Raw genomic sequence first — 57,671 nt, 5'->3', positions numbered from 1 at the left:
ATGAAATAAACAAAGCAAAACCCAGAACAAAAACAAACAAAAGAAAACGTCGATTAAACCCTAAACTTTCAATTGAATTATGAACGTATTCAAATTGTATTTTTGGTAGACCTTCTGAGTTCTCAAGTTGACCAACCAATGATTCCTTTTTTTTCTTCAAATATATTGAAAAATCATCATCCTTAGGATTTTCAATTTCAGAATAAACAATATCATATCTAGACTTCTGACCGAAAATTATATTTTCTTGGTTGTTAATTAAAGCTATACGGTCTGGTGAGTTTTCCAAATAAAAATCCAGAAGCCTTTCGTTAACATTAATATTTTCACTTATAGATTCAAGTCTTTTCTTAATTCTGTATAATTTGGAAAACTCAGACTTCGTTATCATCTCGGTTATATAGCTAATATGGTATTCGATTGTTTCTTGATATTTAGCTTTCAGACTATCATTAAATTTTTCACCTGAAAAAGCCAAATAATTGTTAATTAACTCTTGATTTGATAATTGGTCTTCTCCACGAACTTCGATATGGTTCGATTTTTTAACAATAGTGTTTCTAGCAGTTTTGTTCGAAGATTCAAAATTACGAATGTTTTTTGAACTAAAAAATAGCTCAGAGTATTCTTTATTTAGCCACCCACTATTTAGGAAATCACCCATAAAAACATTAGGATTAACAACATTTCCATTCATATATCTATAATGTACTTTTTCGCTTGAATCTAAAACAAAACCGTAGAACTCACTGGACTCTACTTCAAACTTGTCCAACTCAATTAAAGAAACTTTATTAGTCCATATGCTAGGAACCGAATATACCAGACCACCAAAAACACAAGATAGCAACAAGAAAACAACAAATATCAACTTTAGGTTACTTTTTATTATAATAAAAACATCTATTATCGAATATGTGTTATCATATTTATCTCTTGACACAATCACCTCTCCCTTTCCCCACTACGGTGTTACATAATATATAAAAATAAAAAATGACACTATTATTATTGTTCATTAACGCATCAAACCTTGCGAGTTTTTTTGGATTCGACATATCGACGTTGTTAATTTGAGCCAATCCAGTTATACCAGGACGTGTATTAAACACCCCTCGAGCTTCTCGCTCTAAGATCAAATGCTTTTGGTTAAATAAACAAGGCCTTGGGCCAACCAAACTCATGTCACCACAAAGAACATTAATTAACTGCGGTAGCTCGTCTAGCTTAGACCTACGAAGAAATGAACCTAACTTCGTTACTGAGTCAAGACCGACTAAGTGAGTCGCAACAGATTTAGTATCCGTAGACATAGTTCTAAACTTTAGTAGGGTGAAAGCTTGTTGATTACGGCCAACTCGTGTCTGTTTAAAGATGGGAGATTTAGTGTCTAAGTACCCCAATATACAGATGCACAAAAGTATGGGCCAAAGAAAAAGCAGGCCGAAAAGTGCGAGGAATAAATCAAAAAAACGGATCAAAATTGTAACCTAATGATTAATTGACTTTAGAGTCTAAATGAGCGTCAACTGTACGCTGGATAGCATCTTCGAAAGAAACCTTCGGTGCCCAATTTAAAATAACTCTAGTATCAATGATATTTACCTGCAGATTACCACACAATTTATCTGATATCTGCGGCTTCATAACCAAATTTGAGAGTAGTTTCAACCACGTCATAGGAACAGGTAATAGACGAGGCGTTTTCCCCAAAACACTTGAGATAGATTTTAACAACTGGGTTGTAGAGACATCAAAATCATCAGAGACCAAAAACGTCTCGTTGGCAGCTTCATCGTGTCGACAACACAGGAGTATGAGATCAACTAAGTTATCCAGGTACACTAAACTTCGTTGATTATGAACTGCCCCCAATGGTAATGGTACCCCCTTATCAACTAAAAACATCATAGCGGAAAAATTTGCTTTTACTCCTGGGCCATAAACCAAGGGAGGCCGAATGATTACGACTTCTAAACCCGTTTCTTCTGCGATTTTTCTCAATCCAACCTCTGCCTCATATTTACTCAAGCCGTAGGGGTCGACGGGGACATTGGTTAAGTTCGGTTTAAATGATTCCCCAACCTCAGTCTGTTCACCGTTGACTTTAATCGAACTGATAAAAACAAAACGTGTCACACCATTAGTAGCAGCTTGACGAGCCAAGTTCAGCGTGCCTAGAGTATTAACCTCATGGTACGCTTCTTTAGCCTCTTGTACGGTTTCATTCATTTGATGCACTCGAGCAGCACAATGAACCACGCAATCCACACAGTCAAAAGCACCAGACCAATCTGTAGTGGAGTCGATAGAAGGTACAACAAAGCTATTTGGCTGTATTTGACTCGCTTTTCGTACTACAGGCAAGACTTCCCACTCACGTTCTTCTGACAATTCAACAACTCGAGAACCAACAAAGCCCGTACTCCCAGTGACTAATACCTTCACGAAATAACAACCTCACCTGTATAAATAACAAACAACATTAACAGTAAAACTACTGAGTACCACATATCAATCAATTACAACTAGCTTACCGCACCCAAGAACATTAAAATATTCTAGTTATGATATGACTCAACTACAACTTACTAGTCTGATTAGAAATCACCAAGGAATATAATGATTACGCCAATACGCGCAATTCTCAACACCAAGCGGAAAAACAAACGCTTAATCAGTATTGGTTACGACGTATTCGCAATAGCGATATCAATCTATTTAGCAATCGCTTTAAGGTTAGGCACATACACATTTGAGCTAGGTATAGACGAGTGGGTAACATTACTACTGACAGTTTCAGTTACGGTATACACCTTCGCAAAATTGGGGATGTACCGAGCAGTACTACGCTACATGATGTTTCCTGCTGTCGGGAACATATTTCTTGCCGTGTTTATCTCATCTCTAACCTTAGTTATGTGCGGATTCTTTTTTCATACCTTTATCCCTAGAAGTGTTCCGTTTATCTATGCTGGGCTAGCGATACTTACTTTGGGTGGACCAAGAATTATAATCCGTTCAGTCTATGACCATATGGTAAAGCGTAAAAAACCAAACGTATTTATCTATGGTGCAGGAGCTACTGGTCGTGAACTTGTATACGCTTTGATACACGGTGATGAATACAATCCCGTTATTCTACTCGATGATGACCCAAGTAAAAAAGGTAACATTTTATTTGGGTTAAAAGTTCATCATCCAAATGAATTTGAACATCTTCAATCTCTTTATCAACCAGTAAAACTGTTGCTAGCAATTAATAATATTAATAAAGGCGAAAGACTCAGGCTCGTAGAAAAGTTATCCAACTGGCCTATTGCAGTTCAGTCAGTACCATCAGTAGAAGATATCGCTGCAGGTAAAGCTACCGCAACTGAGATTAAAGACTTAGACATTGCCGATCTACTCGGCAGAGCACCAGTCGATCCAGACAAAGCCCTACTCTCAAAAAACATCACAGCAAAGAGTGTAATGGTCACCGGTGCCGGTGGCTCAATTGGTTCGGAGCTCTGTCGACAAATTCTTGTACAAAAACCAAGGGTCTTAGTACTATTTGAGCTTAATGAGTACAATCTATACATGATTGAACAAGAGCTCTCTAACACCATAAAACGGAACAATAGCCCAACTCTAATCATTGCAGCACTCGGCTCGGTTCAAAGACAAAACCGACTTGAGAAATTGATGAAGGCTCATTGTGTAGATACAGTCTATCACGCAGCAGCATACAAACATGTTCCTTTGGTTGAAGATAACGTAGTAGAGGGCATCCGCAACAATGTCTTCGGTACCTTGGCATGCGCGCAAGCCGCTATCGAAACTGGAGTGAAAGATTTCACTCTTATATCTACAGACAAAGCTGTACGTCCAACCAATGTTATGGGAGCTAGTAAACGCATGGCTGAGCTTGTTCTTCAAGCACTCGCAGACAAACAAAATGGCACTATTTTTACTATGGTACGTTTTGGTAATGTTCTTGGTTCTTCAGGCTCTGTTGTTCCCCTATTCAAAAAACAAATCAACTCTGGCGGTCCAGTTACTGTAACTCACCCAGAAATCACAAGATTCTTTATGTTGATACCAGAAGCGGCACAGCTAGTTATACAAGCAAGTGCAATGGGCCGGAATGGACAGGTTTTTGTATTAGACATGGGCGAGCCTATAAAAATCATAGATTTAGCAAAAAGAATGATACACTTAATGGGCATGCATGAGCATATCGATAACGAAGAAAAAGGGGATATAGAAATTCGGTTCACGGGCCTTCGACCCGGTGAAAAGTTATATGAAGAACTACTAATTGGTGAGAATATTGAAGGTACTACACATAAAAGAATAATGACAGCTAAAGAAGAGCACCTTTCAAAAGAAAAAATTGATGAGGCAATATCTAAACTAGATATTTATTGCCATGAGCATCAACAAGATAAAATAATATCTCTTTTACATTCAATCAGTGCTATCGATTATAAAAAACCAACAACATAAAGAATACTTAGAAATATATGACTAAGTATTCTTACTCTAAAATGCAAGTTCATTTTCCTTTCCATAAGCCAAACCTATTCCATAAGTACAACACAAAGCTATTGTATTCATGCTCACTAATATAAAAATCTTTGAATACGAATTTTACTTCCGTATTGAAATTTGTATTATGGTATGCACCAAGGCGCTTTCTATCTAAATCAAAATATTCCAAAATCCTGTTTTTTTGACAATCATTAAATAATGTGTATTTTTCTTGTTCACTATGTTCTTTATAGAAATCGAGCAAGGTACTTCTCATACTAGCGTATTTGTGACCCAGCAGTCTATCAACAGGGAGGTCTTGCAGCAACTTCAGAGCCGAGGGGGGAAGTGATTGATTTTTTTCTACTTCTTTTTTTCCAATCAAGTCAGTCAAATCTACATCTAATAAGCGCCCAATTACACCAAATATGGCACCGGTCTTTACATCGTCAAAATGCACCAAGTGAACTTTCTTGTTGATAGTTGCTTCCCACTTTTCGATCTGCTCACTGTAGTTAAAATTTCCAGTCTGTAACGTATCCGAAATGTACTTATCAGGTTCGAATAGTACAGCCTTTGTAGATAACTGTCGTATAAATGATGAGTTTATAGAATCAAAATGCTCTCTAACAACAGCGAGAATCTCAATATCAAAATCTAACTCACTTAGACGTTGATAGAAAAGGTCTAGGTCATCTATACTCGAAAATGCTTCTGAGGATATAAAAATACTTTTAGGTTTTAATATGTCTATCTCTTCTAACAGGTTCCTTTTCATCTGAGCCCAAGAAGTGTCTGATGATATCCAGTCTAACTTTTCGAAAAATAAATCAATGACCCATTGATGATGACCAAAGTTTTGTAGACCGGTGGCAGGATAGATTACTCCTCTCTCAATAAGTTCATCCCTGTTAAGGAAAAAAAAAGATTGTATTGCTGTAGTTCCAGACCTCGGCCAGCCGATATGCACTATTATTTTCAATTTATCCTCGCTTACTAAAAACACATTGTGATTAACATCTTTAAAATCCATGCCTAAATTTAAGAATTTTTATAGCTTCAGAGTTTATTTCTTGGGTCAAAACGCCTAAATATCCTACCAGTTATTCTAAATAAACGACTTGGAATAAGAGCACGGAACATAGGATAACATATTGCTAAAATTGCCAACAAACCATAATTACTATTCCAAGCTGAGTGCCAACCAATTAATAATCGGTTAAAACCAACTGAAAAATTATTTTTCTTATTTGCTTCACGACAAATTCTGTATTTAATGAGACACTCTTGAAGATTATGAAAGTTTAAGCCTTGTTCAGAAGCTCTTATCCATAACTCATAATCTTCTTGTCTCTTCGGTAGTTTTTCATCGTAGTTCCCAACACTTATTACCTTACCTTTTCTAAACATAACTGATGGATGTATTATAGGGCATGTCCAAATAATCTCTTTAATCCTTTCATCATATTGAGGCACTGATAAATCACCGGTAAGAAGAGATTCATCATCAATTACCTTTGCATTACTGCCAAGAATATCAATATCTGGATTTTTAATTAGAAAATCAACCTGCTCAAAAAATCGGTTAGGTTCGCATATATCATCAGTATCCATCCTTGCCACTAAATCAAACCTACAATGTAATAAACCAACTTTCAAAGCTTTAGCTAAACCATAATTTTGGTCAAGAGGTACAATTTTTATATTAATATAAGGTTTGAAGCTATCTATTATTTGTATTAGTGACTCCCTAACAAAACCATCCAAAACAATAATTACTTCGCTAGCACGTAAAGACTGATATGTAAGGCTAGATAGAGCCTCCTCTAAAAAATCTTCTCTCTCCCCATTATAAAGAGAGACAAGTACACTAAAATCTTGGGACATTGAATATATGACTCATAGATAATATTATTTTACAAAGTGACATTTATATATCCGAACTTTATTATAAGCTCTAAGAATAAGCCTTGATAGATATTTTCTTATTCCTACTTCTCCATAGTAATAATCTCGTACGAGATTTCTCTGTGCGATTATTCTAGCCATTAAGTTATCAAAGTTCGTAGTTGAATCTTTGATGCCATAAAAGACTTCCATTTCATATTTCTGTCGAACAATAACTTTGCTCTGTCTATCAATAATATCTGTATGATTAAGGAAAAACCAACCATCTTTCATGACTTCATAGTCGACCAAAGATATATTATTCATTATTTTAGACTGAATAGATGAAGGTAGCTTAGAAAAAATATGTTGCTCTAGCTCAATATCGCAGTTGTAAAACTCCGAATTATCGTGTTTATCATGATTTTTATCTATTATTTTAGATATGGATTCGATATCGATCAATGCACCATACCTTTTCGAATCATTGTCTGATAAATAATTCAAGCTTGATACGAGCAAATTATAGTCTACAATATGTAAAGGAATCTGATTCAACTTTTGTAACATTCTCACATAAGGGGGAAGTAAAGCCTTATTAACAGAGATTTGGTCAATTTGATTTAACTGAGCGTTCGGTAAGATCTTTTTCAAGACACCTTCGAAACTTGAAATTAGTCCTTCTTGTTTTATAACTTCGTCGTAGGAATAAAAGGAGAAAGATCTGGCCCCAAACGAATCAAGCCATGGTTTTGCTAGATTAGTATGAATATAGGAGCGGGCTACGAACTCTCGACTTTCTTCGATTTCTCCGGTATAGCGCCTAAACGGATCTCGGACAATTTCGTTAAATAATGAAGAAAGCCAATTAACAGGCTCACGATAATAATATAGAAACTCTATATCAGAAAATCTACACTCTAACCTTTCTTTAAATCTCATCGCTATATCTTTATGCTCTACAAAACACTCAGAGCTAATTATAACTAATTGTGGGTCATGCTTTTCTATTTCCTCATTTAATAAATCAATCATACTTAAAGAACGTTGACTATCTTTATTTTTAAAGGAATTAGCAAATAGTCCATGATTGTTACCAGATATAATAGACTTAGGATAAAGAATACCGTTGGACAATAGGCTGTCGTAGCTTTGAAATAATACTTGCTGTATATATGAAGTACCAGTTTTATGGGCTCCAATGTGAACTATAATTTTCATGTTGTAATTTTCGCGGTTTAGTGTGAAATTTAGGTATTAAAAGCCTTCCGAATCAAAGTTGACGAAATAGTCAAACAGCTTGTTATTACTGTATTTACTATCATTTAAAAAAAACATATCGTATTTTAAAGTATTATAAGCTATTTTATCCATGGCTCTCTTATAAATTAACTTTTCTAAAGACGAACATCTAAGACCCGTTTTTCTTTCTATTTTCCAAATTTTGTTCAAAATCATAATTTCAAAATTAGTAAATGATTCATTTTCTCTAAAGTTAGTTGGTGAATACTTCGTAGATTCGTTAAAGTCCAAGTGAGAGAAAGTGGAAAAAAAGTCGCCAATTAGCCCGAAAGGATTCAACTTAGATTTATTATAGTTCTTTAATATTATATTTTCTTTTCCAAATAACCTTTCAAAATTAATGATTTGCGAGTAAAAATCTAGCATCTCGGTTTGTGGTAATTGGGTAATATCACCTGAATATCTTAAATCTTTATCCATAACAACATATTTGTAGACAGATTCAATCCATTGTTTTTGAGGTCTTAAGTAAATAATAATTTTGATATCAAAACTAACATTGCTCAATTGTTTATTCAATTCAATAAAATTAATACCTTCCATAAAACACTCAGAGCTAATAATGAATTTACTATTATCACTAGACTCTATGTATTCCTTCAGTGCACTATACAAGATCGTAGCTGAATGTTTACGATAGTTGTATCTACTTTTGTCTTTAAGCCCCATAAAAAAACCGCTTTTCCTGCACTGCTCTACAAGAGTTGGTTGAAGACATAGGGCGTATGCTGCGTGATTACCACCAACACAGCCTAACTCTATATAATCTATTGAATTAGATCTAAGAGCCAGTCTATTTTGTTCGCACCACGACTGTATAGAAGTTGTTCCTGTTTTATGAAAGCCAGCATGAATATACAGTGTTTTTTTCATAGTTCATAACCATATTATATTTTTTTTATAACGACAGTTCTCGATAAAAACAATAAAGAGAAAACAACTAGAAAAGGTAAGGTTATATCAACTCCAGACCAAAAAAAACATATCGATAAGATCACACCAACACCATAATATAATGACCTAAGGTGATATCGATGAGAAATAAGAAAACTATGACTATTTATGATGTTAAATCGGCTTTCAGAAGCTCTCTCGAATGTATTTAATATTGGGTAAATTGCTAATATCATTAAAACTCCCACACTCCCCACTTCATTTAAAAACAATGACATTGGTATTAAATACCTAAGTGACACCAAGAAAAAGTGCAATAATAAGCTAAGTCTACTTCTGATGTTATTATATAATAAAAACAAAAATAGTAACAACATTGAAAAATAAATTATTAATTCAAAATCCTCTTGGGGGACATTAAAAAAAACAAATAATAATAGAGCAACCAATAAGCATAGCCTTAATGAAAAAACAAAAAACTTATACTTATTAAAAAATTCCAACTCCAATTTAGATAGTCTTTTTGTTGGTTTCAATTCTTTTTTTATAGTGATTGCATCGTTATATATATAACCAATCTCATAAACACTATAGGTTACAGCGATTAACAAAACAGAAAGATACAAGCCACTGAAGAAGTTATTACCAAAATATAGATTAAGATATATAACAGGAAACAAATAAACAACCACAAATGCTAACTTATTGCCACTTGTTAACAAGCGTGTCGATGTTGTATATAAACCAACGATAAAAAACTTAAAATATATATTTACGTTTTTCATAATACTTAATTGCCACTTGAACGAAGGGATTTAGCCAGTATAATTTAGACACCTTCAAAGATCCACGGACCCAAGTCCCCTTTTTTGCCATAGAAAAGAAATAACATGGCCTATTCTTAATGTTTACTAATATAGGAACCATATATCCACCCATGTCAAATTTGATATTCTCAAGTTCTTTGGGCGGAGTTATTGATTTTAGTAACACAACATCTTCCCAATAACTTTTCCAATTAGATTCTACATAAATTTTTATTTCAGAAAGTTCTAGACTAGATACAAGTTCCCCTAAGATAACATTTATATCATAATGTATACTAGATTTTTCATCACTTATTGATTCATCAAGTATTGGAATACAAATATTATTGTGCATTATATAATCTAGTGTTGTTTTTCCGCCGTGAGGTGTTAATGAATATTCAATAAAACCCAAAGCAGTTTTAATATCAACTTCTTTCCCTTTGTGATTTAAATTAACAAATGAAGTATTCCTTTTAAATAGATCACGATATCTTGAACTACAACCAAAATAAAAAAAATTCGCACCAGTCTGAAATTTCCTAATTGTGCGTTCAATCGTCCCTCCCCAACCGACATCGACGAAAAGACATTGTGAATTTAATTGGTGCTGGGCCAAATAAGAATCAAATAGTTTTTTCTCACTTGATACCCTACTAATATATATTGGCTTGCATTCTATTTTTTTCAAGCGTTCATTTGATTTTAGAAAACATTCAAAAACCCCTTGAAGGAAAACGCCTTCTCTCGAAACGAAATATATTTTTCTAATCTCATTTCTATACGCATAAGAGTACAGATCTAGGCAAAATTTAAGCACACCCAAACCTAAGTAATATGATGAAAACTTGACGATTGGATTTTGTATATCAGGGAATTTTTTTGAATAACTTTCAATAAACTTATTTTGCAAAATTTCTGAGCCATGGAATAAAGGGAAATACTTGATAGTTGAGGTAAAGTAAGATTCTACCAAATGAACCAAATTCCTGCACAACTTGTCCTTGAAACCAAAGTGCATTTCGAATATTTCGGATCTTTTGACTCGGGTACCAGCTCATGTCATGCAGCATATTTACTTTGATATCTTTACCAAAATCAGCACTGCGAGATACATTTGAGAGAAATGAGACATCACTCTTTGTAGGCCAAAGTATTGATTGGCGTAACGCTCTCAAGTAACCGTCATTCAAGGGAAGAGCATCAACTTCATATCGTTCATAAATCTTATGAAAAATTTCGTCTTCTGTACCCAATATACAGTCTTGTAATGCAAAACCACAAAGTGGTTCTACTTTCCCTTCTTTTTCACAGTACCCCTCAGTACTAGGGTGATTTAACTCGCAAATCATTTCAATTAGATGACGGTTTTCAATGAGGTAAGAGTAACCTTGATTAGCTATAGGCTTACTCGTATCAAACATGATCCCATGGACATTCTTATGGTACTCGAAAGCCTTTAGGCCATATGTGCTTTTCCCGAAGAAATATGCATCTATACTGTAAACTGGAAACAAGAGCTTTAAATAAAAAACTATCGTTCCAGACCAACCCGTATCAACTAATGCTACTTCATCCTCAATTGCTACTGTATCTTTCCAATATTTTTGTATTAGATGATATTGGTTTTCGACAATACTCCTTAAGAAAGAACTACCTTGAAAGCCGAATATAGCATTAATTCTTTCAATACTAACCTTTTCCGATAAAGCTAAATATTCTTCATCTGTAATTGTTTTTATATATTCGTTATAATCATCCCCCCCCAAGAAGCAATCTAACATTTCAGACATAGTTAAATTGTTATATTCTTTAGCTATATCTAAAGCAGTAATATCAGGTGCAATGTAAGTCGCTGCCTTTATAACGGCCAGTCTACTAGTATAGAAGTCAAAATTGCTCTTCTTTTCCAATGGGAATTTTTTTTCAAATAACTTCCTCAGTCTTAATCCACCTCTAGCCAAAAAGAGTTTTTTTGTTACACCTTTAGATTTTAATGTTGCATTAAGAAGCGTGCAATATGAATCAAAAAGTTTTACATATAAATTTATCATGCAACGCCCATTTGTTTTAGCATTCTAAAATGACTGTATTTAGTTTTAATTTCCCAAATTCGGTTTCTTGGAGTATGAAATGAGGTGATCCCATGTTTTTTTGCCATCAGGAAATCAGAGTGATAACTATCACCACAGTGCAGTAGATTCCTTTTATCAACTCCCATATCTTTAACGACAACATCATAAAGAGCACCTTCACGTTTGCTTTCGCCAACGTCAGCACTAGAGTACAATTCATCAAAGATTAATGACTCACCATTTTCAAAAACTAATTCAGAGATACTGTTTGATGATAAATACATGTCTGAGATCCCAATAATAGTTTTGCCTTCTTTCTTTTTTAGCTTGAGGAAATCAATCAGCTTGATATTTGGTGTTAAAGTTGTCTTCTCATAGCGTAGTTCTATTTCAAGCGCTTTTTGAAGCAACGGCTCAGTCCACTCCATACTTAATATTTCAAATGTAAGTCTATGTATATATTCGATCGAAGGCTCTCTTGAAGACTTCTTACCAAACGTATAATATGCAATTCTCGATGCTTCAACCCTAGCAAGAAACACAGAATCTACTGAGTTGTTTAAACTCAGTTCACTTTTCATCAATTCTGCCCATTTTCTAAACCGATAATACTCGCATCTGTAGTTTCGAAAGAGTATCGTGTCAAAAATATCGACCGAATAGACTGAAATATCCTTTTTAATATAGAAATTTTTATAAACATCTATCATAGAAATCGGTCCAATCGAGTTTTTCTTGCCAGCTTTTTAAGTATATTTAACATTCTCTCTAGTGGAGAAAGCCTATGAGATATCATATTCATATGCCTTCCTGATGTTAATAAAAAACCTATTCCAACTGTATTATTTTCTAAATCGTTTCTTAAATGTTTGTTTCTAATAACACATTCATAAAATGCATGCTTATCAACTGAACCAATTATAGAGTTCGAGTATGACGAATCAGGGGAGCATTCCCTGTGATGGTAATATGCTAATTCTTGAGGTAACACACCAATATCACTTTTTAAAACACACTTAAGGTGAAAGTCCCAATCACCTAATACAGGGAGTGTTTCATCAAATCCACCAACAGAATCATATGCCTCTCGTTTAAAAAGAAATGAAATAGGTGGAAACTGGTTTTGAATAATTAAATCTGATAGAAAAACAGCTGTAAGCCAAGAGTTATATGGACGTTGGTATAATATATCTACACCTTTTTCTGTGATTTTTTCCATAACCATTGTCGATTGCACAACGACTCCCATTTGATCTGATTTACCATCAAGGTGTTTAACCGTCTTCTCAAGAAACATAGGGTAAAGGCTATCATCATCATCGTGTATTAAGATATATTCACTTTCTGATTGTAATATACCGTCATTAGATGCAGCCTCCATTCCTACAGACTCCTCACGATGGATAACTTTCACATCGATACCTTTCAGTCTTGCCAAATCAGCAATATCGTCTACAGGCTCTTGAACACCTGCATCATTAACAATTACCCACAAAAAATCTTTATATGTCTGAGAGGTTAGTGATTCAAGCACTCTCGGTAATAAAATTGCTCTATTTTTTGTTCTTGTAATTATTGCTACTTTTTTCATGATTAGGCTCCAAACCTTAATATTATCTTGATAATTAAACTTTATTTTTCGCTATTTTTTATCTGATTTTTTTGTTCTATAATACGTTTCAACCTTTCAATTTCACACTGGTCATCATTCCATGTTAGCCCTTGTTTATACATTTGACTAAGTAGCATAATTCGATTTAACTCTAATATATCCAAGAAAGGCTTTACGTACTCTATATGTTCTATTTTTGAAATAAAATCAGTATTGCTCCGTAAACTGTCACGATATAAAATAGTCAACCCATATATGGATGATATTTTAATAGTTCCCCAATCAGAATACTTCGATAGTGACTTTTCAATCGCAGTAGTAACTCCACTATTGCTTTCTAAGCCATCATTTTTACTTTCTGCAACCTCATCGAAGTCAATGTCAAAGTTGAAAGGTAACGATAAATCACTGCTATCCTTTTGCAGGTTCATATAACCAGCGTTAGCTACTTTCCTCTTTACCATACTTTCCTTGTCATAAAATGTATCAATATATCCACATGGCCATGAAGTATCATGTAATACAACAAGTTGAACGTTATCACGTGTTAAAACGTTCTCTAACTCTAAAGACACTGTTTCAAAGTTATGGTCACCATCAATTATGAATATATCGCATTCTTGTGATTTTTTTGTACAGAAGTAATCAGATGACTTCTGGTCAAAAAACTCGACTTCAGAAAAGTAGCTTAAATGGTCTTCAGGTAGAATTTTATTTGCAGGATCGACTGAATGAAGGGTAAAACCTTTTCTTTTGGAAAGTACGTTTAGTTCCTTTAAGTGGTTACCTTTATAACCTCCGATTTCTGCTACTCCTTGTTTTACAACAGATTCAATCAACGGGAATAAAATAGGTTTATAATTAACCATTGATGCTAATTGTAATGACACTTGAGCACTATCAAATATATCAAAGCCTTTAGTAAAATTATCTTTAAGATGTTGGCTAATATCTTTGTATGTTGTATTTTCGTTTGTTAGATCAATCATATTTCATTATATTTCAGAAAATTTAGCTTCTAAAATTTTTAGCCTCTTATTATTTAAAGTAGTATATAACTCAAAGCCAACTCCAGTATAAAAGCACAGGTTTTTATATCTAGCAGTCATTGCTTGCTTAATACCAGAGTGAATATTTCCTATTCCAGGTGTCGGATAAGGACCTTGAATTTGATAGTGTTCATGCTTAGTCTTATAGAAAACACTGTTTATATTTCGATCTAATTTATCCACTATAATACAGTCTACATTTAATCGTTCTAGATTAGCTACTAAAGACTCCAACTGAAACAAAAAATTATTATTTATTTTAAAGTAGTCAACCTTAACTCCTAGTTTTTTCAAAACAGGTTGTAAGTTATATTCGACAAACACTTCATCAGCAGGCCCATCCCTAAGTACAACACCATCTTCAATCCATACAACACGATTTGCTAGCCGTTTTATTTGAAATTCTGAGTGAGATACTATGATTACGGTGATATTAGTCGATAGTTTTTCAAATAATGCATCTTCAGCTTTTTTCTTAAAGTTTGCATCACCCACCCCTAAAACTTCATCAATAAGTAACACGTCCGGAGATACGTACATCGCAATAGAAAAGGCTAATCGAGCCCGCATTCCAGAAGAGTACGATTTTGTTGGTTTTTCAAAAAATCCTTGTAATTCAGAAAAATTTTTAATTTCTTCCAATTTTCTCAAAATTTCAAATTTTCTATACCCCATCAACATACCGCTAATAATTGTATTTTGGAGGCCCGATAAATTAGGGTCAAAGCCTGCAGCTAATGCCATCAATGATACGCTGTTAACATGATGGATACACTTGCCGGCATCAGGCTTGATGATTCCTGCTAATATTCGGAATAATGTTGATTTCCCAGCTCCATTACGACCAATTACGCCGAGTACTTCTCCCTTATAAACATCAAAGCTAACATCTTTTAGTGCTTGATACTCTGTCGATTTGAAAAACGACTTACGTTCTTTATAAGTAATAGCAACATTTTTTAATTCAATAGCTTTTTCTTGTTGCTTCTTCTTTATCATTATTCTAATACCACCCTAGGAAGCACATACTCCAATTTATTATACAGCCAACAGAAAAACGCAATCAGAACAAGACTCAATAAAGATACATACCCTAATAAGCCCCAGTTAGGTGCAATACCATCAACTAAAACATCACGAAATGCAGCTAGAATTACCGCCATTGGATTCAAGAAAAAAACACTTTGCGCTGATTCGGGTATATCATGGTGGCTAAAAAAGATCCCAGAACAGAACATTAGGAATTGTAAAACAGTTGGAATAACAAAAGACATATCACGAACAAATGGTACAGCTAAAGCAGCCATTAGCGAGCAACCAATAATAAAGAACAATTGCACAAATATTATTGGAAATACATAAAACCAACTCATATTTGGCGATACACCATATACCCACAAGAATATAATCAACAACAAAAATACAATGCTTTGCTTTACCGCATTTTGCACAACATACGTCAGGGGAAAAAATAGCTTGGGGATAAACAATTGATTCATTAATTGCTTGCCGCCTAAGATACTTCCCATTGTGTGGTTAATTGTTTTGGAGAACCATAACCATGGAATAAGCCCTGTAAGTAAAAAAGCAACATAGTTATCCCCTCCCCTAGCTAGTAAAAAGGAGAATACCACATAATAAACAACCATATGAAGTAGCGGCTCAATAATCCACCACGCATAACTCAGGTAGTTTACCGAAGCTTCAGAGCGTAGATTGAAGCTTGCCTTGACCCAGATTAACTCTAAAGTTCTTTTAATATTAATAGTGTGCATAAATTAATAAGAGTAGAGCTTTATATATTCTACTCTAGTCCTTAATTAAAGTTAAATAGCTTTACAACCCCATTCAGGAAATTGTTCTCGAATCAGCACATTAAGTGATTTTTCTGATTCAGTATAAACACGACCTTGTTGACTATTTTCTTTATCAGAAATTGCACTTACTACACCAGCACCAACTGTTACATTTGTATTTCGATCAATCACCACAAAAGAGCCTGTTTGTGGTAATTCATTGTAACGGTCAACGGCTACTTGGTCGGTTAAAGCTATAGTAGTTAACGCTATTTCATTGAGATCAACAGTTGTTGCATTCTCTGCATGCTGCTTAAGCTTATTTACATCCACCTTATGTTGGATGTTAGATACTTTACCAGTACAAGATTTCGTCGCGAATTTGAACACGTAGTCTTTTTGGCAACGAAGTGGATCTTCATCCATCCACACAATGTGTGCGTCAACTTTGTTCGTAAGCTTAGGCTCGAAACCTTTATGGACCAACATATCTCCACGAGATACATCGATTTCATCCTCCAAGGTAATCGTAATCGCCTGGCCTGGTTGTGCTGACGTAAGCTCCCCATCATAAGTAAAAATAGATTTAACTTTTGACGATTTTCCTGAAGGTAATGCTGTGATTTCATCACCCACACAAACTAAGCCTGAAGCTAATGTACCGCAGAAACCACGAAAGTCGAGATTAGGACGATTCACGTACTGGACAGGGAAACGCATACAATCTAAATTTTTGTCTTGATCAACTTTCACCGTCTCAAGCAATTTCATCAATGTAGCTCCTGGGTACCAATCCATCTTTTCGCTGGGTGTTACAACATTATCGCCTTTCAGGGCTGAAATTGGCACAAAGCGAATATCATTTATGTCGAAATCCTTCGCCATATCACGATAATCCGCTTTAATCTGTTGATATACATCTTGACTGTATTCCATTAAGTCCATTTTATTGATAGCCACAATAATGTGCTTGATACCTAGTAGCGAGCAGATGTAACTGTGGCGTCGCGTCTGGGTTTGAATACCGTAACGAGCATCAACCATTACAATTGCTAAATCGCACGTTGATGCACCAGTAACCATGTTACGTGTGTATTGCTCATGCCCAGGAGTATCTGCAATGATAAATTTTCGCTTGTCTGTCGAAAAATAACGATACGCCACATCGATGGTGATGCCTTGCTCACGTTCAGATTGCAAACCGTCAACTAACAATGCTAAGTCAAACGATTCATCTGTCGTATTGAATTTCTGAGAGTCTTTCTCAATCGCTGCCATCTGATCTTCGTAAATCAATTTACTATCAAACAGTAAACGACCAATCAAGGTCGACTTCCCATCATCTACGTTACCGCAGGTTAAAAAACGCAATAAATCTTTATTTTCGTGTACTTTTAAATATGCTTCGATATCTTGCGCAATCAGATCTGAACTATGTGACATGGTTTTTCCTTAATTTCCCAGCTTGAATGTTCAACTATTCAAACCGAACTAATTTTGTTTATTTATAAAAGTGATTTAATACTTGGATGAACTCTTCAGTTTTGTCGATGGGCAGAACGTTAATACCCGCAGCTGCTTTTCGACCGCCCCCAGTTTTAAATTGACAGCACACTTCATCAGCACCTGAACGGTTATTTAACGGGGCACGCACACTCACGGTATAATCCCGCTGATTTTGATTTAACGTTAGAACCGCATGTGCTTTATCTGGTGCTTGGTTAGCTAATGCATTACCAAATACACCGCTTATACGCCTTGCCCATGGCTCGCAAGGTAGCTCGTAGATCGTTGATACGTCAGAAGTATCGATTGGCGCTATCGAGTCAACGTGTTGATTGTCGGCTTCATACCCTTTCTTTAACACGTAGTAAGGAGACCTTTTATCTCTTTTGAGCTCAAAAGGTGATGAATACTGCATCAGTTGTTGAAATAATTCACTTGGAGCGATATGCAAATCGTCAATTGATGCTCCATAACCGTTATAGTTAATTAAAGTACCCAACTCTTTTAGAAATGCTCTTTCATCCAGATTTAATCCGCTAACCTCAGCTAATTGCTCAGCATTGGTGAACATGTTGTCACCGTAAGCGCCAACTATGGCCCAATCAGCATATCGCCCAGCCAGATGCTGATTAATCAACAGGCTTGTGCAGGTATTTGCATCTAGGTTAATGAGGGCCGTAAAGTTATCTGCTTGGGGGACTTCTCCCGTACGATGATGGTCACAATAGAAAAGAGGGATGTCTCTTTCAATTAGGTTGTAGAGTGCATCAATGTTCTTCTCCATCGATATATCCAAAATAGTACAACCACTGACATCACTTTCTTTCGCTACATTTTGTAAAAGCTTAATATCACGTTTCACACCGGTTATGAGTTTTGAGTATTTAGGCTCCGCCTTACGTAATTGAAGTAGGGCAATAATCCCATCAGCATCGCCATTGAATACATCGTAATGCATAATTAAATATATCCTAACTTCGCTAATCGATTAATAACGGCTTCAGCACATTTTTCTATAGATTTACCCTCTGTCTCAATATGAATCTCAGCATTCAGGGGCGTTTCATATTTCGAATCAATGCCTGTAAAGTTTTTAATCTCACCGGAGCGTGCTTTCTGGTAGAGCCCTTTAGGGTCACGCTGCTCACATACCGACAACGGTGTATCAATAAACACCTCTAGGAATTCTCCTGCCGATAGTAACGCTCGGGCTTGTTCTCGGTCAGCTATGAAAGGAGAAATAAAGGCTGTCAATACTATGGTGCCCGAATCCACAAATAGCTTCGCGACTTCTCCAATACGGCGAATATTCTCTATACGGTCTGTATCACTAAAGCTAAGATCTTTATTTAGACCGTGACGTACGTTATCTCCGTCAAGTAAATAGCTGTGCTTACCTAAACTTAATAATTTACTTTCGACTGCATTAGCAACTGTTGATTTTCCTGATCCGCTTAACCCTGTAAACCACAGAACTACTGGTGTCTGTTGTTTTTGTTTAGCGCGCTGCTCGTGTGTCACCGTAGAGTCATGCCAGACAACATCATCGCTGACAGAATCATTATCTTTTGTTACGTAAGGAGATTTCATTATTGCAACTCATATAAAACTAAAATGGGAAGACCATCGGAATAGCAATTGCGGCGATTACTACATATGAAATAGTAACCACCCAACCGACTTTGACAAAATCTAAAAAGGAATATGCCCCCGCATTCATCACCATTAGATTTGTTTGGTAACCAAATGGACTTATAAACGAGGCACTCGCTCCATAGGCTACAGCCATAGCTAGCGGTAAATAATCAATATTAAAAGTCGTAGCCAATGCTAATGATATTGGTAGCATAATGGCGGCGGCTGCAGTATTCGTCATAATTTCAGTTAATAGAATAGTCAGAACCAACACGCCGACCAACATCCAAGATGGCGATAAATGCCCTGCAACCGATTCAAAGGATTGAGTTAATGCTAAAGCTAGACCGCTACTAGAAAATGCACTAGCAATACATAAAGCCGATACAAGAATCGTTAATAATTCAAATGGGAAGCGCCGCCTTAATTGAGTACCATCTATAATTTTGCAAGCCAAAGATAGCAACAAAAAACCAGACAAGGTTTCGATCAGTTCTAAACGAGTACACGCTGCTAAAACTATAGAAAAGATAAAACCTAAAATTCCCAATACGTTTTGGGGTTTGGATAAAGGACTTTTTAGTGACTTATCACTTAACAAGAAGAAGTTTCGCGATAAATTAGGTCGTTTTTTAAAATCATCTCCGACAGCAAGAATGAATTTATCACCACTCTGGATAATACATTCCCCGAGCTTGCCAGAGATACGCTTACCCTGTCGTGCTATTGCGACTACAGCGGCATCAAAACGAGATCGAAACTCAACTTGTTTTAAAGTTTTTCCTATCAAGATGGACTCAGGACTCACCAGCACTTCGACTAGATTCTTGTCAAGTTCAAACTCTTCTTCAACGTAAAGCTTTAACCCATCAAAAGAAGTAAGCTGCTTAACCTCCGACACGTCACCGCTAAATACAAGTTTATCTCCTACTAATATATTTTCACTAGGAGATACGGGAGATATAAGCTGTTTATCACGAATTATCTCGGTCAAAAAAAGGCCATCTAGAGAACGTAAACCGTTGTCCAATACGCTTTTGCCCGCGAGTTTACTGCCTTCCTCGACTTCCGCATCCAAAAAGTAGTTTCCAGATGACTCCATCTTCGCAGGTTCATCAGGCAGAAAACGGGAGACTATCATCACCATCAACCCACAACCGAGTAACAAACATACACCTACAGGGAAGAAAGCGAAGATTGTCAATCCAGAGTAGCCTTGCTCTTCGAGTAAACCGCTGACCACAAGGTTGGTTGCAGTTCCTATCAAGGTTAAAGTTCCCCCAAGAATGGAGAAATATGACAAGGGTATAAGGAGTTTTTTGGGAGCGTGAAACGGGTTTTTTAGAACACTCCCCATTAAGGTGGCAACTACTGCTGTATTGTTTAACACACTAGAACTTAACGCCCCAAGTGCCCCCAAGCGCAGCAAAGATTGCCAGTAATCACTATGAGATAGAGTTTTAGCAGCCCAATTGAGTAAAACTGTTCTCTCTAGCACAAGAGAAGAAAGCAGTAAAAGCAGCAAGGTGATCACTGAACTATTTGTAGCGGCTGAGAAAATTACTTTTTGAGAAATTTGCCCGAACATATAGAGCACCGTCACAGCAAAAACAAACACGTAGCTGGCTCGAAAACGATTACTTATTAATGCTGCAATCAACCCAACAAGAACACATGCGGTGACAATCATACTTTAATAACTCAAGTAATATTCAAAATAGCGATGTAGCAGTCCTAACCCAATTAGAAGTAGCCTTCACGTTTTTTCTTCTCCATTGAACCAGAGCTATCGTGGTCAATGGCACGCCCTTGACGCTCTGAAGTGGTTGTTAGTAACATTTCTTGGATAATTTCAGGGAGAGTAGTCGCTTCAGATTCAACTGCACCTGTCAATGGGTAACAGCCAAGGGTACGAAAACGTACCATTTTTTCCTCTGCCACTTCACCTTCTTTAAGTTCCATACGCTCATCATCAACCATAATCAACATACCATCACGCTCAATCACAGGGCGAGGCTTAGATAGGTATAAACCCGGGATTTCAATGTTTTCTAGGTATATATACTGCCAGATGTCTAACTCTGTCCAGTTAGACAATGGGAATACGCGGATGCTTTCACCTTGGTTAACCTTACCATTGTAAATATTCCACAGCTCTGGTCGCTGGTTTTTTGGGTCCCAACGATGGTGTTCATCACGGAAAGAGTAGACTCGTTCTTTCGCTCGAGATTTTTCTTCGTCACGTCGCGCACCACCAAAGGCTGCATCAAAACCGTGCATATCTAGAGCCTGCTTTAGACCTTGAGTTTTCATAATATCAGTATGTTTAGAGCTACCATGCACAAATGGATTAATGTTCATAGCCACACCTTCAGGGTTTTGATGGACGATCAACTTCATTCCAACTTTCTCTGCCATGTAATCGCGAAATTCAATCATTTCTTTGAATTTCCACGTGGTATCAACGTGCATAAGTGGGAACGGAGGTGTACCTGGGGCAAACGCTTTTTGTGCTAGGTGAAGCATCACAGAAGAGTCTTTGCCCACAGAATACAACATCACAGGATTATCAAACTCAGCAGCCACTTCTCGCATAATATGGATAGATTCAGCTTCCAATTGCTTTAAGTGAGTCATTTTTTCAGGGGTAATCTTCATTGCCATACTCTATATCTAATTATCAATAACTAGCACTTAACGTCTAATCATATAAGGCCATCAAACCAACAGGTTGCGCCTTAATCAGGCACGCTACCGCCCATTAGTATTAAGCGAAACTACACTACGCACTATGGGTCAGTAACCATCAACAAATCAAACTATTCTCTCATTTCGTAACTCAAGAGGCAAATCAACGATAAATTCCGTAATAAAGACTGAGAGCTAAAGCCTATACAGAAAACCCCAAACCTCGCTATACTCCTGACCTATAGTTTTTCGCCCAATAACGAATAAGAGTTCAAGATATGCAAGAGTTAGTTCCATTTGTTCAAGAGAATATGATTTTAGCCATCGTATGGATCGGCTTGGTTGTTGCCATCATTGCGAACGTTATCAAAACATCAAACGCAGCCTACAAAGAGATTACGGCAGCGCAAACCACACACATGATTAACCGTGAAAACGGTGTTGTGGTTGATATTCGTACTAAGGATGAGTTCAAAAAGGGCCATATTACGGACGCAGTTCACATTTTGCCGTCAGATATCAAAGCAAATAGCTTTGGTAGCCTTGAAAGCCACAAAGCAGACCCAATCATCGTAGTATGCAAGACAGGTCAAACCGCTCAAGAAAGCGCTAATCTGCTGGTTAAAGCAGGTTTCGAAAACGTAAGCGTACTGAAAAGCGGCTTAGTGGCTTGGAGCGAAGCTAACTTACCTTTGGTTAAAGGTAAGAAGTAGTTCAAGGCAAAAAGTAAGCTGATCTGATTACACGAATATGACTTTAAGGTTTTGTTCGGCTTATATGACGAACAAAACCTAATTATAAATTTTTAAGGACAAGAAAATGGCTGAAGCAGCACAACAAGACGCACAACAAAACTTCGCAATCCAACGTATCTTCTTAAAAGACGTCTCTTTCGAAGCGCCAAACTCTCCAGACATGTTTCAAAAAGAGTGGAACCCAGATGTAAAACTGGACCTAGACACTCAAAGCCGTGAACTTGGCGAAGGCGTGTACGAAGTAATCCTACGTCTAACTGTTACTGTTAAGAACGCAGAAGACACTGCATTCCTTTGTGAAGTTCAGCAAGGCGGTATCTTCTCTGCAAGCGAAATGGAAGCTGGTCAACTGGCTCATTGCCTAGGCGCATTCTGCCCGAACATCCTGTTCCCATACGCTCGTGAAACAATTTCTAGCCTAGTGGTTAAAGGCACGTTCCCACAACTGAACCTAGCACCTGTAAACTTCGATGCTTTGTTCATGAACTACCTACAGAACCAAGCTCAGCAAGCTGAAAGCGAACAGGCTTAAGTCTCAAAGTAGAACTTAACTCTAACGATTCAAGCGCTAGTTCGCTTTTAAATGCACATCGCAACTTCTGCGATGTGCATTTTTTCTTTACACTGTACTAAAGTTGAAAGCTCTTCTTATTTTAGTGGATAGCTTTTTCAAAACTCTTCGATTTCCCTCATTATTTTTAGGTGGAAGCATGACAGAAACAACTCGCCCGACTAATACGGCAGACGCTTACGGTAAAGACAGCGCTTACGGCAAAGAGATCGCCATGACTGTCATTGGTGCAGGTTCTTACGGAACCTCTTTAGCGATATCTCTAGCGCGTAACGGTGCAAACGTTGTTCTTTGGGGACATGACCCTGCTCATATGGCTCGCCTTGAATCTGAGCGCGCTAATAATGAGTTTCTACCAAATATAGAATTCCCAGAAAGCCTGATCATTGAATCAGACTTAGAAAAAGCAGTGACTTCAAGCCGAGACCTTTTACTTGTAGTCCCGAGCCACGTATTCGGCGTTGTGCTTAATAGCGTTAAACCTTACTTAGCCTCAGACTCTCGCATCTGTTGGGCGACCAAAGGCTTAGAGCCAGAGACCGGCCGCCTGCTTAAAGATGTCGCGCATGATGTGCTGGGTGATGGTTACTCGTTAGCGGTTCTATCAGGACCGACCTTCGCCAAAGAGTTAGCGATGGGCATGCCAACGGCTATCTCTGTCGCTTCACCTGATGAAGTTTTCCTAGAAGAGCTCCAAGAAAAAATCCACTGCGGCAAAACATTCCGTGTGTATGCAAACTCAGATTTCATTGGTATGCAGCTTGGCGGCGCGGTTAAAAACGTTATCGCAATTGGTGCAGGCATGTCGGATGGTATTGGGTTTGGTGCTAATGCGCGTACAGCGTTAATTACCCGTGGTTTAGCAGAAATGAGCCGACTGGGTGCTGCTCTTGGTGCACAACCAGAGACCTTTATGGGTATGGCGGGACTTGGCGACCTAGTACTGACATGTACTGACAACCAATCGCGTAACCGTCGATTTGGGTTAGCTTTAGGCTCAGGTAAAGACATAGACACGGCGCAAGAAGAAATCGGCCAAGTGGTCGAAGGGTATCGCAACACCAAAGAAGTTTGGTTACTATCAGAGCGTATGGGCGTTGAAATGCCAATTGTTGAACAAATTTACCAAGTGCTGTATCAAGGGAAAGATGCTCACTTAGCGGCGCAAGACCTACTTGCTCGAGACAAAAAGTCAGAGCGATAATATCGCGCATCAAGTCGTGGAATGAAATAGATAAGATGGATGGAAAAATGAAACACTGTGAACAGCAAAAGGTTTGGCAATGCATTGTGAAGGAAGCTCGACAGCAGTCAGAGCAAGAACCTATGCTTGCGAGTTTTTACCATGCCACCATTATCAACCACGAAAGCTTAGGCGCTGCATTAAGTTATATCCTAGCCAATAAGCTAAAGACGGCTTCAATGCCCGCAATGGCGGTGCGTGAGGTGGTTGAACAAGCATTCAAGCAAGATCAATCGATTATTGATGCGGCTGCTTGTGATATCTGTGCGACGGTAAATCGAGATCCTGCGGTCGAGATGTACTCGATGCCTCTGCTTTATCTGAAAGGCTACCACGCTTTGCAAGGTTACCGAGTGGCTAACTGGCTATGGAAGCAAGGGCGTATTGCACTTGCTACTTACCTACAGAACCAAATTTCGGTTGCTTGCCAAGTGGATATTCACCCAGCCGCTCGTATCGGTAAAGCGATCATGCTCGACCACGCCACCGGTATCGTGATTGGTGAAACAGCCGTAGTTGAAAATGATGTATCTATCCTTCAAGACGTGACTTTAGGTGGTACGGGTAAAGAAGGTGGCGATCGTCACCCTAAAATCCGAGAAGGTGTAATGATCGGTGCCGGCGCTAAAATACTTGGCAATATTGAAGTGGGTGAAGGCGCGAAAATTGGTTCTTGCTCTGTGGTTCTTCAAGCCGTTCCGCCTCATACGACTGTCGCTGGTGTTCCTGCAAAAATTGTTGGAAAGCCGAAAACTGATAAGCCATCTTTAGACATGGATCAGGGGTTTAACGGCCGCTCTCAGAACTTCATCCATGGTGATGGGATTTAAGAGCAGATTCGGGATCCGACGAATAGCCGATAGCCGAGATGCGAAAAGACTCGCAGCAGATGCTGATTATTAATAAGAGCAAAATGACGATAATGATGAAACCCGTTCAATCAATGAGCACTGTTCTTTTGATATCTGCCAGCCTTGGTGTTGCTCTTTTGTCTTCATCATCATTTGCTGCATCTCAAGGTGAACTGAAAGGCGTATCAAGCGAAATCTCTCGTCAACAGAAAGCGCTCTCTTCCCAGCAAAAGAAACTCGATAGCCTACAGGCAAACCTCAAGAAGCAGGAGCTGTCCATCGCTTCACTTGAAAAAGCGATTCTAGACAGTAAAAAGCAGCTCAATACTGCTAATGCTAATATTGCTAATTTAGACACAAAGATTAAAGCGCTCACTGCACAGAAAAAAGTCCAGACAGACAAGTTAGAGCAGCTCATTCAGACTTACTACATGACGAGTCGAGCTAAGGCTTCTTCTCACATTCTCAACACCGGTGTAGAAGAAGATCGCATCAGTCATTATTACCAGCACCTTGCCAAAGCTCGCTCCGCAACCATTAAAACGATTGAACAGACGCAACTCGAATTAGAAGAAAGCCACAAACAGCGTCAACTCGAGCAAGAACAAATTGCAACATTGTTAAAACAGCAAACCACAAAGCGTGACAAGTTGTCTCAGACTCAAACACAACGTAAGAAAACCGTTGGCAGCATTAAGAAGAATATTTCTGGCGACAAAAATTACTTGGCTGAACTTCAGCGAAATGAAACTCGCCTGAAAGCTGAAATAGCAAAAGCAGAAAAAGCGGCTCGAGAACGACGTAATGCAGTACCGATGGATGGCCTAGCAAAACGTAAAGGTAAGCTACCTTGGCCGATCAAAGATAAAGTTCTACATAACTACGGTTCACGTCAAACGGGGCAAATTAACTGGAAAGGCATGGTGATCAACGCCAAGTACGGTCAGCAGGTAAAATCCGTTTACTCAGGTACGGTGGTATTTTCCGAGTATCTGCGAGGCTATGGTTTAGTGGTTCTTCTCGACCATGGTAAAGGTGATATGACGCTCTATGGCTTTAACCAAGCACTACTGAAGAAAGAAGGTGACAAGGTTAAAGCGGGTGAAGCCATCGCGCTTGCAGGTGACACTGGCGGCCAAACACGCCCATCATTGTACTTTGAAATTCGTAGAAACAGCCAAGCTCAGAATCCAAAGAGCTGGTTGGTTCGATAAAGAGCAGATACGGGATTCGAGTAACCGAGATGCGAAGAGCTTAAGAGCAGACGCAAGGTTCGGGTCACCGAGATACAAAAAGCATGAAAGCCGATACAAGGTTAGAGTAAAACGTGACATGAAAAACGCTAGCCTCGTCGTCGCTCTACCCTGTTTTTCGTTTACTCGTATCTCGCTACTCGAATCTGCTCTTTCCCGATCTTCATTACTCGTATCTTTCTAATTTGAGTTCAACGCCCTTACACCATCTTCTAATAATGTCAGCTGTTCAAAACCTTGCGCGGTCGCAATTGGTTTAACGGTCGCTATCATCTGCAGCATTCCTTGATGAACGACTTGCTCGGTAATTTGGGCTTTTGGAGACATCGCAGACTGATACGCCAACCAACCCGATGCGATCAAGTGAAGAGAAGTGACCATCGATTTCATTTCCGTATCCGTTGCTTTGAGCAGGTTCAACTCAACGAAGGCTCGCATGATATCGACAAGATTCGTTTGCAACCTTTCTTGCACAGCCATGTAATCGAGGTGAAGCTGCTCATCACGAGACAAAATTTCAGGGAGGTTTGCGTAGAAAAATCGGTACTTCCACATCAACGTGAAGATAGAATCTAAGTAAGTCTTTAGTAACGTCAGGCTTTCTTGTTGGCCTTGAATCGGTGTGAACCTTTCAAGCAATTCAGCAGAATAAAGAGTAAAGATGTCACGGACAATTTCTTGCTTGTTACGAAAGTGGTAGTAGAGGTTACCAGGGCTGATCTCGATGTGGTCAGCAATATGATTAGTCGTAATACTACGCTCACCATGCTCGTTAAAAAGCTCTAAAGCAGCGTAAACAATCTTGTCACGTGTTTTCATTATTTATTAGTATCCCTATCCGTTTAGTGGTTCAGTATATCGCCACTAAACAGATAGATCGAGCTGTTAACATCTGGTCTAATTAGCACTAGCTAAAATAGAACCAAATCAATCACTACCAAACAGATCTCGTGTGTAAACCTTGTCTGCTACGTCTGCGATCTCTTCTACCATTCGATTAGAAACAATCACATCGGACACCGCTTTGAACTCAGCAAGATCAGAATAGACTTTCGAGTTAAAGAAGTGCTCTTCTTTCAATACCGGTTCAAACACAACAACTTCGATACCTTTAGCTTTCAAGCGCTTCATGATCCCTTGAATTGAAGAAGCACGGAAGTTGTCCGAGCCTGCCTTCATGATCAAGCGATAGATGCCGACCACTTTAGGAGAACGCTTGATGATTGAATCCGCAATAAAATCTTTGCGGGTACGGTTAGCATCAACAATGGCACCCACAATATTGTTAGGTACATCTTGATAGTTCGCTAACAGCTGTTTGGTATCTTTCGGTAAACAATAGCCACCATAACCAAACGAAGGGTTGTTATAGTGATTGCCAATTCGAGGATCTAAACCAACGCCTTCAATGATCTGACGTGAGTCCATACCATGCGCTTCCGCGTAAGAATCAAGTTCATTGAAATAAGAAACACGCATCGCGAGATAAGTATTAGAGAATAGTTTTACCGCTTCAGCTTCTGTTGAATTGGTAAACAAAACATCGATATTCTCTTTCTCTGCCCCTTCAACCAGAAGGTTCGCAAACACTTTAGCGCGTTCCGAACACTCACCAACGATAATACGTGATGGGTGTAGGTTATCGTACAGGGCTTTGCCTTCGCGTAAAAACTCAGGTGAGAACATAACGTTTTCACAGTTCAGTTCTTGCTTAACACGCTCAGTATAACCAACAGGGACCGTTGATTTGATCACCATAACAGCATTTGGATTGATATCCATGACGTCTTTAATGACCGATTCTACAGAGCTGGTATCAAAGTAATTATTTTTTGGATCATAATCGGTTGGTGTAGCAATGATGACAAACTCAGCATCTTTGTAAGCCACTTTATCTGTTGTCGCCCTGAAATTCAGCGCCTTATTTGATAGAAAGTGCTCAATCTCATTATCTACAATCGGTGACTGCTTATTATTCAGCATTGTCACTTTTTCATCGATGATATCTACCGCGACTACTTCATGATGTTGTGCTAACAGCATTGCGTTTGATAGACCCACATACCCAGTACCGGCTACTGCAATCTTCATGATAATACCTATAGTTTTGAGTAATTAACTCAACATAATTTATAACTTAGCTTGCCGTATCATACTCTGGTTGGGGAATTATTCCACTAGCCCGCTTTATCCATTCCTTGCTATACTCGTGACAGTTTTGTATTCAAAAGAGTTAGAAATTATGATTATCGTAACGGGTGGTGCTGGCATGATTGGCAGCAATATTGTTAAGGCGCTTAATGAAGCGGGCCACAACGATATTCTAGTCGTCGACAACTTAAAAGATGGTAAGAAATTTAAGAACCTTGTAGACCTAGACATCACGGATTACATGGATCGTGATGACTTCCTAACTCAAGTCATGGCCGGTGATGATTTTGGTCATATTGAAGCTGTTTTCCATGAAGGAGCATGCTCTGCTACCACTGAGTGGGATGGCAAATACATGATGCTCAACAACTATGAATACTCAAAAGAGCTACTTCATTACTGTGTTGAACGTGAAATTCCTTTCTTGTATGCCTCTTCAGCTGCAACTTACGGTGAAACCGACACTTTCATTGAAGAACGAGAGTACGAAGGTGCATTGAATGTCTACGGCTATTCAAAACAACAATTTGATAACTACGTTCGCCGCTTAACCGCGGATGCAGCAGCACACAACGAAAAGCTTTCGCAAATCGTAGGGTTTCGTTACTTCAATGTTTATGGTCCACGCGAGCAACACAAAGGCAGCATGGCCTCTGTCGCTTTCCACCTAAACAACCAAATGAATTCCGGTGAAAACCCGAAATTGTTCGCAGGTAGCGAAACCTTTAAGCGTGATTTTGTGTATGTAGGTGATGTTGCGGCTGTAAACTTGTGGTTCTTAGAAAATGGGGTATCTGGCCTCTTTAATCTAGGTACTGGCAATGCTGAGTCGTTTGAAGAAGTCGCCAAGGCAGTTATCAAGCACCATGGTAAAGGCGAAATCGAAACGATTCCTTTCCCTGAGCATTTAAAAGGTGCTTACCAAGAATTCACTCAAGCAGACCTAACGAAGCTTCGCGGTACAGGTTGCGATATCGAGTTTAAAGCAGTAGCCGATGGCGTTGCTGAGTACATGAAGATCGTAAACGCTTAACGGTATATTTCAGATTAGGACCAATAATACACCCTACTTTTAGCGTGTATTATTGGGAATGTCTAACGAATATAATCATTCCCAGAGTGACCGATATTAAGTTAACTCTCTGATTTAAATAATGTAGTGAATGAATGACCACACAACGCAATGATTTTGATCCAAAAGCTTACAATCCTGAGTTTGAATGGGGTTTTCTAGCACCTAAATACTGGGGAACTTGGATTGCTGTTTTGTTATCGTCTTTAGTCTGCTTCTTACCTAATAGCATTCGTTTAGCATTAGCTAAGTTTATGGCTAAGCAAGCTGTAAAAATTAAGAATAAGGCTAACCGCCGGGCTCGAGTGAATCTTGAGATGTGTTTCCCTGAGCAATCTATCGAAGAGCGCGAAGAAACTCTCTATCAGTCATACGTTACTTCCATCTCATTTTTGATGGGATTTGCTTCACTGACACTCAAGAGTAAAACTTGGCTAGAGAATAATACTTCGATAAACGGCCTGAGCAATCTAACCGATATTACAGACAGTGGCGAGAATGTGATCTTGCTGGTGCCACACACATGGGCTATCGATATCCCAGCGGTATTATTAGCTTCACGCAATTTACCTGTATCTGCGATGGCGAAAGCACAAAAAAACAAACTCAGTGACTGGCTAATGCACCGACAACGCGTGCAATACGGCGGTCGTGTTTATGATCGCAGTGGTGGTATAAAACCTTTCATCAAGTCGGTACGTGATGGGTACCTGGGTTACTACCTCCCTGATGAAGATCTTGGCCGTGAGCACAGTGTCTTCGTTGACTTTTTCGCGACTCAAAAAGCAACTATCTCAGGCCTTGGTCGCCTATCAAAACTGAGTAAAGCTAAAATTGTGCCCTTGTTTGCTCAATACGATAGCAGTACAGGCCAATACACCTTGGACTTCTACCCTGCTCTACCATTCCCAACAGGAGGCGAAGAGGAGGACGCGCGTATGATGAATCAATGTATTGAAGACTACGTAAGCAAAAAGCCTGAGCAATATATGTGGATCTTAAGACTGCTTAAGACTCGTCCGGATAATGATATTAACCCGTACACATAATAATATGAAGATTTATAATAACGCCCTTAAGTTACTAATTATAACACCTTACCTATTCGCATTTTCAGGTATGCTAATTATTCCTAGTGGTGATAAAAAAATGGCAGTGTTTTTAATCATTGGAACACTGGCAAACTTACTTTATGCTAAAGTAAACAATATAGACATAAAGAACAGATTACTTTCCCCTTATTTAATTATCATAATAATAGCAACAATATATAGTATTTTTAGTTATTATTACCACGGCTCAAGCTCAAGAGAAATGAGAGCTCTAATTGCTATTTCGATATATTTAGCCACATTCCCTTTAAAAAGATTAAGCCGCCGCATAGTAATCTTCACCCTGCTGTCAAGCTGTATTCTTCTATCCATAAGTAGTGCTTACCATAATCTATATTTAGGTGAAGTAAGATGGGTTGGATACATGAATCCAATCCCATACTCAACAATCTGTGCCGCAATTGCAGTAATGTGTTATTCAATGCTGTTAACAACATCGTTCAAGATTAATAAGTATTTGCTCTCAATATGCCTAATCCTAGCTTCTTTTACAATAATGATAGGACAATCAAGAGGAGTATGGTTAGCTTTACTTATTTCATTGTTTGTTGTTTCTATCACATACATAAAAAGAAACCCAACAACTAAAAAAGGAATAGTTATATTCCTATCAGTTATTGCTCTAGCTTCTTCTTGTGGGTATTTTATATTTCAAAAAGAAATTAAAGTTAAAATAGATCAGACAAGGCTTGAAATAAAAAGAATTGAATCAGGTCAAAAATACACATCTATAGGGTTGAGACTTCAAATGTGGGAAGCCGTACCTAAATTAATTATTGATAGTATGTTTATTGGTAGCGGGGATAGCCACAGAGATAAATTAAGAAAATTGAGAATGAATGGAGAAATATCAAAATCATTATATGAATTCAACCCAACCCATTACCACAATCAATTTTTAGATAAACAAGTCAAGTCAGGTTTAATTGGCTTAGTACTATTGATTTTAATTTTAATTTACCCTGCATTTGAACAAAAAAAACACCAACCCTGCGATAAGCCATTAATTTATGGTGTAATTTCTCTTTATTTTATAGCTTCACTCACTGACGTTCCATTCAATCACCCTCAAACATTAATAGTATTTTTACTAATATTATATCCACATTGTACTGAGCAAACATCATGATAGAAATTTTCGTCATAAATCTAGAATCTTCCGCAGAAAGAAAAGAAAATATTAGCCGTCAATTGGGCGAACTATCTCTTCCTTTTGAGCTATTTTCTGCCGTGGATGGCAGAACATCACCTCCTCATCCGCTACTTAAGCGTTATAATGATGATTTAAGCCAAACATACAGGGCAAAAACATTAAGCGCAGGTCAACTAGGGTGCTACGCGAGCCATTACTTATTATGGCAGAAGTGTGTTGAACTCAATCAACCCATAATCGTAATAGAAGATGATGCTCTTTTGTTTAAAAAAGCATTTCTTAATTTTATACAGGACACCGCAGAGCTACCTAACCATATAGAATGTATTCGGTTATTTAAAAACAAACGTCGAAAGTTTAGTTCTTATTCTATCTTTGAGTGTAGTTCGACAAAAATACATAAATTCACTAAAGGTCACATGAGTGCAACAGGCTATTTTCTAACGCCCTCAGGCGCAAAAAAACTACTTAACAATTCAAATGAATGGTATATGGCCGTCGATATTTATATGGATCGGTTCTGGCAAAACGAAGTCGAGTGCTACGGCACTGCGGTACCCTGCTTAACGAATGACCCAAAGTTTGATTCTGATATCGGATATGAAAAGCGCACCAGCACCAGAAGTTTATTCAAGAAATGTAAGCGTGAATGGTTCAATTTAAACGAAACCATTCAACGCCACCTACATAATATAAAATTCAAACTGAGTAGAAATAAATCATGAACTCAACACATAAAGATATTTATATCTGCTCTACGGTAAGGCACTTACTACTTAGTTTGTATAAAGCACAAGATGAGATGAATCCGTCGACCATAATTTATTTCTATGATTACCAAAACATAAACCCTAAAGACATAGACACAACACAACTCCCTCCCAAAATAGAATTGGTGCTGATGAATAGGGAATCGTTAGTTAGTGATATAAAAAAAATAGGATACATTGGGAAGTATATTTTATTTTGTTCTCTTCGAGGTTGGCCAATACCTGATAAATTTAAAAAAATCTTGGTAGCATCAATATATGAAAGCAATAACAACGTAGACCTAAAGGGTGGGATAAGTAAATTATTTTTATTCAATGATAACAATAAGATGTCTAGGTTATTTCGCCTTCTAGTTAAGTCTTACTCAATGATAGAAGATGGAATGGGTAATTACGTTAAGCACCAGATTGATGACAAGCCCAAGCAATTACTTCGTTTGCTATCAAATCAACCGCCTAAGCATTACGTATTTGGTGAAAGAAAGCAATGTGACCACATTTATGTAATACACCCAGAAAAGTTACCAAAATCAGTACAACACAAAGGAAGAAGACTTGTTTTATCAAAAGATAAAGCAAAAATATCAAAGATCCAACAATGCTTTAAGTTTGATAATACTAGTAATTTCGACAATAATACATTAATCATCGCCACACAACCCATATTTAACAAATTAAAAGGTAAGCTTAAAGACAATAATTTCTTTTATGACATCTATAGTGAATTAATATTAGAGAGTAAACGTAAAGGTTTCACCCCAATTTTGAAGTTGCACCCAAAGGAAAGTAATTCAGATTATTTATCTTTCAAAGAAAAAGGAGTGAGATTTTTATCTAATAAGCTACCTTTGGAGATTTATCTACTGTCTAGCAAAGATAAGGTTAACATAATATCAATTAACTCTTCAGCCGGAATGGGGATCGAGGAATATTGTGAAATATATAAATTAATCCCAGATAGCAAAGTTCATGACTTAGAAAATATATTAATTGAATTAGAAAAAAAACAAGATAGCCTCCAAGATTTAATATCTCTACAGCTATCTAATGTCAAATAACTGACTATATAAATAAATTCAAGGATAAAGGAGTTCCTGAATTTATCTTAGTTAGAGCTTTTTTCCCTAGAACCTCTTCATAGTATTTTGGTGGCAAGCCAAAACCAGGCCTAATACTCCGAATGTTTTCGGGGGTCAGCAATTCACCTTCCGCTATGTCTTTTACCACATATAAAGAGCGACGAAACTTAACATTTCCCTTTTCCGCATCTGTTCGCTCGTAATTGACTTTCCCCATAGCTTGCCAAGCTGTTTTCGCATCTTTACATAATGCCGCTAACTCATGAGGCTCAAGAGAAAAACTATCATCGGCACCGCCCCCGTTACGATCCATTGTGACATGTTTTTCAATCAAACATGCACCTAGAGTAACCGAAGCAACTGCGGTAGCATTGTCGATAGTGTGATCAGAAAGGCCTGACAATACTTCGAATCGTTGTGCTATATCGGCAATAGTTTTTAAATTGTATTGTTCAGCTGGTGCTGGATACCCACTTACACAGTGCAGTACAACTAATTCAGTACACCCATTGTCTCTTGCTGTTTTTACTGCGTCTGCAATTTCTTCCTCATTAGCCATCCCCGTCGAAATGATCATCGGCTTACCCGTTTGAGCAACACGCTTAATCAAGGGTAAATCAACCACTTCGAAAGACGCAATTTTGTAAGCAGGTGCATCAAGTTCTTCTAATAGGTCTACAGCTGTAAAGTCAAAAGGTGAGCTAAAGATTGTAATACCTAACTCTTTTGCTTTTTCAAACAAAGGTTTATGCCATTCCCAAGGCATATGCGCTTCTTTATACAACTCATACAGAGTTTGGCCATCCCATAAGCCGCCATGAATTTGAAACTCTTCCGAGTCACTATCCATAGTGATTGTTTCATGGGTATAGGTTTGAAGTTTAATCGCATCAGCACCTGCTTTTTTTGCTTCTTCCATAATCTGAAAGGCACGGTTTATATCACCATTATGGTTAGCAGAAAGTTCAGCAATAATATATGGAGGACAATTAGGACCAATTTCTCGATTATCGATGTATATGTTTTTATTCATTCTCTTCGTATACTCTCAATTTATCTTTCATAAGGTTTCTAATACCTTTCCACTCATGTGAAAAGATACCCAAATGTACTACATCGTGATATTCAGTCCCATTGAAGAAAGCATCTCGATGAGTACCTTCAACTTTAAAGCCAAATTTGGAATGTAACTTCACCACCGGTTGATTAAAACCTAAAACCTCACAGCGTAATTTGTGCAAATCTAATTCAGTAAATGCATGCTCTAGCGCTCGATATTCCATCAAAGATCCTGTACCCCTTACCGCATTAGGCGAGGCATAGAATGCCCACGAAGCAATTCCAGGAATTCTATTTATATCAGTAAATCCAACAACACCTGCTGGCTCTCCATTTAACTCTGCTAGAAAATATTCTTTTGAACTATCCTTACACATGCTAGAAAACCATGACTTGTGCTCGTCCATAGTGATTTCATGAGAGGTGTACATATTTTTTCTAACATCTGGAGAGTTTCTCCAAGCGAGAATTTCTTCTAAATCACTTTCTTCAAGTTGCCTAAATTTAATCACTCTTTGTTTCACGACAAAAGCTCTCCATTGTTTGAACGACCTTATTCGCACCGAAGCCATCAACTTCAAAATCACTAAAAGGTTTGATGTCATCCCACCTTTCACATAAACGCGCTAGCTCAAGTGCATAAGTATCGGTACTCGTCGTTATACCTTCACCTAAGTATTCAACAAACCCTAAATCTGACAAGTAATTTGAAAGTATTACTTGATTCTCCGCTACAGAAACTATCGAGGCTGGAACCCTGAGACAAAAACGCTCCCAGTTACTTACTCCTGAAGCGCCAATTGCATATTTACTATTACTTAAAGATAAATCAAAACTCTCTAAATTTTTGTATATAGAAACATTGCTCTTTTGATTAAGCTTTATCAAAGCATCAAAACGAGGGTTGATTCTCCCCGTGATCAAAATAGTATTAAACGGGAGCCTCTTAAACTCATTTGCTGCAAGAATAAATTTCTCGCACTCATTTGTAGGATCTGTTCCACCAAAAAAGACTAAGAGTTGATTGGATATTGAATCTCGAGGCGAATCCCGCAATGTTGAAAAGCTCTCTCTTAAAAGAGCATATTCAGGACCAAGGAGCTTGGTAGCAGAACAATCCGAATATCTTTTTGAAATGTTCGGCCATAGGTTTTGGTCGAGAATAATATCACTACAGTGTTCACGGTTAAGGTCATCAATCGATAAAATAGCGCATGACAGCTTACCTATAATGATACTTTCCCATTCATGGTCCAGCGCATAGTGATCCACAATCACCCACTCGGAAGAATCAACTTTAGATAGAAAGTCATTTGCATCTTCTTCAACGCTACGTTGAAGCCAAGCTTTATAATCAGCACTATGGGAGGGAGTCATTTGTAGACAAGAGGGAGTCAGCTCTAATACGTCAAAGCCTCTATCACGGATATATGTAATCATGTCCCCTGGCTGAGGCAGACAAGCAAAGCATACAGAAAAACCTTTGTTTTTTAATATATCAGCAAGCACCAAACAGCGCATGACGTGGCCACTACCGATAAATAGTGACGCATCCACTCGGAAGGTAACCTTCATTATTTATCCTAACCTCAATGCTGAAAAAAGAGATTCAGCCAGTTCCCAGTCTTCTTGGGTATCAATATCTTGAACGCGTTTTCTCGGCAAGATCACGGCCTTAGAGTGGCTGGAAAACACCGATAGTTTATTCAGGAAAGCATCTTTACGACCCCAATAAAACTGGCCAGCATCGTGATACGCTTCTTCCAAGTCTTGTGATCTTACCTGTTCGTTTTCAGGCGAAAACATCGAAACAGAGCCTTGCTCATCAAGCTTAATCGCACGCTGAATCGGAAAAGGAAACGATGTGGCACTAAATGTAAATTGCACACTATTTCCTCTAAGTAGCTCGTAGCCTTTCTGAAGATCTTCAGGTAAAACAAACGGAGCAGTGGCGTACAAACAACAAACATCACCAATATCCCAGCCATTATTAGCGCACCAAGTTATTGCATGGTGTATCACATCCATAGTGGTAGCATAGTCATCGGAGATATTTGAAGGCCGTAAAAATGGTACTTCAGCACCATACTTTATCGCTACCTCGGCTATCTCAGCATCATCAGTAGAGACAATAACCTTATCAAAACAATCCGAAGCAAGTGCAGCCTCGATTGAGTAAGCGATCATAGGTTTGCCATGAAAGTGCTTTATATTTTTACGAGGAATACGCTTGCTGCCACCACGTGCAGGAATAATAGCAACGTTCATTATTTACCTGTCAAAATGTCAGTTACTACACGAACAACGGTATTTTGCTGTTCTTCCGTCATACCGTGGAACATTGGCAGTGAGATGGCTTCTTGATAGTAACGTTCTGACTCAGGGAATTCCCCTTCAGTAAAGCCCATAGCTTGGTAATATGGCTGAGTATGCACAGGAATGTAATGCAAATTAACACCGATACCATTTTCACGCAGGGCGTCAAACACTTGTTTATGAGTTAATGATATCTCATCCAACTTCAAACGAATTACGAATAAATGCAAACCTGAGTACGTGTTTTCAAGTTGATAAGGAAGTACCAAGGGTAATTCAGATAACATTTGATTATAACGCTTAGACAACACATGGCGCGCCGCAACAAATTCATCAAGACGTTGCATTTGCGTGACACCCAACGCCGCTTGAAGTTCTGTCATGCGGTAGTTGAAACCTAAATCAACCTGTTGGTAGTACCAACCACCATGAGAAGCTTCCGTCATCATTTCAGAGTCACGAGTGATGCCATGACTACGTAATAGAGCCATTTTATCCGCCAGTTCTTTCTGATTGGTTAACGCCGCGCCACCTTCCGCCGTTGTCACAATTTTCACAGGGTGAAAACTGAAAACTGTAATATCAGAATGTTCACAGTTACCAATTGGTTGAGCATGATATTTACCACCAATAGCATGAGAAGCATCTTCAATGACTTTAAAGCCGTACTCTTTAGCTAATTTAGCAATGGATTCCATATCGCAAGGTTGACCGCATAAGTGAACAGGAACGACTACCTTAGGTAAGGTTCCGTTAGCTTTAGCGGTAATTAGCTTTTGCTCTAACTTTTCAGGGCACATATTGTAAGTCGCAGAATCAATATCAACGAAATCAACTTTAGCACCACAGTAAAGACCACAGTTTGCAGATGCTACAAAAGTGACTGGCGTTGTCCACAACCAGTCACCCTCGCCTAAGCCTAAAGCTAGGCAAGCAATATGCAGAGCGGATGTTGCACTATTTACAGCTAACGCATACTGAGATCCAGTATGTTCTGTTAGCGCTTTTTCAAACGCAGGTACTTGCGGACCTTGCGTTAAAAAATCAGACTTAAGGACATCAACTACACTATCGATGTCTTGCTGAGTGATATCTTGCTTGCCGTATGGAATCACTGTTTTACTCACACTGTAAATTTAGGATCAACATGTTCTTTAATTAGGTCTCGCAGACCTTCAATGGTTTCCCACTCAGCATTCGTGCCTGAGTTATATTTGAAACCAAAAGGTACTTTCTCTGCTTTATGGTGTTCCATGTATTCAGATTCTGTATAAGTGAATGATACTGAAGGTAAAATCGCGTAGTAACGACCTAAATCAATGGTATTTAGTGAATCAGTATCTGTGATCATTTCTTCATGTAGCTTTTCACCAGGGCGAATACCTACAATTTTAGTAGGCACGCCTGGAGCAACAGCTTCAGCGATATCTAGAATCTTATAAGATGGGATCTTAGGGATAAAGATTTCCCCACCTAAATGGTGCTCTAGAGCGTACATAACCATGTTCACGCCATCTTGTAGAGAAATGTTAAAACGTGTCATTTCTTCATGCGTAATTGGCAGTAAACCTTCTTCTTTTTTCTGCATAAAGAATGGGATAACCGAACCACGAGAGCCCATCACATTGCCGTAACGTACGACACTAAAACGAATGTCTTTTGAACCTTTAATATTATTTGCAGCAGCAAATAGCTTATCTGAAGCAAGCTTTGTCGCACCATATAAGTTAATTGGTGCACATGCCTTATCGGTCGAGAGGGCAACGACATCTTTCACACCACACGCAAGAGCCGCACTAATCACATTCTCTGCGCCATCAATATTGGTGCGAATACATTCAGTTGGGTTGTACTCAGCAGTGTCAACTTGTTTGATCGCAGCGGCGTGGATAATAACATCAACATCTTCACACGCTTGAATCATACGGTTACGATCACGAACATCGCCAATAAAGAAGCGTAATTGTGGAAAATCCTTGTGAGGATATTGCTGCTTGATTTCAAACTGCTTCAATTCATCACGAGAAAAGATAATGATCTTCTTTACGTCTTGGTATCGTTCCAGAATTGTTTTGATAAATTGCTTACCAAACGACCCTGTGCCACCTGTAATTAATACTGTCTTGTTATTTAGCATACTCAACTACTCTAATATATTTCTATTTATCTAAGTTTTAAACTTAGGTACTTGAATTCCAAATTGATATCTAGCTACTTTAGCTGGCTAGCAACTTCTCAAAAAACTCCAGGTGCTTCTTCACTGTTACTCGTGAACTAAAGCTTTCATCTAAGCGCTCTTTGGCTGCTTCACTCATAGCTGTGCACTTATCTTTATCGCGCGCGAGTTTGTCCATTGCCTCACCCAAAGCTTTTGCGTCACCCGTAGGGACGATATAACCCGTTTCGCCATCTACAACGAGTTCAGGAGCTCCACCTGTGGTAGTAACAACAGAAGTTGTGCCATTTGCCATTGCTTCAACAATGGTACGCGGTAGCCCTTCTCCGCTGATCGATGGCTGAACTTGAAAATCTGCCATACACATAATTGAAGGGATGTCAGTACGATGGCCGATGTAGTGAATTCGCTCACTCATAGGGCTCGCTTTCATCTCATCAAAGTGAGGCTCATAGCCACTACCCGCTAAGATTAAGTGGAAGTTCGGTGCTGTAATGTATTTGGTCGCCTCAAGTAAAACAGAAATACCCTTACTTGGCCTTACATGCGCTGCAGTAATCGCGACTACATCATCTTCATTCAATCCAAACTCAGAGCGCTCAGTTGGTGGTACTTTATACCAATCCAATTCATGCCCTTTGTATATGGTAACAACGTTATCTTTGTTCTTCCAAACGCGCTTCACCACATCTTGTCGCACCGCTTCTGAAACACAGACTATGCCATCTACACGAGGGTGAAGTTGAGTTAAATAAGCACTAGGGTCATGTCGATATAACCCGCCAGTAGTGCCTCGATAAACGACTAATTTAACGTTGAAACCAATACACGCAAACGCCGCATTAGGTATCGTCTTTGAGTTAAAAGCATAGCAGATGTCGTAATCATGAGTTTTCAGCTCGTGGCGAATCTTTTTAATGGTGTCAAAACAAATTTTACGTTTCGGATAGCCATCTACTACTCGGATACCATGCTCTTCTAGCTTCGATACGTGCTCAGATTCTCCCTGAGTCATTATCGTCACTTGATGCCCTTGACGAGCTAGTTCGATAAAAATCGCAGCTTCTGGACGCAAACTATTCCATGCATGTAAGTAAGATGCACAAACTAAAATCTTCATCTATCGGTCCCTATTTAGCTTGGTCTGTTGAACGGTCTTCTGAGCGATTTTCAAGAATCCACAAGCCGACATATTTATTGAAATTCACCTGAGCGTAAGTCATAGCCATAATGAAACCGACACTACCATCCATAAAGCCACGACGGATAATGTACACAAGGAAAAACGTCCACATCGCTCGAAGTAGAGCAAGGAATAAGCCGTGTGATTTCTTGCCTTTACGATGGTACTTTTGCGAGCCGAGCCAGGCGTACTGCGCTGCTTTATCTAGGCCGTGGCCATAGTCACGATGGGTGTAATGAAGAAGAAATCCCTTCAATATCCCTGTAGAGCCTTGCTCCGGAACGACGGTCTCGTGAACCTCGTCTAACGTATATCGAGAGCCTTCTCTCTTAAACAGTCTTAATACTGCACGAGCACTGCGGCCATGTTTTAGAGTCGTGCCATAAAGAGTCACTCCCCAAGGAAGTTTATAAGCAGTGTGTTTGATTTGATCTTGTTTTAATAGTTCAACAAGAGCGTCGCTCATCTCTTTATCGAGAGCTTCGTCAGCATCAATTGATAGCACCCAATCACATGTCGCTTTATCTAGCGCTCGCTGTTTTTGCTTACCAAAGCCAGGCCAATCTGTGATTGTCACGTTATCTGTATATTTTTGGCATATCTCAACGGTTGCGTCCGTTGATCCGCTGTCTAACACAATTAGCTCATCGGCAATATCAACCACAGATTTTAGGCAAGTTTCAATTCGGTCTTCTTCATTCTTGGTAATAACAATGACAGACAGGGTATGTTTTCTCATTATTCAGCCCTAGAATTTCCAATAGTTTAATGATTTACGGATTTTAAAGTTACGAATCCAATTTTTTGGTTTTTTATCCTGCCAACCGCTTTCTAGCACATCCGTAATAGCACTCAGAACTCTCGCTGAGGATTGACCGTCCAAATATGGCGTTATTGACGGACCATAATTAGCAATGGCTTTATCTCTTGTTTCATCAGGCAGCATAGCTTGTTGAATTGCTGACTCTAATTGCTCGGCTTGAGTAATGTTAATAAAGCTTGCTTGAGGGTCTCGATTATTTACCGTGACAACAGGCTTATTGAGCAACAAGAATTCCTGAAATATCGATGAGTTGTCACACACCATCACATCAGCACGGTGCTGCATTTCAATCACTCGATCATTGTCGAAGAACAGAAGGTTATCGCCTTCCAACGCCTGGTATTTTTCTCGTGTCTCTTGCTTCATTTTAGGATGCAATGTCACTAGCCACTGCCACTGGCTCAGTTTGCTTAGGCGCTTAAGTTCTTCATAAACCAATTCAGCACAGGATAAACTTGGCGAAAAAGTGGAAGCGAATAGAATTTGATGCCTATCAAAATGACTATCACTAGCTTGGTAATTTAATAAACTATCTAGCTTCAACCATCCGGTCTCTTTGACTTGAAAATAGCCACGCTGCTTAGCTAACGGTTCCAACGAGTTGGTTCTTTCATGACCTTCTGTGCAATACAAGTCAAATAGACCACGCTCAGGATATAAGTTCCCTCGTTTACTCTCATTTAAACCGTGAAACACTTGTACCTTCAAACCTGGGATAAAAGCAGGAACGCGATCACCGGGTACTAAAACAGCAGAAGGGTTATAGGCGACAGCTTCTGTCAAAGACACGCGCTGCTCTTGCTCTAATAAGAGATGTTCAGAAGCATCCTCACCAACGAGCAACCACTTTACGTCATGGCCAAGTTGCTTCGCGTAGTTATAAAATGGACGAAGGATAGCAAATGAGTAGTTTTGCTCGACATAGAGCAAAAAACGATAGGATTGATCGGTTTGAATAAGCGATGAGATAGAGTTCACCATTTCCGTTTGAAAGTGTCACTAAGCATTTAATTATAACGCTCTTTACTTTCGAGATTGAAGAAAATACTCTTCTGATTACTGATTTTACCCTCTGGTGTCACTGTTCTTATGCTTATACGACTTATATACACTCTTATATTGTCATTGGCCTCTCCACTGCTCCTCTATGGGCTTTATAAGAGCAAACCCGGCAAACCAAGTTTCGGTAAGCGCTGGAAAGAGCATTTCGGTATTACACCGAAGATTGAAGGTAAAAGTCCGATCTGGATTCATGCGGTGTCGGTAGGTGAATCTATTGCTGCGATACCTATTATCAAGCAATTGAAGCAGCGAAACCCAAATCAAGCCATCATTGTTACCACGACAACCAGCACAGGAGCAGAGCAAATAGACAAACTTGGTGGTTTGGTCGAGCATCGCTACATGCCGATTGATTTTTCTTGGTGTGTGCGAGGCTTCCTTAAATCAGTAAAACCAAAGCAAATGTTGATTATGGAAACAGAGCTTTGGCCAAACACGTTACATTTCGTCGCGAAAGCTGGGATTCCTATTTCAGTACTCAACGCTCGTCTATCTGAACGTTCATGCCAGCGCTACGCCAAATTCCAGCCTGTATTTAACCTTCTAGCTAAAAAACTATCTCAGGTACTCTGCCAGTACCCTAGTGATGCGGAGCGTTTTGTTAGACTAGGCCTAGATAAAGCATCTGTGCATGTGACGGGCTCAATCAAGTTTGATATTGAAGTCTCTACTGACCAAGTTAATAAAGGCAAAGCATTGAGGAAGCAGATAAGTTTGGATCGCCATGTCTGGATTGCGGCTAGTACTCACCAAGGTGAAGACGACATTGTTTTAGATGCTCATAAGCAACTTCTAAAAGACAATCCGAATGCGCTACTGATCATCGTGCCTCGACACCCCGAGCGATTCAACCAAGTGACAGAGCTCGCTAAGCAGCACGGCTTCAACACCGTCACTCGAACGAGTCAGCAAGCATTAACATCTGATGTTGAAGTCTATATAGCTGATACCATGGGCGAAATGTTGGTACTACTCGGCGGCGCTGATGCCTGTTTTATGGGCGGAAGTCTTATTGGAGATAAAGTGGGAGGGCATAATCTGCTAGAACCAGCAGCTTTACAGCTACCCTTACTGAATGGCCCTAGCTACTTTAATTTTAGCGAGATCACCGACAAACTGCTTGAAGCTCAAGCTGTCACTATTTGCCAAAACAGCAATGAAATTGCAGGTCAACTCAAAGAGCTGTTCACACAACCTAACTTACGTAAAGATAAAGGCTTAGCGGCTTATCAAGTGGTTGAGCAGAATCGAGGGGCGTTGGATAACACCTTACAATACATTATTGACTAGGGCATGTTGTTCTTTTGAGCTGATTTTTACAGCGAGTTGCTGGGTATTTATACAAGGCAGAGGCTTTGATGTGTAGCTAGCCTACATGATAAGCCGATAACGTAGTAGAAATGACCAGCAAACGCTGCCCGAAGGGTTCGAGCTGGGCGCCCCCGCAAAAAGCGCTTTACTCTTTGTTGAGGGAGATTTGCTTAGAATGACTAGGCTACTTCCCCCTCGCCGCGATTAAAACGCTTTTGACTAGGCGCCCCTATCCGAACAAAATTTAACCGCAAAAGGTCAACACGCCCTAAAACCATTCGATTTCGTTAGCCTTGGTAGCCTGTTAAAAGAGGCTCCCAATCCGACTCTTGCCATTGAATCTGGCGCTTGTTCACTTCTTTTAAGAACGAGCGCTTTAAGCGATTCAAGTTGCCTTCTTTCCAGTCATCACCCGCTTGCTGACCACACTTATCAAAGTCAATAATCCACACCCTTTGCGAGTCATCAAGCAGGATATTATGAATGTTGAGATCGGTATGATTAACCCCAGCATCGTGCATCTTGCGTACCTCTTGGCCAATTCGACGATAAACATCCGCATCTATCGGGCCATTGACCAAGACATCAACCAGATCTTTGGCATTGGGAATTCGTTCAGACATTAAGTCCGCTCGATAAAGTAGTCCGCTTTTAATGGCTCTAGCAGCAATGGGCTTCGGTACATTCACACCTGCGTTTGCCAATATCTTTAGGACATTAAGCTCCATAGCGCAGCGAGTACTCTCCCAATCAGAGAAACGATATTGGTCTTCGACTAGCTTCCCAAACAATCCGCCACGGCGATAATGGCGCAATGCGGCCTGTATTCCATCAAGCTGAATGAACCATGTGGTACCGCGTCCTTGAGCACTGCCTGAAATGGCGTCTTGTTGCTGCCAATATTCAGCCTCAAAAATCTGAGCGATATCGCCCTCTGGTACCTGAGCCAAAAGTTCAGGGTCGTACCAAATTGTTTGGTTCTTGGTGCTAATCGTTTCCATCTATGAGGCCTTTGGGTCGCTTTTCATCATTGCTATTTTACAACTAATGCGAGTATCTGCATAATTCTGATGTTATTCACTTTTTCGGACTCTTTATGTCACTGTTCTCAACTGCACCTCAATCTCTTTGCATACTTCGTCTATCCGCAATAGGTGATGTTTGTCATGCTATTTCTGTGGTTCAAGCCATCCAGAAGCAGTGGCCTGAAACGAAAATCACGTGGATAACCGGGAAAATAGAAGCCATGCTGATCGGCGATCTACCCGGTATTGAGGTGATTGTTTTCGATAAGAAACAAGGCTTCAAAGGAATGCGTGAATTATGGCGTCAGCTATCTGATCGTAAATTTGATGCACTTCTGCATATGCAAGCCGCACTCAGAGCCAGCGTGCTATCTTGGGGAATAAAGGCGAAGTGCAAAGTGGGATTTGGCAAAAACCGTACTCGTGAAATGCAGTCACTCTTTACCAACCACCATCTACCTATTTCAGATAAGTTTCATGTGTTGGATAACTTTGCCGAATTTGCTCGCTACATTGGTGCCCCCTTCGATAAGCCTCAATGGGATATCCCTTTAACACCTGAAGATGAACAACTCGCAATTAGCACCATGGCAGACAAGCCGACCTTAGTTATCTCCCCAGCTGCAAGCAAAGATTCACGCAATTGGTTAACTGAGCGATATGCAGCTATTGCTGATTATGCTGTCGAACAAGGCATGCAAGTGGTGTTATGTGGTTCTCCGGCACCAAGAGAAGTTAACCTTGGTAGCGACATCGAAAAATTATGCCAGTCGCCAGTAACCAACTTGATTGGCAAAACGAACTTGAAGCAACTGACTGCCGTACTGAAACATGCAACGGTGGTATTGGCACCTGATACTGGCCCAGCCCACTTGGCAACTACGCAGTCAACGCCTGTAATCGGCTTGTACGCGCACAGCGATCCTCGTAGAACAGGACCTTACAACGATCTCGATATCGTAGTGAGTGTTTATCAACAGCACGTAGAAGCACAACAAGGTAAACCAGTCGCAGACCTTCCATGGGGAACCCGTGCTAAAGGCGATGATCTGATGAAAGACATCACACTCGATATGGTAAAGCAGCAACTCGATAAGGCCTTAAACTCTAGTAAAGCACTGAATTCGAACACTACATTAAGCAAGGACAGCTAAAATGAGCACACACGTTATTTATCCAGGAACTTTTGATCCGGTGACCAATGGCCACCTTGATATCATTGTTCGTGCCGCTAGCATGTTTGACCATATCACTGTTGGAGTAGCAGCGAGCCCAAGTAAAAAAACCATGTTTGAATTAGATGAACGTGTAGAGTTGTTACGTGATGCGGTGTCTCACTTACCTAACGTGTCTGTTGAAGGATTTTCGGGGTTACTGGTCGATTTTGCTAAACAGCAGCAAGCGAATGTGTTGGTGCGAGGCCTAAGAACAACCATGGATTTTGAGTACGAGTTTGGACTCACCAGCATGTACAGAAAGCTACTTCCAGGCCTTGAAAGTGTATTTTTAACACCTTCAGAGGAGTATGCATTCCTCTCTTCGACAATAGTTCGAGAGGTGGCCATTCATGGTGGAGACATTAGCCAGTTTGTGCCACAAAAGGTGGCAGCCGAGATAAAGCTGAAGACTGCCAAGTAATTCTCTTTACCTACACCGAAAAAAAATAGCGCTCATTGAGCGCTATTTTTTGAGACAGATAAATTCATTTAGACCCCTACATATTAGCTCTGACACTGCAGAACCTATGAATCAGATAATGCGAACCCCGAACACTCTTGAGGTTCGTCACAACCATAACCTCTAACAAAGCGAACAATCATTACAAAAAGCCAAACGAGTGATAACATAATTTCTTGTGAATAAATACATCAATATAGCTTTATGAAATCATACTGTATTACCTTAAAAGCAAACCATTGTAGGCAAAAATCAACAGCTAACGCCCTTAAGGATGCTCAGGTTGATTTTGAGTTTTTTATCGGAGTGGATGCACGAACCGATGAACATCCTCTACTAACAAGAATTCACGATAGAGCTTTTTTACACAATATGGGTAGACCGCATGCAATTGGGGAAGTGGGGTGTTATGCAAGCCATTATCTTATTTGGCAAAAATGCATAGAGTTAAATGAACCCATTTTAGTCTTCGAAGATCATGCCGATATTGATATCGATATATTTCGCAATACTTTGACTATCGCCGAACAGCATATTGAGCAGTGTGGTTTTATTCGCTTACAAGACAGTAAGAATAGACTACATTATTCAGTTGATAAGTACGATACACAGCATCTTGTAAAGTATTTGAAAGTTCCTCAAGGAACCGCCTGCTATGCTATATCTCCCAAAGCGGCACAAGCTTTCATCGAACAAAGTTCAACTTTTAATTATCCAGTTGATGTATTCTTAAGGAATACTTGGATTCATAAGCACCCCATGTTTGGTGTTTCTTCTGCTGGATTACAGCGTAGTAAACGGCCGTCAATTATCGGTAGTCGTAAACATAAAGGTAGAAAAGACTATTCTGTCGCCTTTATGAAGATTGTGAACAAAATAAAGAGTATGGCACTTAATCTATCAACAAACCTTTATCACCTTGCAGTACTAGATAAAGAGTTCAGACCAAAATTCTAGGTCTAGGAAAAGTACACTCACATTAAATTGCCCCCTCTCTTTATGCTTATACTTATACCTAAAAAGCAATCATGCGATTACCTATAAAAATAGCGCTCATTGAGCGCTATTTTTATAAGAGAAACTAACTCTTATAGTGAGTAGTAAGCTTTATACCAATCCGCAAAAGCTTTCGCGCCTTCTTGGATCTTCACTTGAGGTTTATAACCAACCGCTTCAAACAAATCTTCCGTATCAGCGTAAGTCGCGTACACATCACCTGGTTGCATTGGCATGAAGTTCTTTTTCGCTTCAACACCTAGAGCACCTTCTAAGGCTTCGATGTAGTCCATTAATTTAACTGGGCTACCATGACCGATGTTAAACACTCGGTATGGTGCTGAACTGGTTGCTGGTGAGCCTTGCTCTACTGTCCAATCTGGCTGTTTAGCTGGAACTCGGTCTTGCACACGAATAATACCTTCAACAATATCATCGATATAAGTGAAGTCGCGCATCATGTCGCCATTGTTGTAAATGTCGATCTCTTTACCCGCTACGATTAGATTCGCAAACTTGAACATCGCCATATCAGGGCGGCTCCAAGGGCCGTAAACGGTAAAGAAGCGTAAGCCTGTCGTTGGTACGTCATATAAATGCGAGTAAGTGTGTGCCATCAACTCATTCGACTTCTTAGTCGCAGCGTACAATGAAATCGGGTGGTCAACACTGTCAGCCGTGTGGAATGGCATTTTCTGGTTCAAGCCATAAACAGAGCTTGATGAAGCGTAAACCAGGTGTTCAACCTTGTTGTGGCGACAGCCTTCAAGAATAGCTAGGTGACCGACAAGGTTGCTATCGGCATACGCCATCGGGTTATCAATTGAGTAGCGAACGCCAGCTTGCGCCGCTAAATGAATCACACGGTCAAACTTTTGCTCAGCAAACAGCGTTGCCATGCCTTCTCTATCAGCAAGATCCAGCTCGATGAAGGTCAGGTTTTCATGCTCAATGCGCTTTAGGCGATCATGTTTCAAAGAGACTTCGTAGTAGTCATTCAAGTTATCAATGCCGACAACCTTATGTCCTGCTGCGCATAGTCGCTCTGAAACTGCAGAGCCAATAAACCCGGCAACGCCAGTTACTAAATATTTCATTCTACTATTCTCAATTCATATCATTAGTGTAATTGTAGCTATTAGCCTGCCTATCTACTAGCGTAAAAAAGTGAACATAAGTTCAGTTTTTTTATACTTGGCACTCTTCACAATAAAACGTGTTCCTCTGCCCTATTTTTAACTCTTGAATAAGAGCTTCACAAGTAGGGCACTTTTCGCCTGCTTTGCCATACACTTGCAGCTCTTGGGCGAAATACCCCGGTTTGCCATCTGCTTGTGCGAAATCTTTTAGCGTAGTACCGCCTTGTTTAATGGCGGTGGCGAGCACTTGTTTGATCTCTTTGGTCAACAAGACCCACTCTTGTTTTGTCACTTTGCTTGCAGGGCGCAAAGGGCTAATACGTGAAGCAAATAGCGCTTCGTTGGCGTAGATATTCCCGACACCCACCACCACCTTATTGTCCATGATGAACTGCTTGACGGCCACTTTACGCTTTTCTGCTTTCTCAGCAATGTAGTCAGCGTTGAAGTCATCGGTTAGTGGTTCAGGGCCAGAACCGAGTAACACAGGGTGTGTTTCGTCGGGAGCAGACCACAGCCAAGCGCCAAAACGACGTGGATCGTTGTAGCGTAGTACTTTTCCATTAGTGAGCTTAAGATCCACGTGATCGTGCTTTGCTGCTGGGAAGTCAGCATCTAATACGCGTAGTGAGCCAGACATACCAAGGTGAACAATGGCAGTGCCAGTATCCGTTTCAATCAATAGGTACTTTGCACGGCGCGAGATAGAGCGAATCACCTGCCCTTCTAATGCTTTGAGCTCTTGTGGGATATCCCAACGCAGCTTCGGCGTGCGAAAGGTAAGCGTTTTAATGGTCTCGCCGACTAAATGAGGCGAGATCCCCATTCTGCTTACTTCGACTTCGGGTAATTCAGGCATAGTTAGTCGTCCGATTTAGAGGAGTGGTTAGCGTTAAAGCTTGGAAACAGGTAGCTCTCTTCAATAGACACCGCCAACCACTGATCATTCCAGTTTTTTAACAACCAGAACTTAGGCAATTGATAATAGGTAATACGCTGGGGCTCTTCTTGGTCTTGATACCATACTTCGATGGTGTGTGGTGTATTTAACCGAGGCGTAAGGTCTGTGTAGGTCTGTGAGTCGACTTCCGTGCCCACAAGCTCTTTCCAACGTTGTGACAGCTCTTGTGCATTGGTGGCTTGAGGAAAGTCAGTATCTTCGAACTGGTAAACCCATTGATTATCTTGTTGAATGACAGACCACTTAGCAAAGTGTAACGCTTGAAGCTTTGCTGTTGGGTTCAGGAGATAAGGATAAGGGCTATCAACCTGCGGTTCAGGCTCGATAAGGTACGCTTTGATCAATGTTGGAAGGTTTAACACGCCAATAAAAGCGATCACACTGAACATGAGTATGTTGTTCCACCGGCGTCCACGATATCTCATCTGATTCTGCTCATCTAACCTATTGAACATTCAGTATATCGTGAAAGTGGCAATACTTTCTATGTTGTACAGATTTCTATCTATCAGAGGCTATATCAAGCAAGAATAATTGAGTTCCTCAAATTGTAGATATAAAAAAACCCAGCGATTAAACTGGGTTTTTCAATTCTTTCTTCTACTGAAGAAGAGCAAAAAAAGCATCAATTACTTGATTTTAGCTTCTTTGTACATAACGTGTTGGCGAACTACTGGATCAAACTTTTTGATCTCAAATTTGCCTGGCATGTTACGCTTGTTCTTATCAGTTGTGTAGAAGTGACCAGTACCTGCAGAAGATACTAGACGAATTTTCTCACGAATGCCTTTAGCCATTGCTTAATTCCTCTTAAACGTTTTCGCCACGTGCACGGATATCAACAAGAACAGCATCGATGCCTTTCTTATCAATGATACGCATGCCTTTAGCAGTTAGACGTAGTTTAACAAAACGTTTTTCGCTCTCTACCCAGAAACGATGAGTTTGTAGGTTCGGCAGAAAACGGCGCTTAGTAGCATTGCGTGCGTGTGAACGGTTGTTACCCGTTACTGGACGCTTACCAGTTACTTGGCATACTCGGGACATGAATGTCTTCTCCAATCGTTTCAGCTCGATATCAACCTTGGTGGCCGAACCTCTCTATCAATTAAAATAGAAGGTAAAAACCGTTATGGAAAATCCATACAAGGCTATCAAAGGTCGCGCATTATACTAACTTGACACGCATTGCTCAAGACCCGAACAGATCCTTTTTACGGATTTCGTGATCTTTTTTTGTGCAGCGCAGCTTGCTTGAGTAATCAGAGCTGATTTTAGGTCTAAAAATGTGGCCGGAATAATAGCAGATTTAACGCAACTAACAACCTAAAATGTGATTCAAATCCATCCACGCTCTGCAAAAGAGACAACTTCGCCATCTCCAACGACAAAATGGTCGAGAACTCGGATGTCCACCAGCGCTAATGCGTCGGTCAATCGGCGTGTAATCCTCCTATCCGCTTGGCTGGGCTCCGCGACACCCGAAGGATGGTTATGAGCCAAGATTAATGCCGCCGCATTGTGATGAAGTGCCCGTTTAACCACTTCCCGTGGGTAAACCGATGCGGCATCGATGGTTCCTTCAAACATAACTTCGTCTTTGATTACCCTATTTTGGTTATCGAGGAACAATATATAGAAGGCTTCTCGCTGGCGATCACGCAACATGCTCGAAAGATAAAGCTTAGTATGACTAGGGCTAGTGAGTGCATCTCCGCGAGATAACGTCTCTGCTAGATAGCGCTGTGTCATCTCTAACACAGCCTGTAATTGAACATACTTGGCCTGCCCCATCCCTTTATGGGCACAAAATTCTTCCTGCGTTGCTGAAAAAAGATGACGGAGCGAGCCAAAGTCTTTGATCAACTTGTCAGCGAGTTCCAAGACGTTCATTCCTTGTGTCCCTGTTCGCAGGAATATCGCGAGCAGTTCAGCATCACTCAAAGAATCAGGCCCTCTATTTAACAACTTTTCTCTCGGCATCGATTCGGCAGGTATTTTATCTATTGGCATATAAAGACAATCATTGGTCATGAACACAACCCATCACCTTAATGAGATCGTAATAAGAGATCCTTCGATAGAGGTCAAAGGAAACGAGACACTAACAAAATCGTGTAATTGATAAGTTTGATAACACCAACTTGATGAGCGTCAAATCTGTTCTAATTCTGCTTCTAGGCACTAATCCTTTGTTCTGATATCGTAAGTCCCAGAGAAATTAAGGAACAGAATCATGCAAACATTGGTTAATCAACTGGATAACGCTGACCTACAAGGCCTGGCTGGGAAAAAAATCCTACTTGGCATTAGTGGTGGTATCGCTGCGTATAAATGTGCCGAACTGACTCGACGCTTAATTGAACGTGGAGCACAAGTACAAGTCGTGATGACGAATGCAGCCAAGGAGTTCATTACTCCTCTCACCATGCAAGCCGTCTCTGGAAGGCCAGTGTCTGATAGTTTGCTTGATCCTGCTGCTGAGGCTTCCATGGGGCACATTGAGCTCGCAAAATGGGCTGATTTGGTATTACTAGCGCCAGCAACCGCTGATCTGATTGCGCGCATGACAGCTGGCATGGGTAACGACCTACTGACCACTTTGGTTCTAGCAACCGATGCGCCAGTTGCGGTATCTCCGGCAATGAACCAACAGATGTACAGCCACCCTGCCACTCAAGAGAACATCGCAACACTAAAACGTCGTGGTTGTGAGATTTGGGGACCGGCGGCTGGCGAACAAGCGTGTGGTGATGTGGGAATGGGTCGCATGCTAGAGCCTATGCAGCTCGTGCACCGCTGTGAAGACTTCTTCCAACCTAAACCTCTTGCTGGTCGCTCTGTGTTAATCACGGCGGGTCCAACTCGTGAAGCCATTGACCCTGTGCGTTACATTACCAACCACAGCTCGGGCAAGATGGGCTATGCTCTGGCTGAAGCGGCAGCGAAACAAGGCGCAACAGTAACTCTAGTCAGCGGCCCTGTATCACTCGCGACACCAAATAAGGTTAATCGTATCGATGTCGACAGCGCTCAACAGATGTTTGATGCGGTTGCAGCAAACGCTTCTCAACATGATATTTTCATCAGCTGCGCCGCGGTTGCCGATTATCGCCCTGAGACCATCGCAGACCAAAAGCTTAAAAAGGTCGACGGTAAAGACGACATGACCATTCAAATGGTTAAAAACCCAGATATTGTCGCTTCTGTCGCTTCAATGACCGAAGGTCGCCCATTTACTGTCGGCTTCGCAGCAGAAACTCAAGATGTTGAGAAGTACGCACGCGGTAAACTGGAAAGAAAGAACCTCGATATGATCTGCGCCAACGACGTCTCAGTTGAAGGCCAAGGCTTCAATAGCAGTAGCAATGAGCTGCACCTTTATTGGAAAGGCGGCGATAAATCTCTACCACTGGAGAGCAAAGACACACTTGGTTTCCAGATCCTCGATCAGATCCAACAGCTTATTAATGTATAAACGCACAAATTTGCTCTGATAATCTGCTGACACCTCTCGATTCTGTTGACCTAGGGCTCACAAAACTAGGAAACAGAATTGAATGGTGTTTATAATCCTTCTTCACTCAATCCTCATCTTTAGGAAAGGAAGTAAATAGATGGCTGGTACTCGAAAATCAAACCGTCGTGAAGAAATCCTACAAGCTCTCGCACAAATGTTGGAATCGACCGAAGGTGCTTCTCGTATCACAACGGTAAAGTTGGCCAAGCAAGTGGGTGTTTCTGAAGCTGCGTTATACCGCCACTTCCCAAGCAAAGCCCGCATGTTTGAAGGCCTGATCGAGTTCATTGAAGAAGCGTTGATGTCTCGAATCAACCGTATTCTGGATGAAGAGAAAGACACGCTAGAGCGCATACGCCTAGTACTACAACTTATCTTAGTTTTCTCAGAACGTAACCCAGGCCTGACTCGAATTTTATCTGGTCATGCTCTAATGTTTGAAAATGAACGCCTGCGTGATCGCATCAACCAACTTTTCGAACGCATTGAGACGCAACTTCGCCAGATCCTGCGTGAAAGAAAGCTTCGTGAAGGGAAATCATTCCCGGTTGATGAGAAAATCTTAGCCGCTCAACTGCTCGGTCAAGTTGAAGGCAGCTTGAATCGATTTGTTCGCTCAGACTTCAAATATCAACCAACAGAAAACTTTGATGCTTATTGGGCTCTGCTAAGCGCTCAGATTAAGTAGCAATCAAATTAAGTAGCAATCAAATCTTAAGTGATGGTTATGACGACGAAAACTTCTCCGACAAACAGCACTGCACAACACGTTATTACTAAGCCACCTTTTACTCTGGCGTTACTCCACCCTAAATACTGGGGAGTATGGTTCGGTTTTGGGTTATTGGCGCTTATCGTTAACGTTCTCCCTTATCGCCTCTTACTGCTGTTAGGCCGATCGTTAGGCTCTTTGGGTGCTCGCTATGGTAAAAAGCGTGTCGCGGTAGCAACACGTAACTTGGAGCTCGCCTTCCCAGACAAGCCCGCAGATGAAGTCGCGGCAATGGTCAGTGAGAACTTTAAGAACACAGGTATGGCACTCATCGAAACCGGCATTACCTGGTTCTGGCCAACGTGGCGTTTCAAGCGAATCCTAGTAGATAAAGACACCCAAACACTGCGTACACATAAAGCCAACGGTAAAGGTGTTCTTCTATGCTGTGTGCATGCCTTAAACCTAGAGATCACTGCGCGAGCAATGGCTGTTCTCGGTATTTCAGGTTTAGGTGTTTACCGCCCGCACAACAATCCGGCGTATGAGTTCATTCAATACCGCGGCCGTACTCAGAACGGCAATCGTCTGATTCACCGTAAAGACGTGAAGCGTATGATTCGAATCCTGCGTCAAGGTGAGATCCTTTTCTACCTACCGGATCATGATTACGGTCGTAACAAGTCTGTGTTTGTGCCTTTCTTCGCAGTAGAAGATGCATGTACTACAACAGGCACTAGTATTCTGGCTTATACGAGCCGATGCGCACTTGTTCCGGGTTCTGGTTTTAGAAATGCCGATGGCAAGTATGAGATCATGGCCGATGAATCGATCGAAGATGACTATCCACAGAAAGATGAGAAAGCGGCTGCCGCCTACATGAACCGCTACCTTGAGAAGATTATCTTAAGAGCACCAGAACAGTGGATGTGGCTGCACAAGCGCTTTAAGACCATGGAAGACCCAGAAGTGGAGCGCGGCATTCGTTATAAATAATGAATACTGAATACTGAACCAAAAGAAAAGGGGCTGATGAATCATCAGCCCCTTGTGCATTCTATAGTCTAATTACGAGTAGTATTAGATGCCGTATTGAGCGCGGTATGCTTTTACTGACTCTAGGTGTGCTGCGTCTGTGCCTTTCTCTTCAAGGAAAGTCACCAAGTCAGTCAGGCTAACGATTGAGATAATCGCACAACCGAAGTCACGCTCAACTTCTTGAATCGCAGACAGTTCGCCTTTGCCCTTCTCTTGACGGTCGATAGCAACAAGCACGCCCGCTAAATCAGCGCCATTTGCTTGGATGATTTCCATCGACTCACGAATCGCAGTACCTGCAGTGATCACGTCGTCCACTAACATGATGCGACCTTCAAGCGCGCTACCGACAAGGTTGCCACCTTCACCGTGGTTTTTCGCTTCTTTGCGGTTGAAGCAGTAGGGCGTGTCTACATCGTGGTGATCAGCGAGTGCAACCGCTGTCGTCGTTGCAATTGGGATACCCTTGTATGCAGGGCCAAATAGTACATCGAACTCAATGCCAGAATCAGCCAATGCTGCTGCGTAGAAGCGACCTAAACGCGCTAGGTCACGACCTGTATTAAACAATCCAGCATTGAAGAAGTAAGGGCTCTTACGGCCAGACTTTAAAGTAAACTCACCAAACTTAAGTACTTCTTTCTCTAGTGCAAATTCAATAAATTCACGTTGATATGCTTTCATGCTCATCCTCTAAATTAATTTACTTTCCAGTTCCTAACTTCCAATCGCTCAGGAAGCTAACAATGATGTATTTTCTAAATAGATAGCTCTACAACAAGGCAGCAAGGTTTTTCAGCCCTATGAGCATAGGGGACCTATGTGATTAGGGTGAAAAATTGCAGCTAACGCTGGTGTAGAGTTATATATGACGAAAATAAAAAAATAGCCCCTTAAAAAAGGAGCTATCTAAAAACTATTCTGCTAACGCCGACTTCTGCGCTTCAACAATATCAGCAATGCCCTTATTCGCCAGGGCTAAAAGCTGCATCAACTCTTCGTGGCTGAACGGTTCGCCTTCTGCGGTACCTTGAATCTCAATCATCTTACCGTCTTCCGTCATTACAACGTTCATGTCGGTATCGGCTGCTGAGTCTTCAACGTACTCAAGGTCACACAGTGCTTGTGCACCAACGATGCCCACTGAAACTGCCGCTACGTGGCCTTTCATTGGGTTCTTTTTCAGTTTGCCGCTTGCTAGTAGGCTGTTGATAGCATCAGCCATTGCAACGCTTGCACCTGAGATAGAAGCAGTACGAGTACCGCCGTCTGCTTGGATAACATCACAATCGACAGTGATCATAATTTCACCCATTACTTTCAGGTCAACAACAGCACGTAGGCTACGAGCGATCAGACGTTGGATTTCCATCGTACGACCACCTTGCTTGCCGCTCGCCGCTTCACGACGGTTACGAGTGTGCGTTGCACGTGGCAGCATGCCGTATTCAGCCGTTACCCAACCCTTTCCTTGGCCTTTTAACCAACGCGGTACGTTTTCTTCTACCGTCGCATTACATAGAACTTTAGTGTTGCCGAACTCAACTAATACAGAACCTTCAGCATAAGCTGTGTAGTTACGAGTAATTTTAATTGGACGAATTTGATCTACAGCGCGGTCATTTGGACGCATTGGTATCTACCTTATTAACAGTCTGAAGTGATTTACTATCGAAAGAGTGCATCACCTAAGAAAGGGGTGAGACAGTTTTGATTGGGGCAAGATTATATAGCAGTTTATCTTTCAAATCTATTTACCATTCAAAGCGACTTACGACTTAAATCGACTTGCGACTCAAAGATACTTACCGTGAAAGGCTATTTATCGCCGAAAAGCGACAGGCTTCGGGTGCACCCCGTATCGTGATACTATGCGTGCGCGTTATTTTCAGAATGATAAAAGACAGGAAAATTCGATGATTTATAGTATGACCGCGTATGCACGCAAAGAAGTAAAAGGCGATTGGGGTACAGCAGTATGGGAAATCCGTAGTGTAAACCAACGCTACCTTGAAACTTACTTCCGTATGCCTGAACAGTTCCGTGGTTTAGAGCCGATCTTGCGTGAGCGTTTCCGTAAGCGTCTAGCGCGCGGCAAGGTTGAATGTAACCTACGCTTCGAAGCAAACCCAGCAGCAAAAGGTGAACTGAGCATTAACGAAGGTTTGGCTCAGCAAGTGATCAATGCCGCTAACCAAGTTATGACGATGACAGGTGAAGACAGCCGTCTGAACCCATTCCAAGTCATGAACTGGCCTGGCGTGATGGAAACTCCAGAGCAAGACATGGATGCCATCAACAAAGATCTACTAGAAGCATTCAACGATGCCATCGCCGAGTTCATTGATGCTCGTGCTCGTGAAGGCGAAAACATGAAAGCGCTAATCGTTCAGCGCTTAGATGCAATCACTGAAGAAGTAGTGAAAGTTCGTGCACGTATGCCTGAGATCCTAGAGTGGCAACGTGAGCGTCTTCTTACCAAATTTGAAGATGCGAAAATCGAACTTGAAGGTTCTCGTGTTGAGCAAGAGCTTATCCTACTTGCGCAGAAGTCAGACGTAGCAGAAGAGCTAGACCGTCTAGATTCTCACGTGAAAGAAGCAAATGCAGTACTGAAGAAAGGTGGCGCTTGTGGCCGTAAGCTAGACTTCATGATGCAAGAGTTCAACCGTGAGTCAAACACGCTAGCGTCTAAGTCTATCAGCACAGACATCACAGCATCAGGCGTAGAGCTTAAGGTTCTTATCGAACAGATGCGTGAGCAGATCCAAAACATTGAATAACAGTCTGTAAGCTGTACACGATAAAGAATAATCAGCTTAATCAGCTTAATCAGCTTAATCAGTGTTGATTAGATCAAAATGAGCTCCTAATTTTAGGGGCTTTTTTTTGGTTCAT

The 57,671-nt window shown here is 40.2% G+C and carries 58 protein-coding genes (1 of these 58 running past the window's edge); 19 read left to right on the top strand and 39 right to left on the bottom strand.

Annotated elements, in window-relative coordinates; genetic code table 11:
* The 3 genes in view from AB4274_RS14920 to AB4274_RS14910 are tightly spaced (at most 13 nt apart) and all read right to left on the bottom strand, a layout consistent with a single transcriptional unit that may run on beyond the window.
* A protein-coding gene (locus tag AB4274_RS14920) for a hypothetical protein (RefSeq protein ID WP_372112480.1) crosses the window boundary here: on the bottom strand, positions 1 to 943 show its 5' portion. It extends 44 nt beyond the left edge of the window; the window shows 943 of its 987 coding nt (coding positions 1–943); the start codon lies at positions 941 to 943; its stop codon lies off the left edge, out of view.
* Positions 930 to 1,484, bottom strand: a complete 555-nt coding sequence (locus tag AB4274_RS14915; protein ID WP_372112523.1) for a sugar transferase — start codon at positions 1,482 to 1,484, stop codon at positions 930 to 932. The genes AB4274_RS14920 and AB4274_RS14915 overlap by 14 nt, the downstream gene beginning before the upstream one ends.
* A 13-nt stretch (positions 1,485 to 1,497) precedes the next feature.
* On the bottom strand, positions 1,498 to 2,448 hold the full coding sequence (locus tag AB4274_RS14910) for a UDP-glucose 4-epimerase family protein (protein ID WP_372112478.1): 951 nt from the start codon (positions 2,446 to 2,448) through the stop codon (positions 1,498 to 1,500).
* A 174-nt stretch (positions 2,449 to 2,622) separates the two neighbouring features.
* Here AB4274_RS14910 and AB4274_RS14905 point away from each other — a divergent pair, with 174 nt between their 5' ends.
* On the top strand, positions 2,623 to 4,491 hold the full coding sequence (locus AB4274_RS14905) for a polysaccharide biosynthesis protein (protein WP_372112477.1): 1,869 nt from the start codon (positions 2,623 to 2,625) through the stop codon (positions 4,489 to 4,491).
* Positions 4,492 to 4,540: 49 nt separating this feature from the next.
* Here the strand turns inward: AB4274_RS14905 and AB4274_RS14900 are convergent, their stop codons facing one another.
* From AB4274_RS14900 to cysD, 16 genes are all read right to left on the bottom strand, one after another.
* Positions 4,541 to 5,548 (bottom strand): hypothetical protein, encoded by a 1,008-nt coding sequence (locus AB4274_RS14900; protein WP_372112475.1) that lies wholly within the window; start codon positions 5,546 to 5,548, stop codon positions 4,541 to 4,543.
* 26 nt (positions 5,549 to 5,574) lie between these two features.
* Positions 5,575 to 6,402, bottom strand: coding sequence for a glycosyltransferase (locus tag AB4274_RS14895; RefSeq protein WP_372112473.1), 828 nt, complete (start codon positions 6,400 to 6,402; stop codon positions 5,575 to 5,577).
* A gap of 24 nt (positions 6,403 to 6,426) precedes the next feature.
* Positions 6,427 to 7,623 (bottom strand): hypothetical protein, encoded by a 1,197-nt coding sequence (locus AB4274_RS14890; RefSeq protein ID WP_372112472.1) that lies wholly within the window; start codon positions 7,621 to 7,623, stop codon positions 6,427 to 6,429.
* Between the two features lie 36 nt (positions 7,624 to 7,659).
* Positions 7,660 to 8,577, bottom strand: a complete 918-nt coding sequence (locus AB4274_RS14885) for a hypothetical protein (RefSeq protein WP_372112470.1) — start codon at positions 8,575 to 8,577, stop codon at positions 7,660 to 7,662.
* 780 nt (positions 8,578 to 9,357) lie between these two features.
* Positions 9,358 to 10,317, bottom strand: coding sequence for a hypothetical protein (locus AB4274_RS14880; RefSeq protein ID WP_372112468.1), 960 nt, complete (start codon positions 10,315 to 10,317; stop codon positions 9,358 to 9,360).
* Positions 10,307 to 11,458 (bottom strand): hypothetical protein, encoded by a 1,152-nt coding sequence (locus AB4274_RS14875; protein ID WP_372112467.1) that lies wholly within the window; start codon positions 11,456 to 11,458, stop codon positions 10,307 to 10,309. The genes AB4274_RS14880 and AB4274_RS14875 overlap by 11 nt, the downstream gene beginning before the upstream one ends.
* Entirely contained in the window at positions 11,455 to 12,060 is a 606-nt protein-coding gene (locus AB4274_RS14870) for an HAD hydrolase-like protein (protein ID WP_372112465.1), read from the bottom strand. Before AB4274_RS14870 ends, AB4274_RS14875 begins: the two co-directional genes overlap by 4 nt.
* A 125-nt stretch (positions 12,061 to 12,185) precedes the next feature.
* On the bottom strand, positions 12,186 to 13,070 hold the full coding sequence (locus AB4274_RS14865) for a glycosyltransferase family 2 protein (protein WP_372112463.1): 885 nt from the start codon (positions 13,068 to 13,070) through the stop codon (positions 12,186 to 12,188).
* A 41-nt stretch (positions 13,071 to 13,111) separates the two neighbouring features.
* Positions 13,112 to 14,080 (bottom strand): class I SAM-dependent methyltransferase, encoded by a 969-nt coding sequence (locus AB4274_RS14860; protein ID WP_372112461.1) that lies wholly within the window; start codon positions 14,078 to 14,080, stop codon positions 13,112 to 13,114.
* A gap of 6 nt (positions 14,081 to 14,086) precedes the next feature.
* On the bottom strand, positions 14,087 to 15,139 hold the full coding sequence (locus AB4274_RS14855; RefSeq protein ID WP_372112459.1) for an ABC transporter ATP-binding protein: 1,053 nt from the start codon (positions 15,137 to 15,139) through the stop codon (positions 14,087 to 14,089).
* The gene (locus AB4274_RS14850) at positions 15,139 to 15,915 is read right to left on the bottom strand and encodes an ABC transporter permease (RefSeq protein ID WP_372112457.1); all 777 of its coding nucleotides are present in this window, start codon (positions 15,913 to 15,915) and stop codon (positions 15,139 to 15,141) included. Before AB4274_RS14850 ends, AB4274_RS14855 begins: the two co-directional genes overlap by 1 nt.
* A 51-nt stretch (positions 15,916 to 15,966) precedes the next feature.
* Positions 15,967 to 17,379: a sulfate adenylyltransferase subunit CysN gene (cysN, locus tag AB4274_RS14845; protein ID WP_372112455.1), complete on the bottom strand. Its 1,413-nt coding sequence runs from the start codon at positions 17,377 to 17,379 to the stop codon at positions 15,967 to 15,969.
* Between the two features lie 58 nt (positions 17,380 to 17,437).
* Positions 17,438 to 18,400, bottom strand: a complete 963-nt coding sequence (locus tag AB4274_RS14840; RefSeq protein ID WP_372112453.1) for a DHH family phosphoesterase — start codon at positions 18,398 to 18,400, stop codon at positions 17,438 to 17,440.
* Between the two features lie 2 nt (positions 18,401 to 18,402).
* Positions 18,403 to 19,032 (bottom strand): adenylyl-sulfate kinase, encoded by a 630-nt coding sequence (gene cysC / locus AB4274_RS14835; RefSeq protein WP_372112451.1) that lies wholly within the window; start codon positions 19,030 to 19,032, stop codon positions 18,403 to 18,405.
* A gap of 19 nt (positions 19,033 to 19,051) precedes the next feature.
* Positions 19,052 to 20,767 (bottom strand): SLC13 family permease, encoded by a 1,716-nt coding sequence (locus AB4274_RS14830; protein WP_372112449.1) that lies wholly within the window; start codon positions 20,765 to 20,767, stop codon positions 19,052 to 19,054.
* Positions 20,768 to 20,820: 53 nt separating this feature from the next.
* On the bottom strand, positions 20,821 to 21,735 hold the full coding sequence (gene cysD / locus AB4274_RS14825) for a sulfate adenylyltransferase subunit CysD (protein WP_372112447.1): 915 nt from the start codon (positions 21,733 to 21,735) through the stop codon (positions 20,821 to 20,823).
* A 308-nt stretch (positions 21,736 to 22,043) separates the two neighbouring features.
* Between cysD and AB4274_RS14820 the strand changes: the two genes are divergently transcribed.
* From AB4274_RS14820 to AB4274_RS14800, 5 genes are all read left to right on the top strand, one after another.
* Positions 22,044 to 22,478, top strand: coding sequence for a rhodanese-like domain-containing protein (locus AB4274_RS14820; RefSeq protein WP_016786319.1), 435 nt, complete (start codon positions 22,044 to 22,046; stop codon positions 22,476 to 22,478).
* A gap of 106 nt (positions 22,479 to 22,584) precedes the next feature.
* Positions 22,585 to 23,052, top strand: coding sequence for a protein-export chaperone SecB (gene secB, locus AB4274_RS14815; RefSeq protein ID WP_048607722.1), 468 nt, complete (start codon positions 22,585 to 22,587; stop codon positions 23,050 to 23,052).
* A gap of 178 nt (positions 23,053 to 23,230) precedes the next feature.
* Positions 23,231 to 24,295 carry an NAD(P)H-dependent glycerol-3-phosphate dehydrogenase gene (gene gpsA / locus AB4274_RS14810; protein WP_372112445.1) on the top strand — a complete coding sequence of 355 codons (1,065 nt, stop codon included), beginning with the start codon at positions 23,231 to 23,233 and terminating at the stop codon, positions 24,293 to 24,295.
* 47 nt (positions 24,296 to 24,342) lie between these two features.
* Positions 24,343 to 25,164 carry a serine O-acetyltransferase gene (gene cysE, locus AB4274_RS14805; protein ID WP_009847961.1) on the top strand — a complete coding sequence of 274 codons (822 nt, stop codon included), beginning with the start codon at positions 24,343 to 24,345 and terminating at the stop codon, positions 25,162 to 25,164.
* A gap of 83 nt (positions 25,165 to 25,247) precedes the next feature.
* Positions 25,248 to 26,399 (top strand): murein hydrolase activator EnvC, encoded by a 1,152-nt coding sequence (locus AB4274_RS14800; RefSeq protein ID WP_265575842.1) that lies wholly within the window; start codon positions 25,248 to 25,250, stop codon positions 26,397 to 26,399.
* Positions 26,400 to 26,618: 219 nt separating this feature from the next.
* Here AB4274_RS14800 and AB4274_RS14795 read toward each other — a convergent pair whose 3' ends face one another.
* Together AB4274_RS14795 and AB4274_RS14790 are read right to left on the bottom strand one after the other, a co-directional pair.
* Positions 26,619 to 27,257 carry a TetR/AcrR family transcriptional regulator gene (locus AB4274_RS14795; protein ID WP_372112443.1) on the bottom strand — a complete coding sequence of 213 codons (639 nt, stop codon included), beginning with the start codon at positions 27,255 to 27,257 and terminating at the stop codon, positions 26,619 to 26,621.
* Positions 27,258 to 27,365: 108 nt separating this feature from the next.
* On the bottom strand, positions 27,366 to 28,529 hold the full coding sequence (locus AB4274_RS14790; RefSeq protein WP_372112441.1) for a nucleotide sugar dehydrogenase: 1,164 nt from the start codon (positions 28,527 to 28,529) through the stop codon (positions 27,366 to 27,368).
* A 151-nt stretch (positions 28,530 to 28,680) separates the two neighbouring features.
* On the opposite strand from AB4274_RS14790, the gene rfaD reads away from it, so the two are divergent.
* From rfaD to AB4274_RS14765, 5 genes are all read left to right on the top strand, one after another.
* A complete protein-coding gene (rfaD, locus tag AB4274_RS14785; protein WP_017063102.1) occupies positions 28,681 to 29,622 on the top strand; it encodes an ADP-glyceromanno-heptose 6-epimerase in 942 nt (313 codons plus the stop codon).
* Between the two features lie 134 nt (positions 29,623 to 29,756).
* A complete protein-coding gene (gene lpxM, locus AB4274_RS14780) occupies positions 29,757 to 30,710 on the top strand; it encodes a lauroyl-Kdo(2)-lipid IV(A) myristoyltransferase (protein WP_372112439.1) in 954 nt (317 codons plus the stop codon).
* A 4-nt stretch (positions 30,711 to 30,714) separates the two neighbouring features.
* Positions 30,715 to 31,902, top strand: coding sequence for an O-antigen ligase family protein (locus AB4274_RS14775; RefSeq protein WP_372112437.1), 1,188 nt, complete (start codon positions 30,715 to 30,717; stop codon positions 31,900 to 31,902).
* Entirely contained in the window at positions 31,899 to 32,651 is a 753-nt protein-coding gene (locus AB4274_RS14770; RefSeq protein ID WP_372112435.1) for a glycosyltransferase family 25 protein, read from the top strand. Before AB4274_RS14775 ends, AB4274_RS14770 begins: the two co-directional genes overlap by 4 nt.
* Complete coding sequence (locus AB4274_RS14765) at positions 32,648 to 33,754, top strand: polysialyltransferase family glycosyltransferase (RefSeq protein WP_017069254.1); 1,107 nt, start codon at positions 32,648 to 32,650, stop codon at positions 33,752 to 33,754. Before AB4274_RS14770 ends, AB4274_RS14765 begins: the two co-directional genes overlap by 4 nt.
* 4 nt (positions 33,755 to 33,758) lie before the next feature.
* Here AB4274_RS14765 and pseI read toward each other — a convergent pair whose 3' ends face one another.
* The 9 genes from pseI to AB4274_RS14720 form a co-directional block, all read right to left on the bottom strand.
* A complete protein-coding gene (pseI, locus tag AB4274_RS14760) occupies positions 33,759 to 34,808 on the bottom strand; it encodes a pseudaminic acid synthase (protein ID WP_017069253.1) in 1,050 nt (349 codons plus the stop codon).
* Positions 34,801 to 35,358 (bottom strand): UDP-4-amino-4,6-dideoxy-N-acetyl-beta-L-altrosamine N-acetyltransferase, encoded by a 558-nt coding sequence (gene pseH / locus AB4274_RS14755; protein ID WP_371714001.1) that lies wholly within the window; start codon positions 35,356 to 35,358, stop codon positions 34,801 to 34,803. The genes pseI and pseH overlap by 8 nt, the downstream gene beginning before the upstream one ends.
* Positions 35,339 to 36,409 (bottom strand): UDP-2,4-diacetamido-2,4,6-trideoxy-beta-L-altropyranose hydrolase, encoded by a 1,071-nt coding sequence (pseG, locus tag AB4274_RS14750; protein WP_017069251.1) that lies wholly within the window; start codon positions 36,407 to 36,409, stop codon positions 35,339 to 35,341. The genes pseH and pseG overlap by 20 nt, the downstream gene beginning before the upstream one ends.
* A 3-nt stretch (positions 36,410 to 36,412) precedes the next feature.
* A complete protein-coding gene (gene pseF, locus AB4274_RS14745; protein ID WP_017069250.1) occupies positions 36,413 to 37,102 on the bottom strand; it encodes a pseudaminic acid cytidylyltransferase in 690 nt (229 codons plus the stop codon).
* The gene (pseC, locus tag AB4274_RS14740; RefSeq protein ID WP_372112433.1) at positions 37,102 to 38,277 is read right to left on the bottom strand and encodes a UDP-4-amino-4,6-dideoxy-N-acetyl-beta-L-altrosamine transaminase; all 1,176 of its coding nucleotides are present in this window, start codon (positions 38,275 to 38,277) and stop codon (positions 37,102 to 37,104) included. The genes pseF and pseC overlap by 1 nt, the downstream gene beginning before the upstream one ends.
* Positions 38,274 to 39,287: a UDP-N-acetylglucosamine 4,6-dehydratase (inverting) gene (gene pseB, locus AB4274_RS14735; protein ID WP_372112431.1), complete on the bottom strand. Its 1,014-nt coding sequence runs from the start codon at positions 39,285 to 39,287 to the stop codon at positions 38,274 to 38,276. The genes pseC and pseB overlap by 4 nt, the downstream gene beginning before the upstream one ends.
* 79 nt (positions 39,288 to 39,366) lie before the next feature.
* Positions 39,367 to 40,446 (bottom strand): glycosyltransferase family 4 protein, encoded by a 1,080-nt coding sequence (locus AB4274_RS14730; RefSeq protein WP_017069247.1) that lies wholly within the window; start codon positions 40,444 to 40,446, stop codon positions 39,367 to 39,369.
* A gap of 10 nt (positions 40,447 to 40,456) precedes the next feature.
* The gene (locus AB4274_RS14725) at positions 40,457 to 41,248 is read right to left on the bottom strand and encodes a glycosyltransferase family 2 protein (protein ID WP_017069246.1); all 792 of its coding nucleotides are present in this window, start codon (positions 41,246 to 41,248) and stop codon (positions 40,457 to 40,459) included.
* Between the two features lie 9 nt (positions 41,249 to 41,257).
* On the bottom strand, positions 41,258 to 42,289 hold the full coding sequence (locus tag AB4274_RS14720) for a UDP-N-acetylglucosamine 2-epimerase (protein ID WP_372112521.1): 1,032 nt from the start codon (positions 42,287 to 42,289) through the stop codon (positions 41,258 to 41,260).
* A 132-nt stretch (positions 42,290 to 42,421) separates the two neighbouring features.
* Here AB4274_RS14720 and waaA point away from each other — a divergent pair, with 132 nt between their 5' ends.
* Positions 42,422 to 43,684: a lipid IV(A) 3-deoxy-D-manno-octulosonic acid transferase gene (gene waaA, locus AB4274_RS14715; protein WP_372112429.1), complete on the top strand. Its 1,263-nt coding sequence runs from the start codon at positions 42,422 to 42,424 to the stop codon at positions 43,682 to 43,684.
* A gap of 308 nt (positions 43,685 to 43,992) precedes the next feature.
* Here waaA and AB4274_RS14710 read toward each other — a convergent pair whose 3' ends face one another.
* Positions 43,993 to 44,706 (bottom strand): 3-deoxy-D-manno-octulosonic acid kinase, encoded by a 714-nt coding sequence (locus AB4274_RS14710; RefSeq protein WP_372112427.1) that lies wholly within the window; start codon positions 44,704 to 44,706, stop codon positions 43,993 to 43,995.
* Positions 44,707 to 44,801: 95 nt separating this feature from the next.
* Between AB4274_RS14710 and AB4274_RS14705 the strand changes: the two genes are divergently transcribed.
* The 3 genes from AB4274_RS14705 to AB4274_RS14695 all read left to right on the top strand — a co-directional run bounded on the left by AB4274_RS14705 (position 44,802) and on the right by AB4274_RS14695 (position 47,364).
* Positions 44,802 to 45,884: a glycosyltransferase family 9 protein gene (locus AB4274_RS14705; protein ID WP_372112425.1), complete on the top strand. Its 1,083-nt coding sequence runs from the start codon at positions 44,802 to 44,804 to the stop codon at positions 45,882 to 45,884.
* Between the two features lies 1 nt (position 45,885).
* Positions 45,886 to 46,368 carry a pantetheine-phosphate adenylyltransferase gene (gene coaD, locus AB4274_RS14700; protein ID WP_010433787.1) on the top strand — a complete coding sequence of 161 codons (483 nt, stop codon included), beginning with the start codon at positions 45,886 to 45,888 and terminating at the stop codon, positions 46,366 to 46,368.
* A gap of 243 nt (positions 46,369 to 46,611) precedes the next feature.
* The gene (locus AB4274_RS14695; protein WP_016792613.1) at positions 46,612 to 47,364 is read left to right on the top strand and encodes a glycosyltransferase family 25 protein; all 753 of its coding nucleotides are present in this window, start codon (positions 46,612 to 46,614) and stop codon (positions 47,362 to 47,364) included.
* Between the two features lie 131 nt (positions 47,365 to 47,495).
* On the opposite strand, the gene AB4274_RS14690 is transcribed toward AB4274_RS14695, so the two are convergent.
* The 6 genes from AB4274_RS14690 to radC form a co-directional block, all read right to left on the bottom strand.
* Entirely contained in the window at positions 47,496 to 48,500 is a 1,005-nt protein-coding gene (locus AB4274_RS14690; RefSeq protein WP_372112424.1) for an NAD-dependent epimerase, read from the bottom strand.
* 91 nt (positions 48,501 to 48,591) lie between these two features.
* Positions 48,592 to 49,401 carry a bifunctional DNA-formamidopyrimidine glycosylase/DNA-(apurinic or apyrimidinic site) lyase gene (gene mutM / locus AB4274_RS14685; RefSeq protein ID WP_372112422.1) on the bottom strand — a complete coding sequence of 270 codons (810 nt, stop codon included), beginning with the start codon at positions 49,399 to 49,401 and terminating at the stop codon, positions 48,592 to 48,594.
* Positions 49,402 to 49,403: 2 nt separating this feature from the next.
* The gene (locus AB4274_RS14680; RefSeq protein ID WP_372110047.1) at positions 49,404 to 49,928 is read right to left on the bottom strand and encodes a hypothetical protein; all 525 of its coding nucleotides are present in this window, start codon (positions 49,926 to 49,928) and stop codon (positions 49,404 to 49,406) included.
* Positions 49,929 to 50,132: 204 nt separating this feature from the next.
* Entirely contained in the window at positions 50,133 to 50,300 is a 168-nt protein-coding gene (gene rpmG, locus AB4274_RS14675; protein WP_002535344.1) for a 50S ribosomal protein L33, read from the bottom strand.
* Positions 50,301 to 50,313: 13 nt separating this feature from the next.
* Positions 50,314 to 50,550 (bottom strand): 50S ribosomal protein L28, encoded by a 237-nt coding sequence (gene rpmB, locus AB4274_RS14670; RefSeq protein ID WP_004728407.1) that lies wholly within the window; start codon positions 50,548 to 50,550, stop codon positions 50,314 to 50,316.
* A 291-nt stretch (positions 50,551 to 50,841) separates the two neighbouring features.
* Positions 50,842 to 51,516 carry a DNA repair protein RadC gene (gene radC / locus AB4274_RS14665; RefSeq protein WP_017071069.1) on the bottom strand — a complete coding sequence of 225 codons (675 nt, stop codon included), beginning with the start codon at positions 51,514 to 51,516 and terminating at the stop codon, positions 50,842 to 50,844.
* 223 nt (positions 51,517 to 51,739) lie between these two features.
* Here radC and coaBC point away from each other — a divergent pair, with 223 nt between their 5' ends.
* From coaBC to lpxL, 3 genes are all read left to right on the top strand, one after another.
* Positions 51,740 to 52,981: a bifunctional phosphopantothenoylcysteine decarboxylase/phosphopantothenate--cysteine ligase CoaBC gene (gene coaBC / locus AB4274_RS14660; protein WP_136979983.1), complete on the top strand. Its 1,242-nt coding sequence runs from the start codon at positions 51,740 to 51,742 to the stop codon at positions 52,979 to 52,981.
* Positions 52,982 to 53,120: 139 nt separating this feature from the next.
* Entirely contained in the window at positions 53,121 to 53,711 is a 591-nt protein-coding gene (slmA, locus tag AB4274_RS14655) for a nucleoid occlusion factor SlmA (RefSeq protein WP_004741428.1), read from the top strand.
* A 39-nt stretch (positions 53,712 to 53,750) separates the two neighbouring features.
* Positions 53,751 to 54,731 carry an LpxL/LpxP family Kdo(2)-lipid IV(A) lauroyl/palmitoleoyl acyltransferase gene (gene lpxL, locus AB4274_RS14650; protein ID WP_017059266.1) on the top strand — a complete coding sequence of 327 codons (981 nt, stop codon included), beginning with the start codon at positions 53,751 to 53,753 and terminating at the stop codon, positions 54,729 to 54,731.
* 84 nt (positions 54,732 to 54,815) lie between these two features.
* Here lpxL and pyrE read toward each other — a convergent pair whose 3' ends face one another.
* The gene (gene pyrE / locus AB4274_RS14645) at positions 54,816 to 55,457 is read right to left on the bottom strand and encodes an orotate phosphoribosyltransferase (RefSeq protein ID WP_017059267.1); all 642 of its coding nucleotides are present in this window, start codon (positions 55,455 to 55,457) and stop codon (positions 54,816 to 54,818) included.
* Positions 55,458 to 55,689: 232 nt separating this feature from the next.
* The gene (gene rph, locus AB4274_RS14640) at positions 55,690 to 56,406 is read right to left on the bottom strand and encodes a ribonuclease PH (protein WP_019826449.1); all 717 of its coding nucleotides are present in this window, start codon (positions 56,404 to 56,406) and stop codon (positions 55,690 to 55,692) included.
* A 283-nt stretch (positions 56,407 to 56,689) separates the two neighbouring features.
* Between rph and AB4274_RS14635 the strand changes: the two genes are divergently transcribed.
* Complete coding sequence (locus AB4274_RS14635) at positions 56,690 to 57,556, top strand: YicC/YloC family endoribonuclease (RefSeq protein ID WP_050633873.1); 867 nt, start codon at positions 56,690 to 56,692, stop codon at positions 57,554 to 57,556.
* Positions 57,557 to 57,671: the final 115 nt, after the last annotated feature.

This window comes from Vibrio sp. 10N.261.55.A10 (assembly GCF_041470825.1).
Taxonomy (GTDB): domain Bacteria; phylum Pseudomonadota; class Gammaproteobacteria; order Enterobacterales; family Vibrionaceae; genus Vibrio; species Vibrio crassostreae_C.
The sequence above is the reverse complement of the archived record's forward strand: the minus strand, read 5'-3'. Positions and strand labels throughout refer to the sequence as shown.

Excerpts from the sequence above, each read along its gene's own strand:
- AB4274_RS14705 (WP_372112425.1), top strand. The coding sequence starts at position 44,802 with ATGTCACTGTTCTCAACTGCACCTCAATCTCTTTGCATACTTCGTCTA.
- AB4274_RS14900 (WP_372112475.1), bottom strand. The coding sequence starts at position 5,548 with ATGGATTTTAAAGATGTTAATCACAATGTGTTTTTAGTAAGCGAGGAT.
- rfaD (WP_017063102.1), top strand. The coding sequence starts at position 28,681 with ATGATTATCGTAACGGGTGGTGCTGGCATGATTGGCAGCAATATTGTT.
- gpsA (WP_372112445.1), top strand. The coding sequence starts at position 23,231 with ATGACAGAAACAACTCGCCCGACTAATACGGCAGACGCTTACGGTAAA.
- AB4274_RS14800 (WP_265575842.1), top strand. The coding sequence starts at position 25,248 with ATGACGATAATGATGAAACCCGTTCAATCAATGAGCACTGTTCTTTTG.
- slmA (WP_004741428.1), top strand. The coding sequence starts at position 53,121 with ATGGCTGGTACTCGAAAATCAAACCGTCGTGAAGAAATCCTACAAGCT.
- coaBC (WP_136979983.1), top strand. The coding sequence starts at position 51,740 with ATGCAAACATTGGTTAATCAACTGGATAACGCTGACCTACAAGGCCTG.
- AB4274_RS14795 (WP_372112443.1), bottom strand. The coding sequence starts at position 27,257 with ATGAAAACACGTGACAAGATTGTTTACGCTGCTTTAGAGCTTTTTAAC.
- AB4274_RS14875 (WP_372112467.1), bottom strand. The coding sequence starts at position 11,458 with ATGATAAATTTATATGTAAAACTTTTTGATTCATATTGCACGCTTCTT.
- AB4274_RS14865 (WP_372112463.1), bottom strand. The coding sequence starts at position 13,070 with ATGAAAAAAGTAGCAATAATTACAAGAACAAAAAATAGAGCAATTTTA.
- cysD (WP_372112447.1), bottom strand. The coding sequence starts at position 21,735 with ATGAAGATTACCCCTGAAAAAATGACTCACTTAAAGCAATTGGAAGCT.
- pseI (WP_017069253.1), bottom strand. The coding sequence starts at position 34,808 with ATGAATAAAAACATATACATCGATAATCGAGAAATTGGTCCTAATTGT.
- AB4274_RS14905 (WP_372112477.1), top strand. The coding sequence starts at position 2,623 with ATGATTACGCCAATACGCGCAATTCTCAACACCAAGCGGAAAAACAAA.
- pseG (WP_017069251.1), bottom strand. The coding sequence starts at position 36,409 with ATGAAGGTTACCTTCCGAGTGGATGCGTCACTATTTATCGGTAGTGGC.
- AB4274_RS14690 (WP_372112424.1), bottom strand. The coding sequence starts at position 48,500 with ATGAAATATTTAGTAACTGGCGTTGCCGGGTTTATTGGCTCTGCAGTT.
- AB4274_RS14855 (WP_372112459.1), bottom strand. The coding sequence starts at position 15,139 with ATGATAAAGAAGAAGCAACAAGAAAAAGCTATTGAATTAAAAAATGTT.
- AB4274_RS14790 (WP_372112441.1), bottom strand. The coding sequence starts at position 28,529 with ATGAAGATTGCAGTAGCCGGTACTGGGTATGTGGGTCTATCAAACGCA.
- radC (WP_017071069.1), bottom strand. The coding sequence starts at position 51,516 with ATGCCAATAGATAAAATACCTGCCGAATCGATGCCGAGAGAAAAGTTG.
- AB4274_RS14765 (WP_017069254.1), top strand. The coding sequence starts at position 32,648 with ATGAACTCAACACATAAAGATATTTATATCTGCTCTACGGTAAGGCAC.
- cysN (WP_372112455.1), bottom strand. The coding sequence starts at position 17,379 with ATGTCACATAGTTCAGATCTGATTGCGCAAGATATCGAAGCATATTTA.
- rpmG (WP_002535344.1), bottom strand. The coding sequence starts at position 50,300 with ATGGCTAAAGGCATTCGTGAGAAAATTCGTCTAGTATCTTCTGCAGGT.
- AB4274_RS14850 (WP_372112457.1), bottom strand. The coding sequence starts at position 15,915 with ATGCACACTATTAATATTAAAAGAACTTTAGAGTTAATCTGGGTCAAG.
- AB4274_RS14820 (WP_016786319.1), top strand. The coding sequence starts at position 22,044 with ATGCAAGAGTTAGTTCCATTTGTTCAAGAGAATATGATTTTAGCCATC.
- AB4274_RS14730 (WP_017069247.1), bottom strand. The coding sequence starts at position 40,446 with ATGAAGATTTTAGTTTGTGCATCTTACTTACATGCATGGAATAGTTTG.
- pyrE (WP_017059267.1), bottom strand. The coding sequence starts at position 55,457 with ATGAAAGCATATCAACGTGAATTTATTGAATTTGCACTAGAGAAAGAA.
- AB4274_RS14725 (WP_017069246.1), bottom strand. The coding sequence starts at position 41,248 with ATGAGAAAACATACCCTGTCTGTCATTGTTATTACCAAGAATGAAGAA.
- AB4274_RS14890 (WP_372112472.1), bottom strand. The coding sequence starts at position 7,623 with ATGAAAATTATAGTTCACATTGGAGCCCATAAAACTGGTACTTCATAT.
- AB4274_RS14840 (WP_372112453.1), bottom strand. The coding sequence starts at position 18,400 with ATGCATTACGATGTATTCAATGGCGATGCTGATGGGATTATTGCCCTA.
- AB4274_RS14830 (WP_372112449.1), bottom strand. The coding sequence starts at position 20,767 with ATGATTGTCACCGCATGTGTTCTTGTTGGGTTGATTGCAGCATTAATA.
- cysC (WP_372112451.1), bottom strand. The coding sequence starts at position 19,032 with ATGAAATCTCCTTACGTAACAAAAGATAATGATTCTGTCAGCGATGAT.
- lpxL (WP_017059266.1), top strand. The coding sequence starts at position 53,751 with ATGACGACGAAAACTTCTCCGACAAACAGCACTGCACAACACGTTATT.
- mutM (WP_372112422.1), bottom strand. The coding sequence starts at position 49,401 with ATGCCTGAATTACCCGAAGTCGAAGTAAGCAGAATGGGGATCTCGCCT.
- AB4274_RS14885 (WP_372112470.1), bottom strand. The coding sequence starts at position 8,577 with ATGAAAAAAACACTGTATATTCATGCTGGCTTTCATAAAACAGGAACA.
- AB4274_RS14770 (WP_372112435.1), top strand. The coding sequence starts at position 31,899 with ATGATAGAAATTTTCGTCATAAATCTAGAATCTTCCGCAGAAAGAAAA.
- AB4274_RS14860 (WP_372112461.1), bottom strand. The coding sequence starts at position 14,080 with ATGATTGATCTAACAAACGAAAATACAACATACAAAGATATTAGCCAA.
- rph (WP_019826449.1), bottom strand. The coding sequence starts at position 56,406 with ATGCGTCCAAATGACCGCGCTGTAGATCAAATTCGTCCAATTAAAATT.
- lpxM (WP_372112439.1), top strand. The coding sequence starts at position 29,757 with ATGACCACACAACGCAATGATTTTGATCCAAAAGCTTACAATCCTGAG.
- rpmB (WP_004728407.1), bottom strand. The coding sequence starts at position 50,550 with ATGTCCCGAGTATGCCAAGTAACTGGTAAGCGTCCAGTAACGGGTAAC.
- AB4274_RS14870 (WP_372112465.1), bottom strand. The coding sequence starts at position 12,060 with ATGAAAAGTGAACTGAGTTTAAACAACTCAGTAGATTCTGTGTTTCTT.
- pseB (WP_372112431.1), bottom strand. The coding sequence starts at position 39,287 with ATGCTAAATAACAAGACAGTATTAATTACAGGTGGCACAGGGTCGTTT.
- waaA (WP_372112429.1), top strand. The coding sequence starts at position 42,422 with ATGCTTATACGACTTATATACACTCTTATATTGTCATTGGCCTCTCCA.
- AB4274_RS14775 (WP_372112437.1), top strand. The coding sequence starts at position 30,715 with ATGAAGATTTATAATAACGCCCTTAAGTTACTAATTATAACACCTTAC.
- AB4274_RS14635 (WP_050633873.1), top strand. The coding sequence starts at position 56,690 with ATGATTTATAGTATGACCGCGTATGCACGCAAAGAAGTAAAAGGCGAT.
- AB4274_RS14710 (WP_372112427.1), bottom strand. The coding sequence starts at position 44,706 with ATGGAAACGATTAGCACCAAGAACCAAACAATTTGGTACGACCCTGAA.
- cysE (WP_009847961.1), top strand. The coding sequence starts at position 24,343 with ATGAAACACTGTGAACAGCAAAAGGTTTGGCAATGCATTGTGAAGGAA.
- AB4274_RS14680 (WP_372110047.1), bottom strand. The coding sequence starts at position 49,928 with ATGAGATATCGTGGACGCCGGTGGAACAACATACTCATGTTCAGTGTG.
- coaD (WP_010433787.1), top strand. The coding sequence starts at position 45,886 with ATGAGCACACACGTTATTTATCCAGGAACTTTTGATCCGGTGACCAAT.
- pseF (WP_017069250.1), bottom strand. The coding sequence starts at position 37,102 with ATGAACGTTGCTATTATTCCTGCACGTGGTGGCAGCAAGCGTATTCCT.
- AB4274_RS14695 (WP_016792613.1), top strand. The coding sequence starts at position 46,612 with ATGAAATCATACTGTATTACCTTAAAAGCAAACCATTGTAGGCAAAAA.
- secB (WP_048607722.1), top strand. The coding sequence starts at position 22,585 with ATGGCTGAAGCAGCACAACAAGACGCACAACAAAACTTCGCAATCCAA.
- AB4274_RS14895 (WP_372112473.1), bottom strand. The coding sequence starts at position 6,402 with ATGTCCCAAGATTTTAGTGTACTTGTCTCTCTTTATAATGGGGAGAGA.